At 64.8% G+C, this 57,671-nt stretch carries 50 protein-coding genes and 2 pseudogenes (2 of these 52 cut by a window edge); 23 read left to right on the forward strand and 29 right to left on the reverse strand.

Annotated features, from left to right (window positions below):
- Nucleotides 1–135 carry the 3' portion of an RES family NAD+ phosphorylase gene (locus AADZ55_RS19085; protein ID WP_085326441.1) on the forward strand. 327 nt of this gene lie to the left of the window's left edge, so the window shows 135 of its 462 coding nt (coding positions 328–462); its start codon lies beyond the left edge, outside the window; the stop codon is at nt 133–135.
- A gap of 52 nt (nt 136–187) precedes the next feature.
- Here AADZ55_RS19085 and AADZ55_RS19090 read toward each other — a convergent pair whose 3' ends face one another.
- Entirely contained in the window at nt 188–988 is an 801-nt protein-coding gene (locus AADZ55_RS19090; protein ID WP_085326442.1) for an enoyl-CoA hydratase/isomerase family protein, read from the reverse strand.
- A gap of 51 nt (nt 989–1,039) precedes the next feature.
- On the reverse strand, nt 1,040–2,821 hold the full coding sequence (locus AADZ55_RS19095) for a BCCT family transporter (RefSeq protein ID WP_085326443.1): 1,782 nt from the start codon (nt 2,819–2,821) through the stop codon (nt 1,040–1,042).
- Between the two features lie 907 nt (nt 2,822–3,728).
- On the opposite strand from AADZ55_RS19095, the gene AADZ55_RS19100 reads away from it, so the two are divergent.
- The 5 genes from AADZ55_RS19100 to AADZ55_RS19120 all read left to right on the forward strand — a co-directional run bounded on the left by AADZ55_RS19100 (nt 3,729) and on the right by AADZ55_RS19120 (nt 8,713).
- A complete protein-coding gene (locus AADZ55_RS19100) occupies nt 3,729–4,028 on the forward strand; it encodes a PE family protein (protein WP_085326444.1) in 300 nt (99 codons plus the stop codon).
- 14 nt (nt 4,029–4,042) lie between these two features.
- Entirely contained in the window at nt 4,043–5,323 is a 1,281-nt protein-coding gene (locus tag AADZ55_RS19105; RefSeq protein ID WP_085326445.1) for a PPE family protein, read from the forward strand.
- 126 nt (nt 5,324–5,449) lie between these two features.
- Nucleotides 5,450–6,673 (forward strand): acetyl-CoA acetyltransferase, encoded by a 1,224-nt coding sequence (locus tag AADZ55_RS19110; RefSeq protein WP_085326446.1) that lies wholly within the window; start codon nt 5,450–5,452, stop codon nt 6,671–6,673.
- 19 nt (nt 6,674–6,692) lie between these two features.
- Entirely contained in the window at nt 6,693–8,216 is a 1,524-nt protein-coding gene (locus AADZ55_RS19115) for a carotenoid oxygenase family protein (protein WP_085326447.1), read from the forward strand.
- Between the two features lie 14 nt (nt 8,217–8,230).
- Nucleotides 8,231–8,713 carry a VOC family protein gene (locus AADZ55_RS19120; RefSeq protein WP_423202328.1) on the forward strand — a complete coding sequence of 161 codons (483 nt, stop codon included), beginning with the start codon at nt 8,231–8,233 and terminating at the stop codon, nt 8,711–8,713.
- Nucleotides 8,714–8,910: 197 nt separating this feature from the next.
- Here AADZ55_RS19120 and AADZ55_RS19125 read toward each other — a convergent pair whose 3' ends face one another.
- The 3 genes and pseudogenes from AADZ55_RS19125 to AADZ55_RS19135 all read right to left on the reverse strand — a co-directional run bounded on the left by AADZ55_RS19125 (nt 8,911) and on the right by AADZ55_RS19135 (nt 11,127).
- Nucleotides 8,911–10,143 carry an SAM-dependent methyltransferase gene (locus tag AADZ55_RS19125; protein ID WP_085326488.1) on the reverse strand — a complete coding sequence of 411 codons (1,233 nt, stop codon included), beginning with the start codon at nt 10,141–10,143 and terminating at the stop codon, nt 8,911–8,913.
- A gap of 285 nt (nt 10,144–10,428) precedes the next feature.
- Nucleotides 10,429–10,619, reverse strand: a pseudogene (locus AADZ55_RS19130) (IS3 family transposase); the annotation flags it as partial.
- 55 nt (nt 10,620–10,674) lie between these two features.
- Nucleotides 10,675–11,127 (reverse strand): hypothetical protein, encoded by a 453-nt coding sequence (locus AADZ55_RS19135; RefSeq protein WP_085326448.1) that lies wholly within the window; start codon nt 11,125–11,127, stop codon nt 10,675–10,677.
- Between the two features lie 316 nt (nt 11,128–11,443).
- On the opposite strand from AADZ55_RS19135, the gene AADZ55_RS19140 reads away from it, so the two are divergent.
- On the forward strand, nt 11,444–11,887 hold the full coding sequence (locus AADZ55_RS19140) for a cupin domain-containing protein (protein WP_085326449.1): 444 nt from the start codon (nt 11,444–11,446) through the stop codon (nt 11,885–11,887).
- A 31-nt stretch (nt 11,888–11,918) separates the two neighbouring features.
- Here AADZ55_RS19140 and AADZ55_RS19145 read toward each other — a convergent pair whose 3' ends face one another.
- From AADZ55_RS19145 to AADZ55_RS19170, 6 genes are all read right to left on the reverse strand, one after another.
- Nucleotides 11,919–12,692, reverse strand: coding sequence for a VOC family protein (locus AADZ55_RS19145; protein ID WP_085326450.1), 774 nt, complete (start codon nt 12,690–12,692; stop codon nt 11,919–11,921).
- A 106-nt stretch (nt 12,693–12,798) separates the two neighbouring features.
- A complete protein-coding gene (locus AADZ55_RS19150) occupies nt 12,799–13,257 on the reverse strand; it encodes a type II toxin-antitoxin system Rv0910 family toxin (protein WP_085326489.1) in 459 nt (152 codons plus the stop codon).
- Between the two features lie 361 nt (nt 13,258–13,618).
- Nucleotides 13,619–16,006, reverse strand: a complete 2,388-nt coding sequence (locus AADZ55_RS19155) for a cation-translocating P-type ATPase (protein ID WP_085326451.1) — start codon at nt 16,004–16,006, stop codon at nt 13,619–13,621.
- Complete coding sequence (locus AADZ55_RS19160; protein ID WP_165759430.1) at nt 16,003–17,595, reverse strand: serine hydrolase; 1,593 nt, start codon at nt 17,593–17,595, stop codon at nt 16,003–16,005. Before AADZ55_RS19160 ends, AADZ55_RS19155 begins: the two co-directional genes overlap by 4 nt.
- 443 nt (nt 17,596–18,038) lie before the next feature.
- Nucleotides 18,039–19,157 carry an MBL fold metallo-hydrolase gene (locus tag AADZ55_RS19165; protein WP_085326452.1) on the reverse strand — a complete coding sequence of 373 codons (1,119 nt, stop codon included), beginning with the start codon at nt 19,155–19,157 and terminating at the stop codon, nt 18,039–18,041.
- A gap of 5 nt (nt 19,158–19,162) precedes the next feature.
- Nucleotides 19,163–19,894, reverse strand: coding sequence for an enoyl-CoA hydratase (locus AADZ55_RS19170; RefSeq protein WP_085326453.1), 732 nt, complete (start codon nt 19,892–19,894; stop codon nt 19,163–19,165).
- Nucleotides 19,895–19,921: 27 nt separating this feature from the next.
- Between AADZ55_RS19170 and AADZ55_RS19175 the strand changes: the two genes are divergently transcribed.
- On the forward strand, nt 19,922–21,454 hold the full coding sequence (locus tag AADZ55_RS19175; RefSeq protein ID WP_085326454.1) for a carboxyl transferase domain-containing protein: 1,533 nt from the start codon (nt 19,922–19,924) through the stop codon (nt 21,452–21,454).
- A gap of 62 nt (nt 21,455–21,516) precedes the next feature.
- Here AADZ55_RS19175 and AADZ55_RS19180 read toward each other — a convergent pair whose 3' ends face one another.
- A complete protein-coding gene (locus AADZ55_RS19180) occupies nt 21,517–22,131 on the reverse strand; it encodes a TetR/AcrR family transcriptional regulator (protein WP_085326491.1) in 615 nt (204 codons plus the stop codon).
- Nucleotides 22,132–22,229: 98 nt separating this feature from the next.
- Between AADZ55_RS19180 and AADZ55_RS19185 the strand changes: the two are divergent.
- The 3 genes and pseudogenes from AADZ55_RS19185 to prrB all read left to right on the forward strand — a co-directional run bounded on the left by AADZ55_RS19185 (nt 22,230) and on the right by prrB (nt 26,072).
- Nucleotides 22,230–23,899: pseudogene (locus AADZ55_RS19185) on the forward strand (FAD-binding dehydrogenase).
- A 101-nt stretch (nt 23,900–24,000) separates the two neighbouring features.
- The gene (prrA, locus tag AADZ55_RS19190) at nt 24,001–24,711 is read left to right on the forward strand and encodes a two-component system response regulator PrrA (protein ID WP_085326492.1); all 711 of its coding nucleotides are present in this window, start codon (nt 24,001–24,003) and stop codon (nt 24,709–24,711) included.
- A gap of 20 nt (nt 24,712–24,731) precedes the next feature.
- Nucleotides 24,732–26,072: a two-component system sensor histidine kinase PrrB gene (gene prrB / locus AADZ55_RS19195; protein WP_085326455.1), complete on the forward strand. Its 1,341-nt coding sequence runs from the start codon at nt 24,732–24,734 to the stop codon at nt 26,070–26,072.
- A gap of 49 nt (nt 26,073–26,121) precedes the next feature.
- On the opposite strand, the gene AADZ55_RS19200 is transcribed toward prrB, so the two are convergent.
- The 3 genes from AADZ55_RS19200 to AADZ55_RS19210 are packed head-to-tail and all read right to left on the reverse strand — an operon-like array spanning nt 26,122 to nt 27,848.
- Nucleotides 26,122–26,664: a hypothetical protein gene (locus tag AADZ55_RS19200; protein ID WP_085326456.1), complete on the reverse strand. Its 543-nt coding sequence runs from the start codon at nt 26,662–26,664 to the stop codon at nt 26,122–26,124.
- Complete coding sequence (locus tag AADZ55_RS19205; RefSeq protein WP_085326457.1) at nt 26,664–26,816, reverse strand: hypothetical protein; 153 nt, start codon at nt 26,814–26,816, stop codon at nt 26,664–26,666. Before AADZ55_RS19205 ends, AADZ55_RS19200 begins: the two co-directional genes overlap by 1 nt.
- A gap of 12 nt (nt 26,817–26,828) precedes the next feature.
- Nucleotides 26,829–27,848 carry an OmpA family protein gene (locus tag AADZ55_RS19210; protein ID WP_085326458.1) on the reverse strand — a complete coding sequence of 340 codons (1,020 nt, stop codon included), beginning with the start codon at nt 27,846–27,848 and terminating at the stop codon, nt 26,829–26,831.
- 105 nt (nt 27,849–27,953) lie between these two features.
- On the opposite strand from AADZ55_RS19210, the gene AADZ55_RS19215 reads away from it, so the two are divergent.
- Nucleotides 27,954–28,217 carry a DUF2630 family protein gene (locus tag AADZ55_RS19215; RefSeq protein WP_085326459.1) on the forward strand — a complete coding sequence of 88 codons (264 nt, stop codon included), beginning with the start codon at nt 27,954–27,956 and terminating at the stop codon, nt 28,215–28,217.
- A gap of 29 nt (nt 28,218–28,246) precedes the next feature.
- Entirely contained in the window at nt 28,247–29,866 is a 1,620-nt protein-coding gene (locus AADZ55_RS19220) for a phytoene desaturase family protein (protein ID WP_085326460.1), read from the forward strand.
- A 27-nt stretch (nt 29,867–29,893) separates the two neighbouring features.
- Here AADZ55_RS19220 and AADZ55_RS19225 read toward each other — a convergent pair whose 3' ends face one another.
- The 3 genes from AADZ55_RS19225 to AADZ55_RS19235 form a co-directional block, all read right to left on the reverse strand.
- The gene (locus tag AADZ55_RS19225; RefSeq protein WP_085326461.1) at nt 29,894–31,189 is read right to left on the reverse strand and encodes a citrate synthase; all 1,296 of its coding nucleotides are present in this window, start codon (nt 31,187–31,189) and stop codon (nt 29,894–29,896) included.
- 213 nt (nt 31,190–31,402) lie between these two features.
- Nucleotides 31,403–32,839: a WS/DGAT/MGAT family O-acyltransferase gene (locus AADZ55_RS19230; RefSeq protein WP_085326462.1), complete on the reverse strand. Its 1,437-nt coding sequence runs from the start codon at nt 32,837–32,839 to the stop codon at nt 31,403–31,405.
- A 274-nt stretch (nt 32,840–33,113) separates the two neighbouring features.
- Nucleotides 33,114–34,232: an ATP-binding protein gene (locus tag AADZ55_RS19235; RefSeq protein WP_423202329.1), complete on the reverse strand. Its 1,119-nt coding sequence runs from the start codon at nt 34,230–34,232 to the stop codon at nt 33,114–33,116.
- Nucleotides 34,233–34,622: 390 nt separating this feature from the next.
- On the opposite strand from AADZ55_RS19235, the gene AADZ55_RS19240 reads away from it, so the two are divergent.
- A complete protein-coding gene (locus tag AADZ55_RS19240) occupies nt 34,623–35,531 on the forward strand; it encodes a class I SAM-dependent methyltransferase (RefSeq protein WP_085326464.1) in 909 nt (302 codons plus the stop codon).
- 53 nt (nt 35,532–35,584) lie between these two features.
- Here AADZ55_RS19240 and AADZ55_RS19245 read toward each other — a convergent pair whose 3' ends face one another.
- Both AADZ55_RS19245 and AADZ55_RS19250 read right to left on the reverse strand, forming a co-directional pair.
- A complete protein-coding gene (locus tag AADZ55_RS19245) occupies nt 35,585–37,072 on the reverse strand; it encodes a flavin-containing monooxygenase (RefSeq protein ID WP_085326465.1) in 1,488 nt (495 codons plus the stop codon).
- 180 nt (nt 37,073–37,252) lie between these two features.
- Nucleotides 37,253–37,681 (reverse strand): hypothetical protein, encoded by a 429-nt coding sequence (locus tag AADZ55_RS19250; protein ID WP_085326466.1) that lies wholly within the window; start codon nt 37,679–37,681, stop codon nt 37,253–37,255.
- Between the two features lie 194 nt (nt 37,682–37,875).
- On the opposite strand from AADZ55_RS19250, the gene AADZ55_RS19255 reads away from it, so the two are divergent.
- Nucleotides 37,876–41,112, forward strand: coding sequence for a LuxR family transcriptional regulator (locus tag AADZ55_RS19255; RefSeq protein WP_242670206.1), 3,237 nt, complete (start codon nt 37,876–37,878; stop codon nt 41,110–41,112).
- 117 nt (nt 41,113–41,229) lie between these two features.
- Nucleotides 41,230–42,351: a citrate synthase 2 gene (locus AADZ55_RS19260; protein WP_085326468.1), complete on the forward strand. Its 1,122-nt coding sequence runs from the start codon at nt 41,230–41,232 to the stop codon at nt 42,349–42,351.
- Between the two features lie 15 nt (nt 42,352–42,366).
- Here the strand turns inward: AADZ55_RS19260 and AADZ55_RS19265 are convergent, their stop codons facing one another.
- Complete coding sequence (locus AADZ55_RS19265) at nt 42,367–43,842, reverse strand: Ig-like domain-containing protein (RefSeq protein ID WP_085326469.1); 1,476 nt, start codon at nt 43,840–43,842, stop codon at nt 42,367–42,369.
- A gap of 1,472 nt (nt 43,843–45,314) precedes the next feature.
- Here AADZ55_RS19265 and AADZ55_RS19270 point away from each other — a divergent pair.
- Nucleotides 45,315–45,770: a VOC family protein gene (locus AADZ55_RS19270; protein ID WP_085326470.1), complete on the forward strand. Its 456-nt coding sequence runs from the start codon at nt 45,315–45,317 to the stop codon at nt 45,768–45,770.
- Here the strand turns inward: AADZ55_RS19270 and AADZ55_RS19275 are convergent.
- Entirely contained in the window at nt 45,767–47,482 is a 1,716-nt protein-coding gene (locus tag AADZ55_RS19275; protein ID WP_085326471.1) for an FAD-dependent oxidoreductase, read from the reverse strand. The two genes, AADZ55_RS19270 and AADZ55_RS19275, sit on opposite strands and share 4 nt — an antisense overlap.
- A gap of 17 nt (nt 47,483–47,499) precedes the next feature.
- Entirely contained in the window at nt 47,500–48,522 is a 1,023-nt protein-coding gene (locus AADZ55_RS19280) for an AurF N-oxygenase family protein (RefSeq protein ID WP_085326472.1), read from the reverse strand.
- A gap of 235 nt (nt 48,523–48,757) precedes the next feature.
- On the opposite strand from AADZ55_RS19280, the gene serC reads away from it, so the two are divergent.
- Together serC and sepH are read left to right on the forward strand one after the other, a co-directional pair.
- Nucleotides 48,758–49,888 (forward strand): phosphoserine transaminase, encoded by a 1,131-nt coding sequence (serC, locus tag AADZ55_RS19285; RefSeq protein WP_085326493.1) that lies wholly within the window; start codon nt 48,758–48,760, stop codon nt 49,886–49,888.
- Nucleotides 49,889–50,034: 146 nt separating this feature from the next.
- Nucleotides 50,035–50,790 (forward strand): septation protein SepH, encoded by a 756-nt coding sequence (gene sepH, locus AADZ55_RS19290; RefSeq protein WP_085326473.1) that lies wholly within the window; start codon nt 50,035–50,037, stop codon nt 50,788–50,790.
- Here the strand turns inward: sepH and AADZ55_RS19295 are convergent.
- Genes AADZ55_RS19295 through AADZ55_RS19305 form a run of 3 tightly spaced genes read right to left on the reverse strand, consistent with a single transcriptional unit; the run spans nt 50,787 to nt 52,391 of the window.
- Entirely contained in the window at nt 50,787–51,071 is a 285-nt protein-coding gene (locus AADZ55_RS19295) for a DUF2537 domain-containing protein (RefSeq protein ID WP_085326474.1), read from the reverse strand. The genes sepH and AADZ55_RS19295 overlap by 4 nt on opposite strands.
- 10 nt (nt 51,072–51,081) lie before the next feature.
- Entirely contained in the window at nt 51,082–51,963 is an 882-nt protein-coding gene (locus AADZ55_RS19300) for a TrmH family RNA methyltransferase (protein WP_085326475.1), read from the reverse strand.
- Nucleotides 51,960–52,391 (reverse strand): MarR family transcriptional regulator, encoded by a 432-nt coding sequence (locus tag AADZ55_RS19305; RefSeq protein WP_085326476.1) that lies wholly within the window; start codon nt 52,389–52,391, stop codon nt 51,960–51,962. The genes AADZ55_RS19300 and AADZ55_RS19305 overlap by 4 nt, the downstream gene beginning before the upstream one ends.
- Before the next feature lie 132 nt (nt 52,392–52,523).
- On the opposite strand from AADZ55_RS19305, the gene AADZ55_RS19310 reads away from it, so the two are divergent.
- Both AADZ55_RS19310 and AADZ55_RS19315 read left to right on the forward strand, forming a co-directional pair.
- Complete coding sequence (locus AADZ55_RS19310; RefSeq protein ID WP_085326477.1) at nt 52,524–52,799, forward strand: DUF2530 domain-containing protein; 276 nt, start codon at nt 52,524–52,526, stop codon at nt 52,797–52,799.
- Nucleotides 52,800–52,829: 30 nt separating this feature from the next.
- Entirely contained in the window at nt 52,830–53,285 is a 456-nt protein-coding gene (locus AADZ55_RS19315; RefSeq protein WP_085326478.1) for an SRPBCC family protein, read from the forward strand.
- Here AADZ55_RS19315 and AADZ55_RS19320 read toward each other — a convergent pair.
- Nucleotides 53,282–54,091, reverse strand: a complete 810-nt coding sequence (locus tag AADZ55_RS19320) for a DUF3027 domain-containing protein (RefSeq protein ID WP_085326479.1) — start codon at nt 54,089–54,091, stop codon at nt 53,282–53,284. The genes AADZ55_RS19315 and AADZ55_RS19320 overlap by 4 nt on opposite strands.
- A gap of 136 nt (nt 54,092–54,227) precedes the next feature.
- On the opposite strand from AADZ55_RS19320, the gene AADZ55_RS19325 reads away from it, so the two are divergent.
- Together AADZ55_RS19325 and AADZ55_RS19330 are read left to right on the forward strand one after the other, a co-directional pair.
- Nucleotides 54,228–55,874, forward strand: a complete 1,647-nt coding sequence (locus AADZ55_RS19325; RefSeq protein ID WP_085326480.1) for an MFS transporter — start codon at nt 54,228–54,230, stop codon at nt 55,872–55,874.
- On the forward strand, nt 55,871–56,359 hold the full coding sequence (locus tag AADZ55_RS19330; protein WP_085326481.1) for a DUF2771 domain-containing protein: 489 nt from the start codon (nt 55,871–55,873) through the stop codon (nt 56,357–56,359). The genes AADZ55_RS19325 and AADZ55_RS19330 overlap by 4 nt, the downstream gene beginning before the upstream one ends.
- A gap of 19 nt (nt 56,360–56,378) precedes the next feature.
- On the opposite strand, the gene AADZ55_RS19335 is transcribed toward AADZ55_RS19330, so the two are convergent.
- Together AADZ55_RS19335 and AADZ55_RS19340 are read right to left on the reverse strand one after the other, a co-directional pair.
- The gene (locus AADZ55_RS19335) at nt 56,379–57,383 is read right to left on the reverse strand and encodes a glutathione S-transferase family protein (protein WP_085326482.1); all 1,005 of its coding nucleotides are present in this window, start codon (nt 57,381–57,383) and stop codon (nt 56,379–56,381) included.
- Between the two features lie 46 nt (nt 57,384–57,429).
- Nucleotides 57,430–57,671, reverse strand: partial view of an acyl-CoA dehydrogenase family protein gene (locus tag AADZ55_RS19340; protein ID WP_085326483.1) — the 3' end only. Its footprint extends 1,723 nt past the window's final position; the window shows 242 of its 1,965 coding nt (coding positions 1,724–1,965); its start codon lies beyond the right edge, outside the window — the gene reads right to left on this strand; it ends in the stop codon at nt 57,430–57,432.

Consider the following 57,671-nt stretch of genomic DNA (forward strand, 5'->3'; position numbering starts at 1 on the left):
AGCGACGCGGCGCGTTCCCCGGCTGAGGTCGTACCGCACGTCCGCTGGTTCGGCGCTCCGCACAAGTCGGCCGAGCAGTGGAAGACCATGGGCAGCTACGACCCTTTTGACGATCCGAGCGCTACGCGCTGCTAGACAACACCGCCGACTGGCAAAGGGTCGGCCCCCACACCGCCGGGTCTGCCACTCATGGGTTACCCGTTTGTCGGTTGAACACCGGCGGGCGCTTCTCCAGGAATGCCATCAGCCCCTCGCGGGCATCGTCCGACCCCATGGTTGCGTGGATGGCCCGGCGCTCCGCGGCGAGCAGATCCTGAAGCGTGCGGCGCTCGCAGTCATAAAGAGCTTCCAACATGGCCCGAACGGCGAGCGCCGGTTGCCTCGCCAGCTCGAGGGCGAGCTGCGTCGCTCGATCTTTCAGCTCGTTGAGCGGCCACACCTCGTCGACAAGACCGATAGCATGCGCCTCCGGCCCGCTCAAGGTCTTCGCTCGCAGGATCATGTCGAGGGCGTGCTGGCGCCCGATGGTCTTGGACAGCCGAGCGGACCCTCCCCAGGCAGGTGTCGCACCTAGGTGCATCTCCGGCAGGCCGATCGACGCGCCGTCCGCGGCGGCGAGCCGGAACGTGCAGCCAAGCGGGAGTTCGAGGCCGGCACCGAGACAATTCCCGAACAGCGTGGCGACGGAGGGCTTGCCCATCGTTTCGATGCGCGCGATGAGGTCGAGGCGTCGGTCGAAGAACGCGTCGATGCTGCCCGCGGCCTGGATGCCCTTAGGCAACTCCTTGAGATTCATGCCGACCGAGAAGTTGTCGAGTCCGTCGGCCGTGATGACGAAGGCCCGGACCTGGTCATCGGCGGCGATGTCGTCGATAACCGCACTGAGCCGCTCAACATAGGCAAGGCTCATTCGGTTCAGGGGCGCGTCCGTGTTGGTAACGACGGCCACACCACCGTCGAACTTCTCATACCGAAGCGATTCATCCACAGCGGTGCGAGTCTACCTGAGTTAGTTGAGTCTCTGTCAGCCAATGGTGCGTCATCTCAACGATGTTGTGTTTCCTACGCTTTCGTTCAGACTAGTACCAAAGCCATCATCGCCCAACGGATCCGGTGGCGCGGTGACCGTCAGGGCGCCCGTGTCGGGGTGCACCTCGTAGGCACCGCCATCGACATCGCGGACGGCGATGAGCCCGGATAGTGTCGCGGAGATGTCGTGGCGTTGCCTGTTTCCGGCCGCAACCACGTCGGGGACCGTGACGTGCAGCAGCCTCGGTGTGGCGGCCAGGTCGAAGTGGAACGCTTTGGTCATCGCATAACATGCCACGACCATGACGATTGAGAACGGCAGGGCCGTGGCGATAGAAGCGGTTCGCAGCGCGGTCAGCGACCCTGCGCCGCCGATCAGTAGCAAAACCGCGGCCGCCACCCCCTCCAGCACCGCCCAGTAGACCCGGGTCAGCTTTGGTGGGTCCAGCTCGCCACCCGCTGACAAGATGTCGATGACCAACGAACCAGAGTCCGACGACGTGACGAAAAAGAACACAATCACCACCACCGCGAGAACGCTGGTAATGACCCCGATGGGCAGACCGTCGAGCAATCGGAAAAGCGATGTGTTGGCGTCCACGGCTCCGCCGACGAGCATGTCGCCGTCGTTGCGTTGTCGCAACAGCGCCGAATCACCGAAGATGGTGAACCACAGCGAGGCGATCACGGTGGGAACCAGCAGCACGGCGCCGATGAACTCCCGGATCGTCCGCCCCCGCGAGATCCGCGCGATAAACATCCCGACAAACGGAGCCCAGCTGATCCACCAGCCCCAGTAGAAGATGGTCCAGTCACCGAGCCAGTCATCGTGAGAGAACGGCGCGGTGCGCAGCATGAATTGCGGAAGCGATTGGACGTAGCCGCCCAAGTTCTGCACCCACGACTGCAGCAAGAAAAGTGTTGGCCCAAGCACTAACACGAACAGGGCCAGTGCGCCGGCCAGCGCCAAGTTGATGTTCGACAGCCATTTCAAACCCCTACTGACTCCACTGACCACCGACGCCGTCGCGGTGGCGGTAATGACGGTGATCATGCCGACCATCCACCAGTTGTCCACCCTGATCCAGCCGAGATATTCCAGACCGGAGGCGATCTGGATGATGCCGAAGCCCAACGAGGTGGCGACACCGAAGAGCGTTCCGACGATTGCGATGACGTCGACGGCGTGCCCCAATACGCCCTCAACGCGGCGCCGCCCCAGGACCGGCTCCAACAGCCAACGCACCGATAGCGGGCGGCCCCGCCGATAGGTCATGTACGCCATACCGAGGCCAACCACCACGTAAATCGCCCAGGCGTGCAACCCCCAGTGGAACACTGTCAGCGCCATCGCCTGGTTGGCCGCGGCATCGGTGAGCGGGGGCACACCACGCAACTGCGGTGGACGCGCGTAGTGGCTGAGCGGCTCGGCCACCCCGTAAAAGACCAAGCCGATACCCATACCGGCGCTGAACAGCATAGCCAACCAGGCCCAAAAGCCGAACTCGGGTAGCTCGTCGTCGCTGCCAAGCCGGATGGTGCCGATCTGGGAAATACCGCAGTACAGCGCAAACACCACAAACGCTGTGGCAACCAGGATGTACCACCACCCGACACCGTCCGTGATCGCGGCGTTCAGCCGGACGAACGCGTTCTCGGCAGTGCGCGAGTACACGACCGAAACGACGATCATGGCGATGATCACCACTGAAGCCGGAACAAAAACCGCGGGCTTAATGCTGCGCCAGGCCTGGACAACAGCGTTCGTGCTACCACGATCTTTCTCGGACATATCAGTCAACGCCATCACACTCCTTTCTCACCGCGTCCTCGTCACGGGCACGGCGTCGCCGTTTCTGTCTAACACGGATCGGCAGCAACCACCTTGCGTACCGAACTCGTCTATGCCGAGCAGCAAACCAACGTCAGCCAAACACAGGCAAACACCGCTGCGTTATGACGGACAACGCTCATCTCAGGTAACAAACAGGTCAAGTAGGCGCAGAGCAGGTTGGCGAAATTGCGCGCCAGCGCGACTGGGCGTGGGTCGGATTCGTTGGATGGGTTTCGATCAGGCGGGCTCCCACCGGGAAGTCGGTGAGCCGGCCACGGCGAGGTAGCGGCGACGAGGACATCGGCCGGCGCCGGGAACGCCCAGCCTATCCCGCTGTCGCTCATTCCAGTTTCGGCCGGAATGCTGAATCGTGGTTGTCGACAAGATTCTTCGAATATCACTGCCCGGCAACCTTATTCGATCACCCATCTCAGCACCGCCTACGCGAGACCGGTTGCCAAGTTGGCCACAGATGTTTGTCAACCGCTGCGGATGGCAATGCCCCTGGAAGGCAGGCGTATCGGCCGGCCTATACGCCTGCCTAGGTTCCGTCGGTTCAGCCCGAGAGCCGACGGAACCGCCCTACTTGGCCGCTGCGGCCCACCTGCGGTTCTAACGGAACGGATGCGTCGGGAAACCTGTGCGGGCGCGGTTTCGACCGCATTGAGCCTTCCGCGGCGGCCAAATTCTGCATGCCATCGAGCTTGACCAGCAACCCGAAGAAGTACGCTGTGGTTACAGTGGGCTTCCTGCCACGGTCCTCAAGACACAAAGAAGTCTAATTCCGTTATAAAGCAGACATTTCCGTGGTTATGTAGAAGACGTCGGCCGATCAGATGAGGCTACCCGCATAAGGTGGTATCCGATGTCTTTTGTGACCATCCAGCCGGAGGTCTTGGCAATGGCGGTTGGGGATTTGCAGAAGATCGGTACCGCGGTGACCGCGCAGAACGCAGCCGCGTGCGCCCCGACGACGGGGGTGTTGCCCCCCGCTGCCGATGAAGTGTCCGCGCTGACGGCGGCCCGGTTCGCCGCGCACGCCGAGAAGTACCAGGTGGTTGGCAGGCAGGCCGCGCTGGTCCATGACATGTTTGTGGCCACCCTGGCGGCCGGCGCCGATTCGTACGCGGCCACCGAGGCCGCCAATGTGGTCGCGACCAGTTAAGGAGGTTGCTGGCAATGGATTTCGGGCTCTTACCTCCGGAGGTCAATTCGGGCCGGATGTACTCCGGTCCGGGACCGGAGTCGATACTTGCTGCCGCGGCCGCCTGGGACGGTGTGGCCGCCGAGTTGAGTTCCGCGGCGGTTTCGTATGGATCGGTGGTATCGACGCTGATCGTTGAGCCGTGGATGGGGCCGGCGGCAGCGGCGATGGCGGCCGCGGCAATCCCGTATGTGGGGTGGCTGGCTGCGACGGCGGCGCAGGCGAAGGAGACGGCCACCCAGGCCAGGACGGCGGCGGAAGCATTCGCGGCGACGTTCGCGATTACGGTGCCGCCGCCCCTCATCGCGGCCAACCGCAGCCGGTTAATGTCGCTGGTCGCGGCGAACCTTCTGGGGCAAAATAGCCCGGCTATCGCGACCACCCAGGCCGAGTATGCCGAAATGTGGGCCCAGGACGCCGCCGCGATGTACAGCTATGAAGGGGCATCGGCGGCCGCGTCGGCGTTGACGCCGTTCGCCCCACCGGTGGAAAGCACCGACCCGGCCGGGCCCGCGGCCGAAGCCGCGGCAGTCGCCCAAGCCGCCGGTGCGGGCGCCGCGACGAATGCACAGGCGATGCTGGCTCAGCTATACCCGGGTGTCCTGGGGGACAGCTTGTCCGCGTTGGCCGCGAATGCTGATCCGCTGACAGCGGGGCTGTTGGGAATCGCTTCTACCCTCAACCAGCAGGTCGGAACCGCTCAGGTGGTAATCCCTACCCCTATAGGGGATTTGGACGCGATCGCGCTCTACATCGCGGGCATTGCGAGCGGCAGTTTCGCCTTGGCGCTGACCAACACATTCCGACCCTGGAACTACGACGACTCGGATCATGGCGGATTGGCACCGACGCAAGGCACACAAGGCACCGCAATCAGTTCGACGACGGACGCGAGTGGGTCAGACTGGGGCCCCTTCGGGGGCGCGGCGGCGGTGTCCGCGGGCGTCGGCCATGGGGCATTGGTCGGGGCGTTGTCGGTGCCGCACAGCTGGACCACGGCCGCCCCGGAGATTCAGCTTGCCGTCAATGCGATGCCCAGCGCCGGCGCCGTCCCCGGAGTGGATCCGACCGCCCTCAACGGAATGCCGGCAGGTCTGCTCAGCGGGATGGCGTTGGCCAGTTTGGCCGCCCGCGGTACGACGGGCGGTGGCGGCACCCGCAGCGGCGCCGCCACCGACGACCAACAGGATGACCGCAAACCCCCGGTGGTGGTGATTCGAGAGCAGCCACCACCGTCGGGAAGCCCTCCGCCGTGAATTGGATGAGCCATTGCACGCGCGGTTTTGGTGCGAAATTCGCGCGAGTCTGCACCGGAAACGGCGGATAGGGGTTTCCGTAGCTGGCCAACGGGTCGTTCACCCTGCTTGTAGTAGCGTACGGTCATGGACGGTGGTGTCTGGATTCTCGGCGGCTATCAGAGCGATTTTGCTCGCAACCTCAGCAAAGAGAACCGCGACTTCGCTGACCTGACCAGAGAGCTCGTTGATAACACGCTCACCGCGGCCAAGGTAGCCGCCGCCGACATCGGGGTCGTCCACGTCGCGAATGCGTTTGGCGAAATGTTTGCCGGTCAGGGCCACCTTGGGGCGATGCCGGCTACGATCTGCGACGGTCTCTGGGACACGCCGGCCTCGCGGCACGAGGCCGCGTGCGCGTCCGGCAGCGTGGCCACGCTGGCGGCAATGGCCGACCTGCGATCGGGCACGTATCAGGTCGCGCTCGTCGTGGGCCTCGAGCTTGAGAAGACCGTCCCCGGCGACACCGCGGCCCAGCATCTGGGTGCCGCGGCCTGGACCGGACACGAGGGGGTCGGGGCCCGCTACCTGTGGCCGTCGATGTTCGCGCAGGTCGCCGACGAATACGACCGGCGATACGGTTTGGACGACACTCATCTACGCGCCATCGCCCGGCTCAATTTCGCCAACGCCCGGCACAACCCCAACGCACAGACCCGTGGCTGGACGATCCCCGACCCCATCACGGACGACGACGCGACCAATCCGATTACCGAAGGCCGGCTGCGTCGGTTCGATTGCAGCCAGATGACGGACGGCGGCGCGGGATTGGTGCTGGTGAGCGATTCCTATCTGCGCGACCACCCCGCCGCGCGCCCGATCGGTCGCATCGACGGCTGGGGACATCGCACCGTCGGGTTGGGCCTGCGCCAGAAGCTGGACCGCGCTGCCCAAGACGACTCGACCCCCTACCTGTTGCCGCACGTGCGGGCCGCGGCGCTGGACGCCCTGCATCGCGCGCGGGTTTCCCTCGACGACCTGAGCGGGATCGAGGTGCACGACTGCTTCACCCCCAGCGAGTACCTGGCCATCGATCACATTGGGCTCACCGGGCCGGGCGAGTCTTGGAAGGCCATCGAAAACGGGGAGATCGAGATCGGTGGGCGATTGCCGATCAACCCCAGCGGCGGATTGATCGGCGGCGGACACCCGGTCGGGGCTTCCGGGGTGCGGATGCTCCTCGATGCGGCCAAACAGGTCAGCGGCACCGCCGGCGACTACCAGGTCGAGGACGCGCAGACGTTCGCCACATTGAACTTCGGCGGCAGCACCGCTACTACCGTGAGCTTCGTTGTCGGCGCTGGAAACTAACGGAAATCGGCATTTGACTATGGACGTGGAAATCGTCGGCAAGTTCCTGTCGACCCTGCCCGAAGACGACGACCACCCCTATCGCATCGGTCCGTGGAGACCACAAACGACCGAGTGGGATGCCGACGACCTGACCGCCGTAGCCGGCGAAGTTCCCGCCGACCTGGACGGCATCTACCTGCGCAACACCGAGAACCCGTTACACCCGGCGTTTAAGACCTATCACCCGTTCGACGGCGACGGCATGCTGCACGTCGTCGGCTTCCGTGACGGAAAAGCCTTCTACCGCAACCGATTTATTCGTACGGATGGCTTCTTGGCGGAGAACCAGGCCGGGGAGCCGCTATGGCCGGGTCTGGCCGAACCGGTGCAGCTGGCCAAGCGCGAGCACGGCTGGGGCGCTCGTGGCCTGATGAAGGACGCGTCGAGCACCGATGTCATCGTCCACCGAGGTATCGCGCTGACCAGCTTCTACCAGTGTGGTGATCTGTACCGGATCGATCCGTACTCGGCCAATACGCTCGGCAAGGAGAGCTGGAACGGAGGGTTCCCGGTCAGCTGGGGCGTGTCGGCACATCCGAAGGTAGACAACAAGACCGGCGAACTGTTGTTCTTCAACTACAGCAAGCAAGACCCGTACATGCGCTACGGCGTCGTCGACCAGAGCAACGACCTGGCACACTATGTCGACATTCCACTGCCCGGACCGCGGCTGCCGCACGACATGGCCTTCACCGAAAACTACGCCATCCTCAACGATTTCCCGTTGTTCTGGGATCCCCGGCTGCTCGAGCACAATGTGCACCTGCCGCGCTACTACCCAGATATGCCGTCCCGGTTCGCGGTGCTGCCGCGGCGGGGCGGAACTGACGAAATCCGCTGGTTCGAGGCTGATCCGACCTTCGTGCTGCACTTCACCAACGCCTACGAAGATGGTGACGAGATCGTGCTCGACGGCTTCTTCGAAGACGAGCCCCAGCCCCTTGAAACCGGCGCCACCGGGGCAACGAAGTGGGAGAAGCTGTTTCGCTTCCTGGCACTGGATCGGCTGCAGTCCCGGCTGCACCGGTGGCGGCTCAACCTGGTCACCGGAGCGGTGAAAGAAGAGCAACTCTGCGAGTCCATCACCGAGTTCGGGACCATCAACGCCGACTACGCGGCCAGTCGCTACCGCTACGCCTACGCCGCTACCGGCAAACCGGGCTGGTTCCTGTTCGACGGGCTGGTCAAACACGATCTGCTCACTGGCAACCAGGAGGGCTATTCGTTCGGTGATGGAGTCTATGGAAGTGAAACCGCGATGGCTCCGCGGGTGGGCAGCAGCGCCGAGGACGACGGCTACCTGATCACCCTGACCACCGATACAAACGCCGACGCCTCCTACTGCCTGGTTTTCGACGCGGCGCGCGTCGGTGACGGCCCGGTGTGCAAACTTCAGCTGCCGGAACGCATTTCCAGCGGCACTCATTCGACGTGGGTGCCGGGGACCGAGTTGCGCCGGTGGAATCACACGGAGTCGCCGGCAGCCGCCGTCGGGCTGTGATGTTCGGACGAGCAGTGGACCGCGAAAAGCCCCTCCGAACAACGCACTGGCGCAAGGAATTGGCGTCAATCGGCTCCATCCGTTTCGCCCGCCGCTCGTCGAACTTCGAAGAGACAGTTCGGTTCTACCGCGAGCTGGTAGGGCTGCCACTCTACGAGACCTTTGCCGAAAGCTACGGCAGCAACGGCGCGATATTCGGCCTGCCCAGCTCGAAGCTCACGCTGGAAATCGTCGAAGCGGTCGATGGCGTCGCAGTGGACCGTCACGAACAGCTGTGCCTGTACTTCCCGGACAGACAGGCGCAGCAAGCCGCGATTGCGCGCTTGCAGGAGGCGGCGCTGGAGCCGGTGCAACAGCACCCCTACTGGGAAGCCGCCGGAGCCGTCACCTATCGCGACCCGGATGGCCGCGAGGTCGTGTTCGCGCCGTTCGTGTTCGGGGTCAACGAACCCGGCGACAGCTCCGCCTCGGGAAGGCACGAGTTCCCGACGGACTAAGGCCTTCCCCCACACCATTGAAGCGTCCTGAGGGTGCTGGAGACTTTCTGCTCGCGCCTAGAGTCAACCAACGCGACCGCCACCGAAAATCCGCTAGACCGGCGACACCCTCCCAGTGCACCCAGGAGGCGGATTCGCGGTCGTTCGATCAGCTCGGCTTTGTCCAGTGCAAACCCAGCAAGGCGCTTAGTTCGCCGCTACTGCGATAGCAGCGGGAGATCGCGGGCGCGCTCGCCCTCATACATGTAGTCGCGGGTGATCGGAACACTGTCGACACGCTTGGCAAGCTGCAGCTGGAAGACCATCTCGTGCATGTGACGGAAGCTCATTTCGGAGCCGGCAAGGTAGAAGTCCCACATGCGGCAGAAGCGGTCGTCCAGCCCGGTCAGGCGCTTCACCTCCTCGCGGTTCTGCATGAAGCGCCTACGCCAATGCTGCAGTGTCTCGGCGTAGTGCAGGCGCAGAATCTCGATGTCGGTGACCCACAGGCCGGCGCGCTCGATCGATGCAAGCACCTCGGATAGGGCGGGTATATAGGCGCCGGGAAAGATGTACTTGCGCATCCAGGGGTTGGTGCCGCACGGCGGCTGCATGCGCCCAATCGCGTGCAACAGCATGACGCCGTCGTCGGTTAACAGGTCCCGCACCTTGCCGAAATATTCGTCGTAATGCCCGACGCCGACATGCTCGAACATGCCGACCGAGACGATGCGATCGTAACGTTCGGTCTCGAGCCGGTAATCCTGCAGCTTGAACCGTACGCGTGCGCCCTCGCCTGCGGTAGCCGCGCGCTGAGTCGCGATGGCGTGCTGGTCACGTGACAAGGTGACACCGGTGACGTCAGCGCCGGTCTCGCGCGCAATGTAGAGGCCGAGGCCGCCCCAGCCGGAGCCGATGTCAAGCACCTTATGCTGCGCATCAATGCGCAGCTTGGCCAAGATATGGCGCTTCTTGGCCGCCTGCGCCACCTCTAGCGAGGCATCGGGATGCAGGAAGTAGGCGCAGGAATATTGCCGGTCACGGTCGAGAAAGAGCTCATATAGCGCATCGTTGATGTCGTAGTGATGCGCCACGTTGCGCTGCACCCGGCCGATGGGATTGCGCTGCTGCAACCGGCGCACCGACCGTTGCAGACGCAACGACCACGCTAACCACCAGGAGCGCTCTATTGCTGACATGTTGCGGCCCAGCAAGTCAAGGAAGTCGTAGAGCCGCTCACCATCGACCGTAAGGGTGCCGTTCATATAGGCTTCGCCGACCGCCAGCCGTGGGTGGAGCACCAATCGCCATGCGGTGGAACGGTCGTGGATGCGAATCGTCACCTCGGGACCGGGGGCGGCACCCTGGATGCGATGCGGCCGGCCGCCCACATCGACAATGGTTAAGGTGCCGGTGTGCAGCAGGCTGCGCACCACCTTCGCCAGCAGCATCCCGACCTCCGCGACTTTGTGTATGTGCAGCGTCCTAAGGGCGCTGGAGAATTTCTGCTCGTGCCGCTTTGATAGCTTGATGGTAGCGCTGGGCTCGCCCGGTGAGGGTCGGGTACTGGCCGACCAGTTCTCGCAGAGATATCGGATTCTCGTGCGGGCGAACTTGGCTGCCACGATGGCGCACAAGCTGGGCCATGGCTGTCGGCCGAATGGGCACAATGGGGATGGTTGGGCCTCCCGCGATTGGTGGACGCCGGCTGGTGTCGGCGTGCGATGCTCGAGGTTTCCAATACCCGATTCCATCGATGCGTTGTCCAGGGAGTCGCCGACGCTGCCGATTGAGCCGCGATCCCGGCCCTTCGCAGCGCCTCCGTGAACGCCACGGAAGTGCATTGACTGCCTGCGCCGGAGCGCTGCACCAAACCCGTTGCGGTGACGCCGAACTCGACTGCGCGGCGGGTCAATAGTGATTGGTCGGGCACCGAGCCAGGACGGTTTACCATCGGTGAAAGTCGCTTTCCTGGCTTGGGTTCACCTCGGTCTGCCACTTGCGCGCCCGGACCGACCCGCGAACGCGGCCGCGAACGCCGCCCACAGCGAGCATCCCACCGCGCACACCGCACCGGCCGCACCGATGTAAAGGCCGTATTCGGCCGACACGGGTGGGTTGACGTTGAGCTTGTAGTACCACACCGTGAGCGCGACGATGAGCAGCGAAACGATCAGCGCGGAAATCGATGAGAGCCTCACCGACAGGCCGCTCCCCACCATCGCCCCAGCCACCAGCAGCGTCGAGGACAGCAAGACGATCAGCTGACCCGCACCGAACCCGTGCGGAAGTTCCAAGCTGCCGTGCGTGCCCCCGATAGCGTTGACCCAGCCTCCGCCGCCAACCGTCGTCGTCAACCACGGCATCCAGGCGCTGGCCGCGATGACCACAGCGAAAAGTGCCACGAGCCAGCCGGGGCGTACGGGGCGAGTCACAGTTGCGACATTAGAGCGTGCCGGACCGATTGCCGCCCGGCACACGCGGTACGGCCCGGACGGAACCGGTGGGTATCGCACGCCGACGCGAGCAGGCGTCCATCAATCGCGGGAGGCGCAACCATCCCCTTTGTGTCCATTCGGCCGACGGCCATGGCCCAGCTTGTGCGGCATCGTGGCAGGCAAGTTCGCCCGCAAGCACGAGAATCCGGTATCACATCTGCGAGCACGAAGGGTTTCCAACGTGGCTGATTTGAGTGGGTCTACTGGGGTTACGCTGGCAGCCCCACGCGGCGATCGACCGACGGTAGCCGCTGTGACAGAACTTCCCGAGTGGGCGCGCCTGCTGGACTTGGATCCCCACCCCGAAGGTGGCTGGTTCCGGGAAACGTGGCGCAGCGATTTGATCATCAGCCGATCGACCCTGCCCACGGACTACACCGGTCCGCGCAACGCCGGAACGGCGATCCTTTTCCTACTGATGCCTGGCCAGCACTCGGCCTGGCACACCGTGCGTGGCCCCGAATTGTGGCTTCATCACCGCGGCAGCCCCGTCGTCCTCGAAGCGGGACCCGAAAGAAACTGCACCACAACATATTTACTGGGCAGCGACACTAGTGGCGGTGAGCACCCGCAGCTGCTGGTGCCGGCACGCCATTGGCAGCGGGCCCGACCGCGCGACAACGCGCCCAGCTTGGTCAGCTGCGTGGTGGTGCCAGGTTTCGACTACGACGACTTCGTGCTTGCCACGCGCACGTAGGCACCCGGCTACGCCGTGCTTGCGATCGCCGTTAGACCTGCAGCGAGGACAAGTTGAAGACGACACCCGTCGGGTCGGTAGCCGCGGCAAGTCGACCGTACGGGGTGTCCTCGGCGGCCCGCACCACACTTCCGCCGTTGCCGGAGATCACCAGCAACGTCTTGTCGACGTCCTCGGCGCCGAAGAAGATGGTCCAGTTCGCCGGGATACCGTCGGGTAGGCAGGAGGTCCCGTCCATCACGCCGAGCAACTGCTGGTCGCCGAACCACGCTGTGGTGTAGCGGAATTCGTCAGTGTCAGAAACCTGCTCGGTCCGCCACCCGAGGACCTGGCGATAGAAGTCTATGGCTGCGCGGTAGTCACGCGTCGTCAGTTGATGCCACACGGGTGAGCCGGCCTCACCGGTCACCTCGAAGCCACGGTGTTCCACCGGCTGCCACAAGCCAAAGGACGCATTCGACGGATCGGCCGCCAGGCTCATGAAGCCCTTGGCGGGTACTTCCATCGGGTCCAGGCACGACGATCCGCCCGCGGCAGTCACCTTGGCCATGGTCGCATTGATATCGGCGGTGTGAAAGTACGTGGTCCATCCGTCGGAAGACTGAAACTCAGGCCGGTTGGCCATCAGGCCGGCGACCGGGTGACCGTCTTTGGCGGCATTGATGTATCCGCCGTAGTCGGGTCCCGCGGATTCGAACTTCCAGCCGAATACGGTGCCGTAGAACTCTTGAGCTCGGTCGACGTCGGACGACGCCAGATCGACCCAGCAGGGTGCGCCCAGCGGCGCGCCAGCACGGACAGCCACGATGACCTCCTTGTTATGTCGGCCCCGGATCGGGGTTCACACGTATCGACCGCCGGCCGACCAGAAAGTCATCGGTGCCCCCTGACATTCAGCCGCCACACCGGGATCAGGCCCGGCTCAGACCCTGTTCAGGTCGGGCGAACACCATGACGAAGTTCTGCAGCGATTCCCGGATGTCACTTCTCAACGCGGCGGCGACGACCATGCCGATCGGCCCAAACAGCGCCGGCCCACCGAGGTGCACATCGAAGGTGACGACCGCGCCGTCGTCTTTCGGCGTGACCTTGGCGATCAACTTGACCCGGACGCCGCCGGCACCGTCACCGTTGAGCGTCATACCTTCGGGCGGCTTGTACCGCACGATCGTCCATTTGATCCGGTTGGGCATCCCCTTTACCTCGACGATCGATTCGATGACCGTCCCCTTGTCCAGGGTTTCGGGCAACTTGCTGCGCCACACCCGGTGGATCGTCAGCCATTCCTTGTATCGGCCCAGGTCGGAGGCATACATCCAGGCCTCTTCCGGCGGCAGCGGTACGTCGATGGATCCCGAGAGTTTCGCCATCTGCTCAGTTCCGCCGGTCACCCGGTTCGACGACGTTGTTGGCCTGCACTTGCTGGGACAGCAGATCCTGCGCGTTGTCCAGGATTGCCATGCGCATCGTTCCTTCCGTGGAGAGCACCGCCATCCCCCGCACCCTATTGCCGGTGAAACCTTACTTGTCAGCGCGGTTGCCTATGCAAGGGACTGCCGGCCGGTTTGGCCCACGGAGAACCAGCCGTTATGGCACGGTGCCGTCGAGGAAGACCCCCGAGAGATTGCTGCCGATGTTCGGCATACCCGAGACAAAGCCCGCAATCGCGATGCCGAGGGTTGGTGTTGTTGATGCCCGACATGGTGTTGCCCAATACGGCGCGATTGGGCGTTATCGCCACACTCTCGGTTTCACGCCCAGCACCCTGCATCGGATCCACCACACTGCCTCGATGGTCGCGGCACCCAGCACGCCAATCGTCAGTGCGATCGACGTCGTCGCCAGATTCGAGGCATCGAGGAGGAACTTCTCCCGCGCCAGCGGGAGGCTGAAGATCAACACATAGGCCAGCCCGGAGGCGAACACCAGCGCCAATCGCCACCACTGGTAGGGCCGCGCAACCACCGCGAGCACCCACAGCGCGGTGATCAACAACGTGATCAGCGCCGCGGTCGACGCCTGGTCCTGTTCCTGCCACGAGGCGTGCCGGCCCTGGTAGGCGGCCAGGTAGGAGATGAACGTGGCAATGCCGACGACCAGTCCGGACGGCAGCGCAGACGTCACGACTCGCCGGACAAAGCCCGGATTTGCGCGCTCGTTGTTGGGCGCCAACGACAAGATGAACGCCGGGATCCCGATGGTGAACCACGCCGCGATGGTGACATGGATCGGCTGGAACGGATACAGCAGGGGATCTCGCCCCATCGGTTTGGCAATCAAGCACTCAATACCCACCAGCAGCGCCAACAGGACCGAGTACACCGTTTTGGTCAGAAACAGATTGGCGACCCGTTCGATGTTGCCGATAACCCGACGACCCTCGCCGACCACGTATGGCAGCGTGGCAAACTTATTGTCCAACAACACGATCTGCGCCACCGCGCGCGACGCGGGGCTGCCCGAGCCCATCGCCACACCGATATCAGCGTCCTTGAGGGCCAACACATCGTTGACGCCGTCGCCGGTCATCGCCACGGTATGTCCGTGCGATTGCAGGGCATGCACCATCGCGCGCTTCTGATCGGGCCGCACGCGGCCGAAGCTGGTGCAGGAGTCGAGTGCGTCGGCCAGTTCGTCGCGGCCCGTGGGGAGCGCACGCGCATCCATCGCCTCGCCATGTAGTCCAAGCTTGCCGGCGACCGCACCAACCGACACCGCGTTGTCGCCGGAGATCACTTTGATCGAAACATCCTGGACAGCAAAATAATCCAATGTTTCGCGGGCGTCGGGTCGCACCTTCTGCTCAAGTACGAGCAGCGCCACCGGGTTGACCTGACCCGGCGCGTCGGCATGGTCGACGGTCACGCTGCCGGCACCCAACAGCAGCACTCGCAGTCCCCGCGCCCCGATCCGCTCAGCCTGTCTGGCGGCCGCCGATGCCGGATCGAGCAGCACGTCGGGCGCGCCGATCACCCAGTTGCCGTGGTCGCGAAAGGAGACGCCGCTCCACTTGGTTGCCGACTTGAAGGGCGCAGTCGCGCCGACGACCCAGCCTGGCGGCGAGTGAAAGGCCTCGGCGATCGCCTGCATGCTCGCGTTGGGCCGGGAGTCGGCGGCGGCCAACGCGGCCAACACATCCGCGACACTTTCCGGTCGTTCGGTGGTGTCGAGGTCTTCGACGTCGCAGACCCGCATACCACTCTCGGTTAACGTGCCGGTCTTGTCCGCGCAGACCACGTCGACCCGAGCCAACCCTTCGATGGCGGGCAATTCCTGTACCAGGCACTGCCGTTGGCCAAGCCTGACCACACCGACCGCAAACGCGATCGACGTCATCAGCACCAGGCCTTCGGGGACCATCGGCACCAGCGCGCCAACCATGCGAAGCACAGATTCCCGCCACCCCACGTGTGTGGTGAACAACTGGGTGTAGATGGTCAGCAGGCCGGCCGGCACCAGCAGGTAGGTGATGAACTGCAGAATTTTGTTGATGCCGTTGCGCAGTTCGGATTTCACCAGGGTGAACTTGCTGGCTTCGGCGGCCAGTTTGGCGGCATACGCTTCGCTGCCAACCTTGGTGGCGCGGTAGGCGCCGGTACCGGAGACGACGAAACTACCCGACATCACCGCATCACCCGCGTCCTTGGCGATCGGGTCTGCCTCGCCGGTCAGCAGCGATTCGTCGATCTCGAGGTTTTCCTCCTCGATGACCTCGCCGTCGACGACAACCTGATCCCCGGGCCCAAGTTCGATGAGGTCGTCGAGCACGACCTCGTGCGGCGGCAGTGTGCGTGTTCCGGATTGCCTGCGTACCAACGGCTTCGTCTGTCCGATGATCGCGAGTTTGTCCAGGGTCTGCTTGGCGCGGATCTCCTGGACCATGCCGACGACGCTGTTGGCGATGATGAGCAGGCCAAACATCCCGTTAATCACCGAGCCTGTCGCCAGGACGATGAGCAGCAGCACACCCAGAATCGCGTTGATCCGAGTGAACGCGTTGGCCCGGACGATCTGCGCGACAGTGCGGGTGGCTCGTTCGGGAACGTCGTTGCTCTTGCCTTCGGTGACCCGTTGCGCCACTTCGGCATCGGTCAGGCCGCCAGCCGGCGATGGCGTCATCGGGTAAACGTTCCGAGGTTGTCGGAGTCGTAGTACTCCAGGTTCAGCATGGCGCCGGGGAACCCAGAGAAGACAGCCTTGGAAATCGATCCGGGTAGAGCGTTTTCGTTTGACAGCGCGAACGTGAAGGTATCGCCGTCCCAATGCTTCAGATCGAACGTCTGGTTCTTCGGCCCGAGCGACAGCTGCAGTTGGCCGTCGTGATCGGTCACGGTGGCCGGCCCCCAGTAGTCGTTGGCGTACACGCCGACGTAGTCGCCCAGCGGCCTACCCGGCACCGGGTTTGCCGGGGGTTGTTTGCCGACCAGCGAGCCTACCGGGTTGTTCAGCGGCGCGATCGCCTTCTTGAACAGGGCCGCCCAATCCGCGGTGACCCGGCCGTACTGGACCAGATCCATGAATTCGGCGGTCAGCGTTTCCGGCACGCCGATGGGTGCGGCGTTGGTCAGCACGACGATACCGACGTCTTCGGACGGTAGGACCGCGAAGCTTGTCGCAGCCCCCGACCCGAATGCGCCGGAATGGCTGTACTGGGTACGCCCAGAAGAGGTCACGGACACGTTGAACCCATGACCGTAGAAGCTGGCACGAGCTTTCGCCGACGCCGCAGGCACCGAGATCACCTGCGGAGTGTAGGTGGGCAGTAGGGCCTCCGGGGAGGTGATCCGCTGGCCGTTGTATACCCCGTTCGCCAGCACCATGGTCAGCCAGTGCGTCATATCGTTGACCGACGAACTCACCCCACCCGCGGGCGTCTGGGCATCGGGGTCCCGTTGCAAGCGTGCCTCCCATTGGTCACCAACCTTGATGTGGTTGACCGCGTGGTTGGGCCTGGCCAGGAAGTCCGCGAACCGTGAGCTCGTGGATCCCATCGCCAGCGGGCGATAGAGCACTTCGTCGGACAGGTCCTCCCAGGACTTGCCCGCCGCGGCCGCGACTGCGGTGGCCGCGGATGTCACCCCGAAGTTGGTGTAGGCGTAGCTGATTCGAAACGGTGCGAGTGGCAGGTACTTCAGCCGCTGCAACACCGCCCGGGCGTCGTAACCGAGATCCTCCAACTGATCTCCGGCATGGTCGGGCAACCCGGAACGGTGCGAGTACAGGTCAGCGATGGTCACATGGCCGGTGACATAGGGGTCGCTGAGCGCGAACCACGGCAACTTCGATACGACAGGCGTATCCCAGGCGACCACATTGGCGCTGACCTCATGCGCCACAACCGTCGCACCAACCGATTTGGACACCGATGCCAGCTGGAAGACAGTGTCGGCGTCCACCTTGTTGCCTGGCCCGTCGCCTTTTCCTACGTCCCTAACCCCGAACCCCTTGGCATACACCGTCTTTCCGCCGTGGACAATCGCCACCGCCAGTCCCGGGATGCCGGTGTTCTTCATCAGCTCGCCGACCAGGCCATCGACCTTCGCAACCGCGTCGTCAATACGGCCGGCGGGGATCGATAGGCCCGACACCTCATTGGGAGGGGCGTCGGACAACGGGGACGACGGGTTGGATGCCCGCTTTGCGGGGCCGCACCCCATCAGCACCAGCAATGTCATCACGACTGCGGCGGTCGCCGCGCGTTTCGTCATGGCCGCCCACTTTAGCCCGGCGACGATGCGCGCCGCCCAGCGGCGGGAGGAGGAGCCGGGCAATTCGGCCAGAGCCCGGCGACGATGCGCGCCGCCCAGCGGCGGGAGGAGGAGCCGGGCAATTCGGCCAGAGCCCGGCGACGATGCGCGCCGCCCAGCGGCGGGAGGAGGAGCCGGGCAATTCGGCCAGAGCCCGGCGACGATGCGCGCCGCCCAGCGGCGGGAGGAGGAGCCGGGCAATTCGGCCAGAGCCCGGCGACGATGCGCGCCGCCCAGCGGCGGGAGGAGGAGCCGGGCAATTCGGCCAGAGCCCGGCGACGATGCGCGCCGCCCAGCGGCGGGAGGAGGAGCCGGGCAATTCGGCCAGAGCCCGGCGACGATGCGCGCCGCCCAGCGGCGGGAGGAGGAGCCGGGCAATTCGGCCCAGCCCGGCGACTAGCTACTCAGAGTCGCCACCACGGGTTGAGTCTCACCGGAGCGGCGGGATCAATCCGCTGTCCGGGCAGGGGCACGGCCACCTTCACGTGCTCTGGCTCGGCCGCCGACAGCAGCCGCTCTACCGGCTCGGCCCAGGGGTGCGGGGCGAGCCGGAACGTGCCCCAATGGATCGGCACCAACAGCCCCGAACCCGAGTCGGTAACATCCAGATGCGCCCGGACCGCCTCCTCGGGATTCATGTGAATGTCCGGCCACGCCGTGTTGTAAGCACCGACGGGCAGCAGGGTCAGGTCGAACGGCCCATAGTCTGCCCCAATCTGGGTGAAGCTCTTGGCATATCCGGTGTCGCCACCGAAGTAGGCGCGATGGCTCGGCCCGACGAATGCCCACGATGCCCACAACGTGTTGTCGCGGCTCAGAAACCGTCCCGAGAAGTGCCGTGCCGGCACGCACACCACGGTGAGTTCGTCGACCTGAGCGCTCTGGTTCCAATCGAGCTCGACGATGCGATGTTCCGGAACGCCCCACGCGCGAAGGTGGGCGCCCACGCCGAGCGGCACGAAGAATGGGGCCCGCTGCATGCGGACCAGCGCGACGACGGTGTCGATGTCGAGATGGTCGTAGTGGTCATGGCTGATCACCACCGCATCGACGGCGGGCAGGCCGTCCAGCTGCACCGGCGGCGGATGCAGTCGCTGTGGGCCGACGACGTCCGACGGCGAGCACCGGTCGCTCCACACCGGATCGGTAAGCACCCGGTAGCCGTCGATCTCCAGCAGTGCCGTCGAGTGCCCGAACCAGCTGACAGCGAGCCGGCTGGCGTCACCCCGGTAGATGTTCGGCGAAGCCAACGGGATCGGCGCCGCCGGACGGCTCCCACTGCGATTACCCACCATTTCCCACGCGATGAGCCGCAGCTCCTCGCGATTCATGGTGAACATCGAGGCGGGATCGAGGTTGACGAAGACGCCGTCGCGATAGTTCGGCGACTTCTCCGACACCGCCCTGATCGACGCCGGGTCGGCGCCCAAGGCAGTCGGCGCACCGTGCAACGCGCGCAACAGCCACCCACCGATGGCCAACGTGGCGGTGCCGGCCCCCAGTCTTAGCGCTCGGCGCACCATGACGATTAAGCCCCCTGGAACTTCGGCGGCCGCTTTTCCACCCGGGCAACCTGTGCCTCGATGACATCCTGGCTGCCCCACGCCTTGTCGAAGAGCTCCTTGTGTACCGGCCACGCTTCTTCGATCGCGCCGTCGTCGTTGAGCACCCGCTTAGCGTGCTGTATCGCCAGTGGCGCTAGGCCGGCGATCTCGGCGGCCCAGGCCTGGGCGTCGGCCAGCGTGCCAATCCGGTTCGCCATTCCGGTGTGCAGCGCCAGCTCGGCGGTCAGCTTCTCCGCGGCGAGCAGCATCGCGCGGGCACGCCCGTGGCCAACCAGCGATGAGAGCCGGCGAATGCTCCAGTTATCCAGGGCCAGACCGTATTTCGATGTCGGAAACTGGAAGAAGGCATCGGGTGCGACGACCCGCAGGTCACATTGCATGGCCAGCTGCAGGCCAGCCCCGATCGCGGGGCCGTTGATCGCACCGATCACCGGCATCGAAGCCGCGTCCATCGCCTTGTGCAGCTCGATGAGCCGGTCGGGATAGTCGGCGGCGAATGCGTCGCCACTCAGGTCCGCGCCGGCGCAGAACACCGTGCCCTGCCCGGTCAGCACAACCGCACGGGTCGATCCGTCGCCAGCCTTCTGTATGGCCTCCCGAAGTTCGTCGACAAGCAGTGAATTTAGGGCGTTGCGGCGCTCGGGGCGTTGCAACTCAATGGTCATCACGGCATCGGCCCGGGTGATACCAATCATGGGGGTCAGCCTATATAGCCTCGTCGCGTGAGTCGTATCACGACCGACCAACTGCGAGATGCGGTACTCGACGAGGGCTCCTTCCTCAGCTGGGACAGCCAGCCCGTTGCGATACCGGTAACCGAAGCTTATGCGCGGGAGCTGGCCACGGCCCGAAAGGCCAGCGACCGAGACGAATCGGTGCTGACCGGTGAGGGACGCGTATTCGGACGACGAGTCGCGGTGGTGGTCTGCGAATTCGACTTCCTCGGCGGCTCAATCGGCGTGGCAGCGGCGGAACGGATCACGGCGGCCGTGCAGCGCGCGACCGCCGAGCGGCTACCACTGCTGGCATCGCCGAGCTCCGGCGGCACCCGCATGCAAGAAGGCACCGTCGCGTTTCTGCAGATGGTGAAGATCGCCGCGGCTGTCCGATTGCACAAGCAAGCGCATCTGCCCTACCTCGTCTACTTGCGCAACCCGACCACCGGCGGGGTCTTCGCGTCGTGGGGCTCGCTGGGCCATGTCACCGTCGCCCAGCCGGGCGCCTTGATCGGCTTCCTCGGACCCCGGGTCTACGAATTGCTCTACGACGAACCCTTCCCGCCCGGCATCCAGACCGCCGAGAATCTGCAACGGCACGGGGTGATCGATGGCGTTGTTGCGCTTGACGGCCTAAGAGTGATGCTGGACCGAGCCCTGACGGTGATCGCCGACGATCCAGAGCCGTTGCCGCCACCCCAACCCTCCGGGCCGGTACCCGAGGTCCCGGCCTGGGACTCGGTGCTGGCCTCGCGGCGGCCGGATCGGCCCGGCGTCGGACATCTGCTGCGGCATGGCACCACCGACTTGGTGCTGCTGTCCGGCACCGGGCACGGCGAAGCGGCGACCACGCTTTTGGCGCTGGCCCGCTTCGCCGGCCAGCCCGTGGTGGTCCTCGGTCAGCAAAGGGCCGCAGGGGGCGGGGGAAGCACCGTCGGGCCCGCTGCGCTACGCGAGGCCCGGCGCGGCATGGCGCTCGCCGCCGAGCTGCGCCTGCCGCTGGTGCTGGTCATTGACGCCGCCGGCCCCGCATTATCGGCGGAAGCCGAACAGGGTGGGCTAGCCGGCCAGATTGCCCATTGCCTGGCTGAACTCGTCACACTGGATACCCCGACGGTGTCGGTGTTACTGGGCCAGGGCAGCGGCGGGCCCGCGCTGGCGATGGTGCCCGCCGACCGGGTGCTGGCCGCACTGCATGGCTGGCTGGCTCCGCTCCCCCCGGAAGGCGCCAGCGCGATCGTCTTCCGCGACACCGCGCACGCCGCTGAACTCGCTGCGGCGCAAGGCATTCGGTCCGCGGACCTGCTGACGTCCGGAATCGTCGACGTTATCGTGCCGGAATATCCCGACGCCGCCGACGAGCCGGTCGAGTTCTCCCAACGACTATCGAGTGCCGTCGCCGCCGAGGTGCATGCGTTGCGCGAGTTACCGTCCACCGACCGCCTCGCGGCTCGATTAGGCCGCTATCGCCGCATCGGTGTGCCGCGCGACACTTCACCGACGCACCCGACACGCCCGCAGAACGCGACCGAGGTTTAAGTCTCGGCGAGACCGCACGGCCGCTGACCCTGATCCCAACGCCGCGGACCCGCGTTGCGTCCTTAGCTGGCCAGCACAACGTTGAGAAGTTGGCTTAGCCAGGCGCGGGCGGCGGCATGATCGTTGTCGAGCAGGAGTTGGATGCTCACCCCGTCATACGCTGCTACGACGGCGCGGGCGGCGTCGGCGACGGTGCCGAACACCTTGGGCAACTCAACGTCGCTGCCCGCGAGACGCTCCTCGATGGCAGCTCGCAGTTGTGCGCGATGGATGGCCAGGCGTTGCGCAAGGTCGCGGTGACGGGCGGCATGCATCAGGAAATCGGTTTTGATGAGCAGCCAGTCACGGTCAAGCAGCAGGGTGGTCGCGATCCGGTCGACGGTCCCGGGCACGTCGTTGGGATCGTCGGCGCGCGCCATGGCGGTGCTGACCTGTTCGGTAATCAGGGTGGCGTGGTGATCGTAGAGGGTGAAGAACAGTTCCTCGAGACTGTCGAACTGCGAGTAGAACGCCCCGCGGGTATAGCCCGCCGCCGCGCACACCTCCTCGATGCGCACGTGCCCGAAGCCCTTGTCAGCGAACACCCGAAACGCCGCATCGAGCAGCCGGGCACGGGTTTCGGCGCGGCGTTTGGTCACCCGCGCCGGCTGGCCCGCGGCACTGGTTGGTGTTGTCATCTCCGTCACACTCCGATACGCAGAAGAATCTGATGCATTAGCGTATCAGATACGTGGACGCAGGAAGTGGCCACACCCAACTCGAGGGAGGCTGTCGCATGGACGCTGACGTCATCGTGGTCGGTGCCGGTTTGGCCGGTCTGGTCGCCACCCACGAACTGACCCGTCGCGGCAAGAGGGTGGCGCTGATCGATCAGGAAAACGAGGCCAACCTGGGTGGTCAGGCCTTCTGGTCGTTCGGCGGGATCTTCCTGGTAGACAGTCCCGAGCAGCGCCGCATGGGGATCAAAGACTCCTTCGAGTTGGCCTGGAACGACTGGTCTGGCAGTGCGGCATTCGACCGACTCGAGGACGAAGACGTCTGGGCGGCGAAATGGGCGCGCGCCTATGTCGAGTTCGCCGCCGGGGAGAAGCGCGCTTACCTGACCGAACAGGGCATTCGGTTCCTACCCACAGTGGGCTGGGGCGAGCGCGGAGATCTACGCGCCGACGGGCACGGCAACTCCGTGCCCCGCTTTCACGTTTCTTGGGGCACCGGGACCGGGGTTGTGGAGCCGTTCGTGAACTCGGCCCGCCAAAGCGCGGAACGCGACCTGGTGACGTTCCATCATCGCTACCGCGTGGACGAACTGGTCACTACCAACGGCGCGGTTACCGGGGTCAAAGGCGTCGTGCTGGCACCCGACGATGCGGTGCGCGGCGCACCGTCCAACCGCGACGAAGTCGGCCACTTCGAGCTGTCGGCGCAGGCGGTGATCATCACCACCGGCGGGATCGGCGGGAATCACGACATGGTGCGGCGCTACTGGCCGCAGCGAATGGGCACCCCACCGGCCTCGATGATCACCGGCGTGCCCGAATACGTCGACGGCCGGATGCTCGACATCGCCGCCAGCAGCGGGGTCCGGCTGGTCAACCGAGACCGAATGTGGCACTACACCGAAGGCGTCATCAACTGGGATCCGATCTGGCCCAATCACGCCATCCGGATCATTCCCGGCCCGTCGTCGATGTGGTTCGACGCCCTGGCCGCCGGCTGCCCGCGCCCTGTCTGCCCGGTTACGACACCCTAACCACCCTGCGCCATCTGCGCACCACCCCCGACATCGCGCCGCATAGCCACTCCTGGTTCATCCTGACCCAGAAGATCATCGAGAAGGAGTTCGCCCTGTCCGGCTCCGAGCAGAACCCCGACATCACCTCCAAGAGCCTGCTGGCCCTTGTGCAGGAACGGTTCCTGAACAGGAACGCCCCGGGTCCGGTCGAGGCCTTCAAGGCACGCGGCGTCGACTTCGTAGTCGCAGACAACCTCGAAGAACTCGTCCGGCAGATGAACGGCCTGACCGATGAACCGCTGCTGGACCCGGCGAGGATTCGGGCGCAGATCCAATCCCGGGACCTGCAGGTGGACAACTCCTTCTGCAAGGACGTCCAAGTCCAGGGCATCCGCAACGCGCGGGCCTCGCTGAGCGATCGGCTCGGCCGGGTCGCCGCCCCACACCGTATCCTCGATCCCGCCGCCGGACCCCTGATCGGCGTACGACTGCACATCCTGACCCGAAAGACGTTGGGCGGCATCCAAACCGACCTCGACTCCCGCGCCATCGGCGCCGGCGGCCAACCCATCCAAGGCCTGTATGCCGCCGGAGAGGTCGCCGGGTTCGGCGGCGGCGGAGTGCACGGCTACAACGCCCTGGAAGGCACCTTCCTGGGCGGCTGCATCTTCTCCGGACGTGCCGCCGGCCGCGCCGCTGCCGACGCCGTGTGAGCACAGCGGATCAGTTCACCCGGGCGCACCTCCACCCGCGAGCAGACGGCGCACGACCCGGCGGGTTACCTTCCGACTCTCATGGCCGGCAGTCAGGCAAAATAAGCGGCATGGACACTGGTGGGACCTCACCTCGGGTCTTGGTCGTCGACGACGACTCTGATGTGCTCGCCTCGCTGGAACGCGGCTTGCGGCTATCCGGATTCGAGGTAGCGACCGCGGTCGATGGTGCCGAGGCCTTACGCAGCGCCACCGAGAACAGGCCGGACGCGATCGTGCTCGACATCAACATGCCCGTGCTGGACGGCGTCAGCGTCGTCACGGCACTACGAGCGATGGACAACGATGTCCCGGTCTGCGTGCTTAGCGCGCGCAGCTCGGTCGATGACCGCGTGGCAGGCCTGGAGGCCGGTGCCGACGACTACCTGGTGAAACCGTTCGTGCTGGCCGAGCTGGTGGCACGGGTGAAGGCGCTGCTGCGCCGCCGCGGCTCCACCGCGACGTCGTCCTCGGAGACCATCACGGTGGGCCCGCTGGAAGTGGACATCCCCGGTCGGCGAGCCCGGGTCAACGGCGTCGACGTCGACCTGACCAAGCGCGAATTCGACCTGCTCGCGGTGCTCGCCGAGCACAAGACAGCGGTGCTCTCCCGCGCTCAACTCCTGGAGTTGGTGTGGGGCTACGACTTCGCCGCCGACACTAACGTCGTCGACGTATTCATCGGATACCTGCGGCGCAAGCTGGAAGCCAACGGTTGCCCCCGGCTGCTGCACACCGTCCGGGGAGTCGGATTCGTGCTGCGCATGCAGTGACAAGAATGATTGACGCCGCCATGAACATCCTGTCGCGGATCTTCGCTCGGACGCCCTCGCTGCGAACCCGGGTGGTGGTCGCGACGGCGATCGGTGCCGCGATCCCGGTGCTCATCGTCGGCACCGTCGTCTGGGTCGGGATCACCAATGACCGCAAGGAACGGCTGGACCGCCGGCTCGACGAGGCCGCGGGTTTCGCGATCCCGTTCGTGCCGCGCGGCCTGGACGAAATCCCGCGCTCACCGAACGACCAGGACGCAATCATCACGGTCCGCCGCGGCAACGTGGTCAAGTCGAATTCCGATATCACGCTGCCCAAGCTGCAAGACGACTACGCCGACACCTACGTCCGCGGGGTGCGCTATCGGGTGCGAACGGTGGAGATCCCAGGGCCAGAGCCGACGTCGGTCGCGGTGGGCGCGACCTACGACGCCACCATCGCCGAGACCAACAACCTGCACCGCCGGGTGCTGCTGATCTGTGCCTTCGCCATCGGCGCGGCCGCGGTGTTCGCGTGGCTGCTAGCCGCGTTCGCGGTGCGACCATTCAAACAACTTGCCGAACAGACCCGGTCCATCGACGCGGGCGACGAGGCACCCCGGGTGGAAGTGCACGGCGCCAGCGAAGCCATCGAGATCGCCGAGGCGATGCGAGGCATGCTGCAGCGCATCTGGAACGAGCAGAACCGAACCAAGGAAGCACTCGCTTCGGCGCGGGACTTCGCAGCGGTGTCATCCCACGAGTTGCGCACTCCGCTGACTGCGATGCGCACCAACCTCGAGGTGCTATCCACCCTGGATATGTCGGACGACCAACGCAAAGAAGTGCTCAACGACGTGATCCGCACTCAGTCGCGGATTGAAGCCACCCTGAGCGCACTGGAGCGGTTGGCCCAGGGCGAACTGTCGACATCGGACGATCACGTGCCGGTCGATATCACCGACCTGCTCGACCGCGCCGCACATGACGCGACCCGGATCTACCCCGATCTCGATGTCTCGCTGGTGCCATCGCCGACCTGCATCATCGTGGGTTTGCCGGCCGGGTTGCGGCTGGCCGTCGACAACGCCATCGCCAACGCGGTCAAACATGGCGGCGCCACCTTGGTTCAACTCTCCGCGGTCAGCTCGCGGGCCGGCGTGGAGATCGCCATCGACGACAACGGCAGCGGAGTGCCCGAAGATGAACGCACTGTGGTGTTCGAGCGGTTCTCCCGCGGGTCCACGGCCTCCCATTCGGGGTCGGGTCTCGGGTTGGCGTTGGTCGCCCAACAAGCCCACCTGCACGGCGGGACCGCATCGCTGGAAAACAGCCCACTGGGCGGCGCGCGTCTAGTGTTGCGCCTCCCCGGCCCCAGTTAACCGAGCGCCGGACGCGGTGCCTGCGGACACCAGGCCCGCAATTTCGGCCTCACCTGCGCCTTGTGCTCTTGCGCCACGGCGTGAAAAACGCCCGCGCAGCGCACTCCTCGTCCTGGAACCACACCTGCGCGACCGTAGGGTCATACGACGGATCGTCGGGAGTGTAGTAGAGCCTGGTGTCCGAGCGGCCCTTAACCAGCCACCCCTCCGGTCCGCTACCATCGGCGCCAGCACGCGCCGAGCCCGGGCCGTACGGCGCGTACGGAACCACCGGAATATGCGCCCCAAGCGCTTCTTTCGCGGCCGGGATCTGCTCCGTCGCGGACTCCTTCACGACCGCGATCTGGTCCGTTGAAGATTCCCTTGTCACCGGAATCCTTGCGGTCGCCGGCTCCTTGGACAACGGCTCGGTCTTCGGGCGCGACTTGACGGCGCGCTTCGTCGCGGTAGGCGGCCTCGACTTTGCGCCAGACCTTTGGGGCGATTTCTTCACCGGCACTTGATGTTTGACGGGCCGAACCATCAGCGCCGACGTCAATACCATCCCGAGCGCGAATGCCAGGCCCACCAGCCAGTAGTGCACGTGTTCCATCACTGTGCAGCTACCTCGGGTGCGCTAGGCGTCTGCGCAGCATCCTCATCCTCGCTGGCACGCTTGATCGCCAGGCTGACGATCACCCAGGCAACGGCCGAACCCGCCACGAACGCAAGCAGGTAGCACGACCACTGGATCATGAAATCCATGCTGGGTTCTCCTTAGCTGACCACGATCTCGACGCGGCGATTCTTGGCGCGCCCCTCGGCCGTGTCATTACTGGCGATGGGGTTGACCGAACCGAGACCCTTGGTAACGATGTGGTCGCGGGCGACGCCGCGTGTAATGAGGTAGTCGGCGACTATCTTGGCGCGCTGAGCGCTTAACGGAATATTGATACCTTCGCTGCCAATGTTGTCGGTGTAGCCGTTGATCGTCACGCGAGCATCCGGACACGCCTTTAGCTTGTCCGCTACCCGGTTCAGGATTTCATAGTCATCCGGGATCAGGCTACCCCCGTCGTTCCCAAACGCGATCGGTCCACCCGTTAGGGCATTGATGGCGGATTGCAGGTCAGCACATGGGCCACCAACTGGCGCTCCTGGCGGCGCGGGCGCCGGGATAGGGCCGGGAGCTCCGGGCGGCGGCACTTGCACCGTAACCTCAATATTGTCAACAACTTTCACGCTCGGCCAGGTGCTCATCGCAGCGCGCTCGACCGCTTGCTTGTGCTCTGGCGAAGGGGCCGTTCCGGTCAAGGTGACGGTGTCCCTCTCGACCTTGAGGCCGAAATCAGGGATCGGCACACCAGCGGTGAAAACCGGTTCTGCGCTTGAGAAATCGAGTGATTGTACAACGGGATCGACGTGAATCTGGTCGATGACGTTCACGCCCGGAGTCAGTAAGCCTTTGAGCGCCTTCATCAACGCCGCCTTGGCTCCCTCATCGGGGAAGTCGCCGATCAGGGTAATGGTGTTGCCGCTCCGACTAATTGAAAGCAGAGACAACGACAACTCAGGAGCGGCCGAGGTAGCGGTCTGTGTCAGCGTGGGCAGCACACCAGTGGGTCCGGTAACGGCCTGGGGTCGCTCGAAAGCACCGTATCCGATTGCCGCTATCAGCAACGGAATAACCACCACACCAATCAGCCACGGACGGCCCGGCGAGCCCCGGTAAAACTTGCGAGTTCGCCGCGCGTCGGTGGTCGCGGGCGGTTGGCCCAAACCCACCTTAGAAACCACTACGCCACCCCCTCGGGTCGTCGAACGCGATTCGTCCGCTGCAGGCGATATGCAGCCTACCGAGTCGGTGCCGATGGCCCGCCTCAAATCGGGCACACTGGAGCCATGAGCAACGGGCGGAAACCGACGGACAGCGAGACCCTGGCACACATCCGCGACCTGGTTGCCGAGGAGAAATCGTTGCGAGAGCAGCTACAGCACCGCAACATCACCGAGTCTGAGGAGCAGCAGCGATTGCGCCGCATCGAGATCGAACTCGACCAATGCTGGGACCTGCTCCGACAGCGCCGGGCGTTGCGCGGAACCGGCGGTGACCCGCGCGAAGCGGCGGTGCGTCCCGCCGACCAAGTCGAGGGGTACACCGGCTAGATCAGATCCGGATAGCTGCCGATACCACAATGAGCGATCGCAACGGGGATTCCGACCCCGAATTCGACCCCGAATTCGACGTTGTCATCGTTGGCGGCGGTCACAACGGCCTGGTCGCGGCCGGCTACCTGGCCCGGGCCGGCCTTCGGGTGCGGCTGCTCGAGCGGCTGGGGCGGATCGGTGGGGCCGCGGTGTCGGCGCAGGCCTTCGACGGTGTCGAGGTCGCGCTGTCGCGCTATTCGTACCTGGTCAGCTTGCTGCCGTCACGCATCGTTGCCGACCTTGGCGCTCCGCTGCGGTTGGCGCGGCGGCCATTTTCCTCGTATACCCCGCAGCCGGCTACGGCCGGGCGCTCTGGCTTGCTCATCGGGCCCACCGGCGAACCTAGCTCAGCGGGGCTCGCCGCGATCGGCGCTGCGCCGGATGCGCAGGGTTTCGCCGCGTTCTACCGGCGCTGCCGGCTGGTGACCGAACGGCTGTGGCCAACCCTGATCGAACCGCTGCGCACCCGCGAGCAGGCTCGCCGACTTGTTGTGGAATGCGGCGGCCAAGAGGCGGCGGCCGCCTGGCAGGCCATGGTCGATGAGCCGATCGGGCACGCCATCGCCGGCGCGGTGGCGAACGACCTGGTGCGCGGGGTGATCGCGACCGATGCGCTGATCGGCACCTTCGCTGGCATGCACGACCCGTCGCTGATGCAAAACATCTGCTTCTTGTATCACGTACTGGGTGGGGGCACCGGAGTTTGGCACGTCCCAGTCGGCGGCATGGGTTCGGTGACCTCGGCCCTGGCCACCGCGGCTACCGGTCATGGCGCCGAAATCGTCACCGGTGCAGACGTTTTCGCTGTTGATCCGGACGGTGCGGTGCGCTACCGCAGCGACGGTGCCGAGAACCTGATCCGGGGCCGGTTTGTCCTGGCCGGCGTCACACCGGCGGTCCTGGCCGGCCTGCTCGGCGAACCAGCCCCGGCACTGGCCCCGGGCGCACAGGTCAAGGTGAACATGGTGGTGCGCCGACTCCCCCGGTTGCGCGACGGCAGCCTCACACCGCAACAAGCATTTGCCGGGACGTTCCACGTCAATGAGACGTGGGCCCAACTGGATGCCGCGTACTCGCGGGCAACTACCGGGCAGTTGCCGGATCCCCTGCCGTGCGAGGCCTACTGCCATTCGCTGACCGACCCGAGCATCTTGTCACCCAAGCTGCGCGCTGCGGGTGCCCAGACAATGACGGTGTTCGGCCTGCACACACCGCACTCGGTGTTTGGGTCCGCCGACTCCGAAGCCGACTGCGACGCGTTGCGCCACCGGATGAGCGAGGCGGTACTGGCGTCGCTGAATTCCGTTCTGGCCGAGCCGATTCAAGATGTGCTTATGACCGACGCGCAGAGCCGGCCGTGCATCGAGACGACGACCACCCTGGACCTGGAGCGCACGCTTGCGATGACCGGCGGCAACATCTTCCACGGCGCGTTGTCCTGGCCGTTCGCTGACGACGACGATCGGCTGGACACACCGGCACGGCGGTGGGGAGTAGCCACCGCCCACGAGCGGATCATGCTGTGCGGCTCAGGTGCCCGCCGCGGCGGGGCGGTGTCGGGCATCGGCGGTCACAATGCCGCGATGGCGGTGCTGGCTTCGCTGTAGCCGACCCGCCGCGCGACCATCGCGCAATCAGCGTGCGTCGATGGTGACGTAGTCCCGCTCCGTGTAGCCGGTGTAGATCTGGCGGGGGCGGCCGATCTTGCTGTCGCCCTCGTCGTGCATCTCACGCCAGTGCGCAATCCAGCCGGGAAGCCGGCCCAACGCAAACAACACGGTAAACATCCGGGTCGGGAACCCGAGCGCACGGTAGATCAGGCCGGTGTAGAAGTCGACGTTCGGGTAGAGCTTGCGCTCGATGAAGTAGTCGTCGGTCAGCGCTGCCTCTTCGAGTTCCTTGGCGATGCCCAGCAGGGAGTCGTCGCCGCCGAGCTTGGATAGGATCTTGTCGGCCTGTTCCTTGACGATCCGCGCGCGCGGATCGTAGTTCTTGTAAACCCGGTGGCCGAAGCCCATCAATTTGACGCCGGCCTCGCGGTTCTTGACCTTTCGCACAAACTCGGCGACGTCGTCGCCGCTGTCGCGAATGCCCTCGAGCATCTCCAGGACCGCCTGATTGGCGCCGCCATGCAGCGGACCCCATAGCGCGTTGATGCCGCCCGAGATCGAGGTGAACAGGTTGGCGCGCGACGAGCCAACCAGCCGGACGGTCGACGTCGAACAGTTCTGCTCGTGGTCGGCGTGCAGGATGAACAACATGTCCAGCGCCCGCACAACCTCGGGGTCAGCCTGGTAGGGCTCGGCCGGAAAGCCGAACGTCATCCGCAGGAAGTTTTCCACCAGCGTCAGCGAGTTGTCCGGGTAGAGGAACGGCTGGCCGACCGACTTCTTGTAGGCGTAGGCGGCGATGGTGGGCAGCTTGGCCAGCAAGCGGATCGTCGAGAGCTCGACCTGATCATTGTCCATCGGGTCCAGCGCGTCTTGGTAGTAGGCCGATAACGCGTTGACGACGCTGGACAACACCGGCATCGGGTGGGCGTTGCGCGGAAAGCCGTCGAAGAATCGCTTGAGGTCCTCATGCAGCATGGTGTGGCGCTGGATCCGACCGGTGAACTGGGCCAACTGTTCGGTATCGGGCAGCTCGCCGTAGATCAGCAGGTAGCAGACCTCGATGAAGGTCGACTTCTCCGCCAGTTGCTCGATCGGATAGCCCCGATAGCGCAGAATGCCGGCGTCCCCGTCGATGTAGGTGATGGAGCTTTTGGCGGCGGCGGTATTTGCGAACCCGACGTCGAACGTGGTGTGCCCGGTCTTTGACAACAGCGGACCGAGCGCAATGCCGTCGGCGCCTTCGGTGGCGCGGACGATCTGCAGGTCGACCTCGCCTCCCGGATACCGGAGTGTTGCGGTGTCGTCGGTGTCGGCCACGAGAACCCCTTTGCGCTCTAGCTGATATGGCTGCCCCACTAGGTGCGTATATGCGTATAGCTGAAGGTAGTCGTTATCGAGATGGCGCGCCTGCCCGGGGTGGGGTGTGCGCACCCCGGCGGCAATCCGTAAGGTACGCGGCTGCGCATCCGGCTGTGTGACGACGAACGACGCCCGACAACGAATGAACGCCGGCGCGACGAGCGAGGCGTGTCAACGGCGCCCTACGGTCCTTCGATGGCTCGTCCCTAGGTCGGCTTCGCTGATGCCAACGAGCAGCTCGAGTTCGCGAGCCAGCCGATCGGTGAGGCTGCTCAGTCCAGGAACGGCACGGCGGCAACCCGTCAATCCAACGGTGATCTGGTCATTGGTGCTGCTGCAGGTGATGTTCAGCGCCGCGCCGTCGACAGGTGCCGCCTGTAGGTAGAGCGCGTCAAGGCGGGCGCCGTTCCAGTACCGCGTGCCCTGCGGACCCGGCACGTTGGAGATCATCATGTTTGGCGGGCGCAGCGGCGCGGGCGCGCGGCCCAGCGTCATCGCGAGGGCAAGCGGGGCGGCACCGAATGCGCTCATGGCCAACACCTGGTCCCGGCTTCGGCCAGCGATGGCGGCTTTGCCCTCACGCATACTTGCCTGCACCGCCGACAGACGTTCGGCGGGACTTGCCAGGTGTGTCGCCAGCGAGCACATCAAGGTTCCGACGTTGTTGCCCGGAACCTCGCCGAACACGACGCCGGCTCGGGTATCGCGCAGCGAGACCGGCACCATCGCTATCAGGGGCGCACGTGGCAACGCCCCCCGGCTGATCAGATAGCCACGCAACGCCCCGCCGCACATGGCCAGCACAACGTCATTGATGGTGGCATCCGCGTGTTCTGCAACCTGTCGCAGCCGATCGATCGGGAAGGTGCAGCCAGCGAAGGACCGGGCCCCAGCGATCGGCGCGTTCAGCGGAGTGTGTGGTGCGGCCAAAGTCAGCGGTCCACCGCGACGGCGCGCTGCCCGCCACGCCGCATCGGCCACCACCCGCGCCATGCCGGGGAGCCCTCTAGCCTCGCCCAGCACCCCTCGGGCCAACGGCAGCGGCCCCAAGCACCCGCCAGGTTCTGCGTGTTCGGACAGCTGCGCCCGCTCTGGCACCTCCCACAGGGCAGGCATCCGACGCTGATTCGGATCCGCGCTGACAGTCTCTTGCAGGAGCCGCATCGCGGAGACCCCGTCCGCAATCGCGTGGTGGATCTTGACGTAGACCGCGTACCGCCCGCCGGGTAGACCCTCGATCAGGTCCACCTGCCACAACGGGCGCGAGCGGTCCAGCATGCCGGCGTGCAGCTCAGAAACCAACTCCCACAGCTGGCCGAGGCCGGCCCCCCGCGGCAATCCGCTCAGCCGCACATGGTAGTCCAATTCCACCTCGGCCTCGGTGCGCCAATACCACTGCCCGAGCGAGGTGAGCGACCGCTGCGGACGCCGCCGCCACAACGGCGCCACCTCCTGGCGCGCCAGCGCTGCGGCGAATACCTTGCGCACGTAGCGCCCGGGGCCACTCTCGGGCGGACTCAGCACGGCCACCATTCCGTTGTGCAATGGCCGCGTCGGCGTCTCGGCCCAAAGGAACAACGCGTCGGCGGCTGCCATAGGAAGATCCATTGCGCAGAACCTTTCAGACGCAGTTAGCATCGGTTGCTTTCAAACCTGTTAATGACGTCAGCGTTCCTCCGTTGGCGCGCTGCGCTGCATTTTTTCCGCTGGGTAGCTACCAGCGGCGCGTTCAATTCGAGAACGACAAACCGCCGCGCTACGTTGCGCCGACGTCTTGCACCTTCTGATCGATGCAGACAGCGGCGATCCCACTGTGCGGCCGTCATCGACCTAGCCTTTCAAAAGGCCCAAAATCACTCTCCCACAGATGTTTACAGCGCGTTCATGCACTGCTCCGCGACTCTGCGGACCCAGTGCGTACCACCTGGTTGGCCTGGTTGACGTGGTTGCGGTAACGCACCAGCACGACGTCGGCCTCTCCCGACTCGCTGAGCTTCTCCAACGCGTACTGACGAACCGAAAACAGCAGCCGGTATCCCGGTCGGCCGCTGTTGCTTTCGGCCACAACAAAGGATTTGTCCACCAGCTGGGCGAACCGGCGGAGTGTCTGATAGCCCGCGATGTCGTCGTCACCAGCGTCCACCGCCTGGACCGCGTCCAGGTCGAACTCGCCCGCGAACACCGCCAACCGGTGCAACAGCGCCCGCTCCGGCCCGCTCAACAGCGCATGGGACCATTGGACCGTGGCGCATAGCGTCTGCTCGGGGCGCACCGCGTTGCGCGCAGCGCCGGCTAGTAACCGGAATCGGTCGTTGAGACCATCGAGGATCTCCGCCAGCGACAACGTGTCAGTTCGGGCGGCGGCAAGTTCGATCGCCAGCGGAACTCCGTCCAGGCGTCGGCAAACTTCCCCAACAGCGGCTGCGGTTTCGGTGTCAACGTCGAAATCCGACCGCACGCGGCGGGCCCGGTCAGCAAATAGTTCGATGGCATCGCCGCTCAGCGATAGCGAAGGCACCCGCCAGGTCACCTCACCGGCCACCCCGATGGCTTCGCTACTAGTCGTCAGAATCGCCAACCTCGGACAGGCACGCAACAGGGAGTCAATTATCGCTGCGCACGCGTCCAGCAAATGCTCACAATGGTCCAACACCAGCAGGACTCGAGTGTCACCGATGAACCGGATAAGCGTGTCGATCGCGGACAGTCCCGGCTGGGCAGGCAGGCCCAACGCGTTCATCAAAGAGATCGACACGGAGTCTCGGTCATTGATCGCGGCTAGGTCAAAATGCCAACGCCCATAGGCGAATTCGGGTGCGATTTGGGCGCCGATCTGCAGCGCGAGACGGGTCTTTCCCATCCCGTCCGCGCCGGTAAGTGTCACCAGCCTTTTGTCGGCGAAGAGCCGCCGCACATCGTTCATCTCGGCCGTGCGGCCGACAAAGCTCGTCAAGTGGCGGCGAGCCAAATATTGCATGGGGACGACATTCGGCGTCACCATTGGCCGGATTTCTGTCCAAACTCGCTCATTTCACTATGCCCTTCGCCCTGCTCGACCGGCCGCATACCGGCATTCCTGGGAGCGTCGCCCCGCTTGGTGGTTGTTGAGGGCCACAATCCGTTCGGTTGGCACCGCCAGTCACGTCACGACCCCTCGATTCGCGACGTTCGATGGGTAACTGATTGTGGCCCATGAATGGCACCGTAGGGGCGCCGCCGACCGCGAAACATCGGCCATTGCGCGTACAAGCACCAATCCGACGCGTAGATGTGAGATCACGGTTTGCCGCTGGTGTATCGACCGCCGGGGGACGGCGGACAGCTTCGCCGATCGGGTATGTCGTTGTGCGCCAGCGGCACGGGTCGATCGCACCCGGCTAGAGTCTGACGAATGCGGGTCGAAGATGACGGCTGGGATGTCACCACCAGTGTTGGTTCCACCGGGTTGTTAGTTGCCGCGGCAAGAGCATTGGAGACGCGGAAGCCCGATCGGCTGGCCGTCGATCCTTATGCCGAGGTGTTCTGTCGGGCTGCGGGTGGCGAATGGGCCGACGTGTTGCAGGGCAGGCTCCCCGATCACTATTTGATGACCCGGGACTTCGGCGAGCACTTCGTCAACTTCCAAGGTGCACGCACCAGGTATTTTGACGAATACTTCTCCCGGGCGGCTGGCGCCGGCGTGCTGCAGGTGGTGATCCTGGCAGCGGGATTGGATGCTCGTGCGTTCCGGCTGCGATGGCCGCACGGGACAACAATCTTCGAGTTGGATCGACCGCAGGTTCTCGACTTTAAGAGGGCGGTGCTCGCCGACCATCGCATCCAACCGCGCGCCGAACGTCGCGAGGTTGCTGTCGACCTACGAAGTGATTGGCGAACGGCCTTGTGTGACAAAGGCTTCGACGCCAACCAGCCGTCGGCCTGGATTGCCGAGGGCTTACTAGTCTATCTTTCGGCCGACGTCCAGCAACAGTTGTTCGTCGGCATCGACGCTTTGGCTAGCCCGGGCAGCCACGTTGCTGTCGAGGAAGCAACGCCATTGGACCCTGAAGAATTCGCAGCCAAGCTGAACGAAGAACGCGCCGCGAACGCCCAAGGTGACCCGCGCATGTTCTTTCAAATGGTCTACAACCAACGATGGGCTCGGGCCGTGGAATGGTTCGGCGAGCGCGGCTGGAGCGCGACCGCGACGCCGTTGGCCAACTATCTGCGCCGGGTCGGCCGACCGGTGCCCGCAACGGAGTCAGACGCTGCGCCGATGATTGCCGCAATGACCTTCGTCGGCGCGGTCAGAGCGGGATAGGTGACCAGACAGCCGATCCCGCATGCACGTCATCGTTGTATGCCCGTTGGATTTCAAACGCTATTGGGCTGACGTACTGGGCGTACCACCGTGTGTCGGCGTAGGTCGTATTCTTCGGGGTGCAGGTTGGCGAGCATGGCGCGATGTTTAGCCGGTGCAAAGGGCCAGACCTCAGGAATGCCGTCTTTGTTCAGGTACCAACTGTCACATCCGGTGGTCCAGACGGTGTTCGGCATCGCGGCTCGAATTTCGGTGTTGAATGCTTCGGTTGCCGATGACGTGGGCTCTACTGTGTCGAATTCACCTTGGCACCACCGCTTTATCCACTGCACGATGTGCTCGGCCTGAGACTCGGCGACAGCCGTCAACGGGAAGTTTCCCACGGGGCTATGCGGCCCCAACATCATAAAGAAGTTCGGAAATCCAGGTATTGCTACGGTTTGATGAGCATGCGGACCGTCTTGCCACACATCATCGATGATGATGCCGTCGCGGCCGGTGAGCTGCATCGGCCGGAAGAACGCATGAGAGTCAAACCCCGTGGCGAGCACGATGATGTCCACCTCGTGCAACACGCCGTCATCGGTCACGATGCCGCGATGCTCGACGTGGTCGATACCGGCCGTGACCAATTCGACGTCGTCGCGCTGGATCGCGTGATAGAACTCGCCGGACATCACCAGCCGCTTGCACATCGGCTCGTAATCAGGAGTCAGGGCCCGACGCAGGTGCGGGTCACGCACCCGACGTAAGGCGGCGCGACACATAACCCCTACCAGCCTTCGGTGCAAGCCCGGCTTGGTCAGCGCAGTCGTAAACATCTCGAAGGAAAGGCTGTATGTCTTGTGGGCCAGCCAACCTAGCCACGGAAAAACGCGGTGGGAGACTCGCCCCACTTTCGAGTAGCGAGGGTTGGGCCACGGCAGCACCCATTGCGCGGTGCGCTGGAACATAGTGACTTTGCCCGCAACCCCAGCTAGGCCGCAGACCAGTTGTACGCCCGTCGACCCGGTGCCGATCACAGCGACGCGCCGACCTTGCAGCGATACCGCATGATCCCACCGTGCCGAGTGAAAGACCGTTCCCCCGAAGTCGTCCAAACCGGCAATCTCCGGCATCCGGGGATGATGCAAAACACCGGTAGCCGAGATCAAGAAGTCAACTGTCGACTCCACTCCGGTATCGGTGCGCAGCACCCACCGACCGTCGTCAAATCGGGCGCTGATGACCTTGGCGCCAAACCGAATCCGGTGCCTCAGCCCGTAGCGGTCGGCGATCCTGCGAAAGTAGGCCTGGATTTCGCCGCCCGGCGAGAACATCTGGGTCCAGTTCGGGTTCTTAGCGAAGCTGTACTGATAAAGCCGGGACGGCACGTCACATGTCAGCCCAGGGTAGGTGTTATCGCGCCACGTGCCACCAACATCGTCAGCCTTCTCATAGATACGAACGTCGGTGATCCCACTGCTCAGCAGCGCGATTGCAACGCACAGCCCGGACATACCCGCCCCGACCACGGCAACCGCCGGATCCCGCCCTGTCATCGGCCTGACCCCTCAGAACAGCCCAAAATCACCCTCCCGCATACGGTTAAGCAACGCATGATACACAGACCACCAACCAAGGCACGATACGCAACATCCACCGATCGATTAATCAGCCCTGGTTGACCCATCGGTGTGGCTGCGAAGGCCAAACAAGCACGTGACCGGGTGCAACGCTGGTCACAGTCGACGCATCTCGCGAGCGAGGCAGGAGTGCTCCAGGAATTGGTAGCGCTTCGGGTAGTGCTGACGCTGCACTGGGCTGTCCTGCAACACCGGCCCTTCTAGCATCCCGCGAATCCCCATGCGCACAGCACCCACCGCCTTGGACCACCAGCGGCTGGTCCGCGACCGTGTCGGCGCCGGTCGCGTCGTGCCGAGGACAATCTCGTTGCGGGGTGATGAAGGTCGCTGTGGGAGGACTGTTTCGAGGATGAACCCAGTGCGTACCTCGAACTGTGGTGTGGTTATGGGCGAGGCGCCGTAACGGCGGTGTTGCGAAGACGTGGTGGCAACGGTGACACGCGCATCTTGCTCTTCAACGCAGTTCATAACAGCCTTCCTCCAAAGATCGCCCTCGACGATGCGATCCTGCGCGGCAAAGATCATCCGCCAACATGCGTACGGGGCGTCGCCGGGGGTCGTATATCTGCGCTAGGGTTCGTGCCCCCATGTACGATTCGCTACGCTGCTTTGCAGCTCCGCCAGATATCGGCCAATGTGAGTTCGATCCACCCCATCCATGCAGATCCGTCCTCGTAAGCAACCAGGGACTTGACGTGAGCAGATTGTTGCCTACGGGCATGGTGACATTGCTCCTGGCCGACGTCGAGGAATCGACCCGCCTGTGGCAGGCGCAGCCAGAGGAGATGGCCGCCGCCGTCGCGCGCCTGGATCACACTGTGTCGGAAGCCATCACGATTCACGGTGGGGTGCAACCGATCGAACAGGGCGAAGGTGATAGCTTCGTCGTGGCTTTCGCTCGCGCTAGCGATGCCGCTGCATGCGCGCTGGATCTGCAGCGGGCCTCGCTGGCGCCGATCCGGCTCCGCATGGGCCTGCACACCGGCGAGGTGCAGTTGCGCGACCAACTCAACTATGTCGGCCCGACTATCAACCGGACCGCGCGTCTCCGGGACCTAGCACACGGAGGTCAAATCGTGCTGTCTGCCACGACAGGTGATTTGATCAGCGACTGGCTCCCGACCGATGCATGGCTTGTCGATCTCGGGCGCCACCCGCTGCGCGACCTACCTCGTCCCGAATGGGTCATGCAGTTGTGCCATCCCGACCTTCGCGAGAGGTTCCCCCCACTGCGCACAGCCAAAGCCGTCGCCGCGTCAGTTCTTCCGGCGCAGTTCACCACATTTGTCGGCCGCCATGCGCAGATGAATGAGGTGCGAGCACTCCTGGCGGAAAACCGGCTGGTGACGCTGTGCGGTACGGGCGGTGTCGGCAAGACCCGTCTGGCGATTCAGATTGCGGGATCATCGGAGTTTCGCGACGGCTTGTGTTATGTCGACCTGGCCCCAATCACTGAATCCGGCATCGTACCGTCCACGGCAGCCCGCTCTGTGGGTCTGCCCGATCAGCCCGGCCGTTCGACGATGGACACTCTTCGCCGTTTCATCGGGAACCGCCGCATGCTGATGGTGTTGGACAACTGTGAGCATCTTCTCGATGCATCCGCGGCACTCGTCGTCGAGCTGTTGGGGGTCTGTCCGGCGCTGACGATCTTGGCGACGAGCCGGGAGCCGATCGGGGTGGCCGGCGAAATCACCTGGCGCGTACCGTCGATGTCGGTAGCCGACGAAGCAATCGAATTGTTCGCGGACCGAGCCAGCCGAGTACAGCCCGGGTTCACCCTGGCCAATCACAACGCCGCGGCCGTGCGCGAGATCTGCCGGCGGCTGGACGGCATACCACTGGCGATCGAGTTCGCCGCGGCACGGGTGCGCTCGATGTCGCCGGTCGAGATCGCCGACGGCCTGGATGACCGTTTCCGGCTCCTGGCCGGCAGTGTGCGGGGCGCGGTGCAGCGCCAGCAGACACTTCGCGCATCGATCGACTGGTCGCATGCGCTGTTGACCGAAACAGAGCAAATCTTGTTTCGCCGACTGGCGCCATTTGTCGGCGGGTTCGACCTCGCCGCGGCGCGCGCGGTCGCCGCCGCCGGTACCGACCTTGAGCCGTTTCAGGTGCTTGATCAGCTGACCTTGCTGGTAGACAAGTCGCTGGTGGTGGTCGAAGAACGCCAGGGTCGCACGCGGTACCGGCTGCTGGAAACGGTGCGCCGGTATGCGCTGGAAAAACTCGGCGACTCCGGCGAGGCCGATGTGCGCGCCCGACACCGTGACCACTACACGGCGCTGGCCGCCCGACTCAACACCCCTGCGGAAAACGATCACCAGCGGCTTGTCGCTCGGGCTGAAACAGAGATCGACAACCTGCGCGCCGCGTTTGCCTGGAGCCGTGAAAGCGGCCAAATCACAGAGGCATTGCAGCTCGCCTCCTCGCTGCAACCGATCTGGTTCGGGCGAGCGCACCTGCGCGAGGGGTTGGCCTGGTTCGATTCGATCCTGGAGGACCCAAGTATCAACCAGCTCGCCGTGTCAACGGCAGTTCGGGCGCGGGCGCTCGCTGATAAGGCGATGCTCGGTACCTGGCTTGCCACGAGTCCGGTGGGCGCCACCGACATCATCGCTCCGGCCCAACAAGCGCTAGCGATGGCACGCGACGTAGGCGACCCCGCGGTGTTGGTTCGGGCGCTCACCGCCTACGGCTGCAGCAGTGGCTACAACGCAGAAGCGGCCGCGCCCTACTTCGCCGAGGCGACCGACCTGGCGCGCGCCATTGACGACAAGTGGACGCTGTGCCAAATCCTCTACTGGCGAGGGGTCGGGATCTGCATATCGGGCGACCCGAACGCGCTGCGAGCGGCGGCAGAAGAATGCCGTGACCTAGCCGACACCATCGGCGACCGGTTCGTCTCGCGTCACTGCACCTTGTGGTTCAGTTTGGCGCAGATGTGGACCGGCAACCTGACCGAGGCGATCGAACTATCCAACGAAGTCACTGCCGAGGCCGAGGCGTCCAACGATGTGGTGACAAGAGTTCTCGGCTTGTACACCCAGGCCCAGGTGCTGGCGTACCGCGGCGCCAGCGCTGCCCACGCGACGGCCGCTGCTTGCATTGAAGCCGCGACGGAGTTGGGCGGCGTGTACCAAGGCATTGGCTATGCGGCGCTGACGTTCGCCGCGTTGGCTACCGGTGATATCGCGGCAGCGGTCGAGGCCAGCGAAGCCGCGCGGCCGATTCTTAGTGCCCAATCCGACCAGGTGACAATGCACCAGGCGCTGATGGCGCAGTTGGCCCTGGCAGGGGGCGATGCGATCACCGCACAACACTTCGCTAACGACGCCGTCCTTGCGACCAATGGGTGGCACCGAATGGTGGCGTTGACCACACGCGCGCGAGTGGCCATTGCGCGCGGCGATCCAGATCTGGCACGCGATGACGCCCATGCTGCGCTGGCCTGCGGCGCCCCCCTGCACGCCTACCAGGGCATGCCTGACGCCATGGAACTCCTCGCCGGCTTGGCCGGCGAGGTCGGCAGTCACCAGGAAGCGGCACGCCTGTTCGGGGCGGCGGCCGCCCTCCGGCAGGAGACAACTCAGGTCCGCTTCAAGACATGGGACCCCGGCTACGAGGCCTCGGTGGCGGCGCTTCGTGACGCGATGGGCGGCGAGGATTTCGACCGCGCCTGGGCCGAGGGTGCCGCCTTGTCTACCGACGAGGCGATCGCCTATGCACAGCGCGGTCGCGGCGAACGCAAACGACCGGCCCGTGGATGGGGCGCGCTGACCCCGACCGAACACAACGTCGTGCGGTTGGCCAGCGAGGGACTAAGCAATAAGGACATCGCAAAACGGCTTTTCGTCTCACCGCGTACCGTGCAAACTCACCTCACCCATGTCTATGCCAAACTCGGACTCACCTCCCGAATCCAACTCGTGGACGAAGCGGTACGCCGCAGCTAACCCCGCCCGACTCTCATCCCGGCGGGGCCAATCGTCTGATCCTGGGTGTCGCGCCGCATCACCGTGGTTTCTACTGACCAGTAGCATCGGTCCGGGGCGGGGTGTGAGAATTCTCGTATGACAGTGGTACCGGAGAATTTTGTCGCTGGCCTCGAAGGTGTGGTGGCATTCACCACCGAGATAGCCGAGCCGGATAAGGACGGCGGCGCACTGCGCTACCGCGGCGTCGATATCGAGGACCTGGTGAGTCAACGGGTCACCTTCGGCGACGTGTGGGCGCTGCTGGTGGACGGCACCTTCGGTCACGGGCTGCCGCCGGCTGAACCGTTCCCGCTGCCGATCCACTCGGGCGACGTGCGGGTCGATGTCCAGGCGGGCCTGGCGATGCTGGCACCCATCTGGGGATACGGGCCACTGCTCGACATCGACGACGCCACCGCCCGCGAACAGCTGGCCCGGGCATCGGTGATGGCGCTGTCCTATGTAGCGCAGTCCGCACGCGGCATCTATCAGCCAGCGGTCCCACAGCGAGTAATCGATGAATGCTCGACGATCACGGCACGTTTCATGACCCGATGGCAAGGGGAACCAGACCCCAGACACATCGAGGCCATTGACGCCTACTGGGTGTCGGCCGCCGAGCACGGCATGAACGCCTCGACGTTCACCGCGCGCGTGATCGCCTCGACCGGAGCGGATGTGGCGGCAGCGCTATCGGGCGCGATTGGCGCGATGAGCGGACCGCTGCATGGTGGCGCGCCGGCCCGGGTCCTGCCGATGCTCGAAGAGGTCGAACGCAGCGGCGATGCCCGCGGCCTGGTCAAAACCATACTGGACCGCGGCGAGAAGCTGATGGGGTTCGGGCACCGGGTCTACCGCGCGCAGGATCCACGAGCACGAGTACTGCGGGCGGCCGCCGAGCGGCTGGGCGCGCCGCGCTACGAGGTCGCCGTCGCGGTGGAGCAGGCTGCGCTGTCGGAACTGAGGGAACGCCGTCCGGACCGAGCGATCGAAACGAATGTCGAATTCTGGGCCGCGGTCATCCTGGACTTTGCCCGGGTACCGGCCAACATGATGCCGGCGATGTTCACCTGTGGGCGCACCGCCGGGTGGTGTGCTCACATTCTCGAGCAGAAGCGACTCGGCAAGTTGGTCCGCCCGTCGGCCATCTACGTGGGACCGGGCCCACGCAGCCCGGAGTCTGTCGAAGGCTGGGAGCGCATACTCACCAAAGCCTGAGGGGGCAAACCCCGGTCACCCAACCGCCACATTGTCAGCGACGTAGTGGAAGAGGACCGCTGGAGGACTGTGATCTGACAGCGGCTGTCCCTTGGAGTTGAGGAACTTCGCCGCTTCGTTGCTGTAGCTGGTGGCCTGCAGCATCACTCCTTGGCCGCTCCGATAGAAGATCTTGTCAAGCAGCTCACACTCGTTTCGGTCGTCACACGTGGGTGCGTAGGGTGGCGCGGTCGGGCCGTGCTCCACCTGCACCCAGGCGTCGGTCAGCCCATTGGCCGCGGCAAATTGCAGAAGGGCGCTTTGGTCGTCGGAGTATCGGGCGTTGAAGTCGCCCGTGACTATGACCGCGCGACCCGCGGAGTTCTGCTGGATGTAATTAGCGAGCTGCGCGAAGTTGGCGTTGGTATCCGCCCCACCACCGGTATTGGCGTGCAGGTTGTACAAGTCGACCGTTTCCCCACCCGCAAGTTGCATTTGGCTATAGGTAAAGCCCTTAGGGGTAAGGCAGTTGTCGCTGTGGCACTTGTACCACGTCTGCCGGTCGAGCCTTTTCACCTTGAACTCCGCGAGGGTATTGAGCCCGTCGGAGAAGGGCACACCGATGGGCCACAGCAAGGTCGGCGGGTCGGGCGGTGTTTGGCTGGGCATCTTGGATTTCTTGGTGAGGAAATCGTGGTAGGCGAAGTCCTCCTGGACGTTGGCGACGTAGTAAGAATTGAGGCGTTTCCCAATTTCCTTGGTGTACAAGAAGCGCGGCAAAATTGCGCTGGATAGCGGGAAGGGCAGCCCCGCGATGTTGTAGGTGACCATGCTGAAGTCACCGCTAATCTTGTCGGTCGGGGTGGCTCCGACGAAAGCCGTCACGGTGGCGACGTCATCGTGCCCGTGGAACGGACCCAAATATCCCGCCAGACCATGCACATGAAGGTCGGTGTCATCGCTGACGGAGACGGTGAAGGTGTCGCTGCCAACGAAACCCGGATCAGCCGTATAGGTAAAACTGTCCGTCTTTTGGTCGACGATCACCACACCGTGCTGGGGTCCGCCGGGTGCGCCACGCGCCCGCACCGTGAAGGTCATCCTGTTTCCGTCCGGGTCGTACGCGTCAAACGGGATCGGGCCGGTGGTACCGCCCTGAGGGACACTGAACTGTTGCGGGGTCGCGACGGGCGTACGGTTGGAGACAATTGGCACAATCCCGTTGTGCACTCCGGCTAGAAAGTCGATCAGGTAATTAAGGATGTCGTCAGGAATGTTGCCCGGATCGAGCTGCGGCAGGCTACCCGGTGACAAGCCCGCGCCCGGTGTCGCAGCCAACAGGGTGCCGGACCCACCCGACGGCGACGGCACATCCACCCGCGAATCACCATTTGACGAGCCCGCATCCGTTGGCTCGGCATTGCTGATCGCGTGGGTTACCGCCACCGCCGCACCCACCCCCACGACAACCACTAACGCGCCGACCCTGCCGATGCTTTTGGCGTGATCCATCGATTCTCCTTGTGCGCCCACTGGTTAAAGTTCGGGTAGTTTCAGGAGCACCCAATGTTCGGAGTGCGCAACCAATCGGTCCGTAATGTGGAGCGAAGTCTCCCGCGTCGTCGAAGCGAATGTCAATGACGATCTTTGGGGTCCGCCGGACTCCGTTCTGTCGTCGTCGCGTCCCACATACTCGCGCTTTCGAACGCCGCTCCGACGCTCAGAACGAGCACGGACAGCTGCGGTGCATCCAGGGCGGGCTGGCGTAGCTATGCGGTCTCGATCGACTTGAACGCCATCGCAATTCGCGCAGCTCATGAGCACTTGACGATCCTAAGGTTCCCCTCCGGTGGTGGACTACTGAGTTAGCCGGATGCGGTTCCGTCCCGGTCAGCACCATTGTTTGCCACCACCTCTGCGGCCGTTTGCCCTGAGTACCAGGTTGTAGATGCCGCACCGGGTGATCAGCCAGGATCGGCGTGTTGCTGACGTTGCTCGCGAGCTACACAAAAGCCTGCTGTGCACATGGTGCTTGATGAGCGACGCGAGACGGTCAACCGCCGCGGCTGGGAGATCGATCGGGTCCGATTGGTATATAACAGAATTCGTCTGCATGAAGGGTAGATCTGGCGCGGCTCCGCGCGCATGCGGTCGAGCAGGCCTAGACCCTGGGACGGAATCTGCCCATGTCGGAAACCGGTGGCAAGTGGCGGTACGTTGATCGATGAGCGGCCCCAGATAGCCTGTCCTGACTCTGATTTCGCCCCCTCCGGTCGGGGAGCCGAGTTGGTTGTCGCTGTCGATGGTCTTTGCTGATGGCGAGTCGGAAGCAGGTTTAACAGTGCGACCCGCATTGACGGTCCGGCGTCGCCGGCGGGTGCAGAGGCCGTTGCCCAACAGTCGGTTGGCCCCGCCGCGAAGGCGTCTCGTGGTTGGGCCGCAACGGGGTGCTGCGGGAAGTGGCTTGAGTTGAAGGTCGGGAATCTCGACTTGCGTTGTGATGGAAAAGTATTCGTGTAGAGACCGAAAAGTACTCGTGTCGCTATGAGGAAGCAATCATGTTGTGATGGAAAAGTGTTCGTCGAAGAGGGTGGGGCTGGGATGCGGGTGTAGGACAGCGACCGCGTTCCCCAACACAGATGGGGAACAGACCAGCATTCGCCGTCGTCGGGTGACCAAAAGCTATGACCCGGCCGCGGCCATTGGTCGCTGGACGGCTGAACCAACATCCGGCCGGGTACGGACCTCGGCGACGGCCGCCTCCCCCTTGCTCCATCACACTCAACAGCACGACTGCTAAGCGATCGCCCGCGCCCGACGGGCCCGACGGGGCCGACGGTGCCGACGGGGCCGACGGAGATAATTGTCGGTGCCCCGCGATTGAATGGCGTCACCGCGATGATTTTCCATCGCGGCCCGGGTCAGTATCCGTGTGCCAGTCCGGCGCGGGACTGGTCCGAGGACACCAACAACAAGGAGGCACCATGGCGCTCAACGTCGAACCCGCTCTGTCCCCACACCTCGTCGTCGACGACGCTGCCGCGGCGATCGACTTCTACGTGAAAGCCTTCGACGCCGTCGAACTGGGGCGAGTGCCCGGACCCGACGGCAGACTGATCCACGCCGCGCTGCGTATCAACGGCTTCATGCTGATGCTCAACGACGACTTCCCGGAGATGTGTGGTGGCAAATCCATGACGCCGAAGTCGCTGGGCGGAACGCCGGTCACCATTCATTTAACGGTCACCGACGTCGACGCCAAGTTCCAGCGTGCGCTGGACGCCGGCGCCACCGTGGTGACCGCCTTGGAGGACCAGTTCTGGGGAGACCGCTACGGTGTGGTCGTCGACCCGTTTGGCCACCACTGGTCGCTTGGACAGCCAGTACGCGAGGTCAGCATGGATGAGATCCAAGCGGCCATGTCAGCGCAAGCGGGTTAGCCGACAATCGGCTGAGCCAGATCACGCAGCCGGGCCACCAGACGGCGCCGCAGCGGCGCCTGCGGCGCGGTGGCTGCCGCCGCGAGCATCTCGGCGACGTCGGTGAACTTGTTGCGAGGCCGGCCGTCGGCGCTGCCGCGCGCCATCTCGGCAGCATCGATGGCCCGCCATCCCGCGGAGCCGACGGCTTCGGGCTGGCGGGCATGTACCAGTTCAGCTAGCGCCGTCGGCTTGGCCACCGGGTCGGCCAGCCTGCCGCTGTTGAAGTCGGCGACCAGAGCCTGCACGGTCTGGAAAGAGCAGGACTTGTTCGTGCCGATGAACCCGGTCGGCCCGCGTTTAATCCAGCCCGCGACGTAGGCGCCGGGCACCGGTTCGCCGGTGCGGGGGTCAATCACACGTCCACCGTCGTTCGGGACGACCGCGGCCTCCTCGTCGAACGGCAGGTCGCGAATCAACTTGCCGCGGTAGCCAATCGACGTCAGCACCAGGCCGGCATCGAGCTGGCGCACCGCGTCGGTTCCGGTGACCGAGAACTCCACCCCGGTGGCACGCTGCTGCCCGAGAACGCGCTGAGGCGTAAGCCGGTAGGCCAGCCGGATGCGCGGGCGCCGCGCCCCGGGCGCCCGCGCATCCGCAACACCCAGTGCGCTCAAGATCTCCAGCTTGTTCCTGGTCAATGGATCAGCAGCGGTTGGCAGATCATCGAGAACTCGCTGATGATCGCTCGGGTCGAGCACGACGTCGGACCGGGCGGTGAGCCCGATCAGCTCGGGCAGGGTGAACGCCGAGTGGGCTGGTCCGCGGCGGGCCGCGACTACCACCTCACGGACCGCAGAATTGCGGAACGCGCGCAACGCATGGTCGGCGATGTCGGTGTAGGCCAGCTCGTTCGGGTCGGCGGTGAGTACCCGCGCCACGTCGAGGGCGACATTGCCGTTGCCGATGATCACGACACGCTCGTGGCTGAGATCGACTGTCAGATCGCTGAAGTCGGGATGCCCGTTGATCCATGCGACCAGCTCCGTGGCGGTACCGGTACCCCGAAGACCCATCCCGTCGATATCCAGCCGGCGGTCGTCGGGCGCGCCGACCGCATACAGCACGGCGTGGTGGTGGGCCAGCAGCTCGGCATGGCTAAGGTGCTTCCCGATCTCGACATTGAGATAGAACCGGAAGCGGCGATGACGGGTGACCCGGTCAAATAGTTGCGTGACCCTTTTGGTGTTCTGGTGATCCGGCGCTACCCCGGCGCGCACCAGACCGTAGGGCGTCGGCAGCTTCTCAAAGACGTTGACCTGCACTCCGTGCTGGACCAACAGCTCATCGGCGGCATACATGGCCGCGGGACCGGACCCGACGATGGCCACCGTCAGCGGCTGACGACGCGCATGCACCTCGGCGGCCGGGATCACCGGCGCCAGCTTCGACGTCGGCGGTAGCTTTACGCCCGCGGCCCGCTTCGGGTAGAACGACGAGTTGACCTCGACGAACGGCAGTTGCTCCGCGCCCAACCGGCTATCGGGCGCGATTGCGCCGACCGGGCAGGCACTCACACAGGCACCGCAGTCCACGCAGGCCACCGGATCGATATAGAGCATCTCCGACGTCGCGAAGCCGGGCTCGTCCGGCGTCGGGTGAATGCAATTGACGGGGCATGCGAAGACGCAGGACCCGTCGTTGCAGCACGACTGAGTAATTACGTGCGGCATAGAGAACTCGTACCAGGTTATGCAGCCGGCGCAGCGGCCAAGTGCTGGCGCTGCGGTTCGCTCCGGTAGCGCGACGGCTTGCCGTTGATCTTGCAGATCCGCCACACCAGCCGAGCGATCGGGTTCATCAATCCGGTGTCGTAAGCCAGCATGCGGACGTCGGCGAACATGTCGCGCAACCACTTTCGCGACTCCGGCGAGCTGAAGAACAATTCCTTCTTGACCTCGCGCGGGATGTCGAATTCGTCCCAGAATGCCTTGGGCGGCACCACGATCGCATTACACAACATCCGCATCGTCATCGGGAAGTACAGCGAGATAAAGAACCGCTGCATCCCGGTCAGGTGCGGCAGCCGCTTGCGCAGGTACTCGTGAGCAAACGAAATGTGCCGCGCTTCCTCGGCCACGTGGATCGACATCACCCGTTCCATGATCGGATGCAGCGACTTGCCTTCACGCAACACGTTCTTCTGGGTGTGGTCGATGGGCTCCTCCCCGGCGAGCACGCCAATGAAGAATGCCACCGGCAATGGGCCGGCCAACAGCGGCACCAACGGTGAAATCCATCGCAACCGCCTCGGCATCCCTGGAACGTCCGCGCCGACGCGGTTGACCATCTCCTGGAACATCATGGTGTGGTTGCACTCTTCGACCGATTCGTGCAGGCAATACCGATACTCCGGTGAGCCGTTGGGCATCCAGAAGGTGTAGTTCATCAGGCCACGAATCAAGATGGATTCAAAGTGCAGCCCGACCTTGGCCACGTTGGCCTGGCGCCACATCCCGATCTCGATCTGTCGTTCCTGCGACTGCGCCTGGTACCACGGGTGGCGGCCCAATGGATCGGTCGCCGGGAGAATCCACCGAGGATCGTTGTCCGTGACAGCAAACTCTGGTGATGCCCAGTCGATATCGGTGTAGGGGTTGAAGTTTCGCCGCACCGACCCCTCGGACAGTATGGCGAGCGTTTCCACATACTCGGCGTCGTCCCGCACCTCCATGTTGCGGCGCCAACGCCGAACCATGCGCGTCCTATCCATCGAAGCCTCCAATGAGGTTTGCGCTCGCACGGGTAATGAACACAGTACCGCTGGTACCGGGAATTATCCAGACCTTCCGCTCGCTGTGACCCAACCCCCACAGTGTCCACCGATGTGGGCTCGCTCACACCGAACGGATATTCCGGCGGCTCAGCCTGGGACTATGGGTCGCCGATGCCTTCCCCGGGTCGGGCCGTTCAGCCCAGGTTGGGATCGCCTCACTACCCTGATGGCCATGGCCGACCAGCTCACCCCTGCCCTGGAAATTCCCGCCGCGATCAAACCCCGCGATGGCCGCTTCGGGTCCGGCCCGTCAAAGGTCCGGCTCGAGCAATTGCACGCGCTTACCACCACCGCAGCGGCACTGTTCGGCACCTCGCACCGGCAGGCGCCGGTCAAGAATCTGGTGGGCCGGGTTCGATCGGGGCTGGCCGAGCTATTCGCATTGCCGGACGGCTATCAGGTCATATTGGGCAATGGTGGTGCCACCGCGTTCTGGGACGCGGCGGCCTTCGGGCTGATCGATAAGCGCTCGCTACACCTGACCTATGGCGAGTTCAGCTCGAAGTTCGCATCCGCGGTGTCCAAGAATCCGTTCATCGGCGACCCGATCATCATCAAGGCGGATCCCGGCAGCGCGCCAGAGCCGCAAACGGACCCCTCAGTCGACGTGATCGCCTGGGCCCACAACGAGACCTCGACCGGGGTCGCGGTGCCGGTGCGCCGTCCCGAGGGCTCGGCCGACGCCTTGGTCGTCATCGACGCCACCTCCGGCGCCGGAGGCCTACCGGTGGACATCGCCGAGACGGATGCCTACTACTTCGCACCGCAGAAGAACTTTGCCAGCGACGGCGGACTGTGGCTGGCGATTATGAGCCCGGCCGCACTGCGCCGGATCGAGGCCATCGCGGCGTCCGGCCGCTGGGTTCCCGACTTCCTGTCGCTGCCGATCGCGGTCGAGAACAGCTTGAAGAACCAGACATACAACACACCGGCGATCGCCACGCTGGCGCTGCTCGCCGAACAGATCGACTGGCTGGTGGGCAACGGCGGGCTGGACTGGGCGGTCAAACGCACGGCGGACTCGTCGCAGCGCTTGTACTCGTGGGCGCTAGAGCGGCCCTACACCACCCCGTTCGTCACCGACCCCGGGTTGCGCTCGCAGGTGGTGGGCACCATCGACTTCGTCGACGACGTCGACGCCGCGGCCGTCGCGAAGATCTTGCGGGCAAACGGCGTCGTCGACACCGAGCCGTATCGCAAACTCGGCCGCAACCAGCTCAGGGTGGCGATGTTCCCCGCGGTCGATCCCGATGACGTCAGCGCCCTCACCGCGTGCGTCGACTGGGTGGTCGAACGGCTTTAACGCAGCTACGACCGGGCGCGCCGGTCGGCGTGCGTCATTCCGGCAAGACACCTCCGCGTGTCAACAAGGTTAACGGCGTTTAGCGCACTAAAGTGCGCAGGTAACAGGTCCAGCGTTGTCCTGCTCGGAGCCTGCGAGGAGAAACCATGCGGGAACTCAAAGTGGTTGGGCTCGATGCCAACGGCGAACACATCATCTGTCAGGGAGATACCCAGTCCGAACAGTTCAAGTTGCCGGTCGATGACCGACTGCGGGCGGCGCTGCGGGGCGACTCCGCGCCGCTGCAGCAACCGCAGCTCGATATCGAGATCACCCACATGCTGAGCCCGAAAGAGATCCAGGCGCGAATTCGGGCTGGCGCGTCTGTCGAACAGGTCGCCGCGTCTTCGGGTTCCGACATTGCCCGGATCCGCCGGTTTGCCCACCCCGTGCTGCTGGAACGCTCGCGCGCCGCCGAGCTGGCAACCGCAGCGCACCCGGTCTTCGCCGACGGCCCCGCGGTGCTGACGTTGCTGGAGACGATCACCGCCGCCCTGGTGACGCGCGGCCTGAACCCCGACAGCGTCACCTGGGACGCCTGGCGCAACGAAGACAGTCGCTGGACGGTGCAGCTTGCCTGGAAGGCGGGCCGCTCCGACAATCTGGCGCATTTCCGATTCACCCCTGGCGCCCACGGCGGAACGGCAACCGCGATCGACGATGCGGCCAGCGAACTGATCGACCCCGCCTTCAATCGCCCGTTGCGGCCGTTGGCGCCGGTCGCCCGCCTCGACTTCGATGAGCCCGCGCAGCCGGCGCCCACGGCGCCGTCCGCACAGCCGGTCAGCAGCCGACGGGGCAAACCGGCCATACCGGCCTGGGAAGACGTGCTGCTCGGGGTGCGCTCAGGCGGGCATCGCTAGCCGCTCCCCAGCGTCAAGGCGAGCAGCGCCAGCCACCCGACCGCCACGCCCACTCCTGCACCGAGCACAAACCAGCGCAGCACCCGGGTGCGGCGCCAGCCCCACAGGGTCGGCGCCAACCCGCCAACCGCCACCACGTTGAGGCCGACGGCCAACAGTGGATGCACCCGAATCAGTCCGAGACTCAGCACCGCAATTCCGACGGCCGTTACCGCGGCGACGAAGCCGGCCACCGCCAAACCCGTTGCCCAGGGCACGGATTGGTCGTGCTTGTCACTCACGGGCCCGAGCCTAATCTGATCGCCCCGCTACTCCTCGGCCCGCCACCTCGCCGAGCCTAGCCCGCTCGTAGAACGCCAACGCGGCCGCCGTCGCGACGTTGAGCGAGTCGGTGCCCCGCGACATCGGAATGCACACCCGCACATCGCTGATGCGCAGTGCAGCCGCCGTCAGGCCCGGGCCCTCTGCGCCCACCAGCAGCGCGATCCGTTCGTCAGACACCGCGGCCATCGCCTCCGGCAGTGGCCACGCATCGCGTTGTGGTGTCATCGCCAACAACCGAAAACCGCTCTCCTTCAACATCACCAGTTCCGCGGGCCAGTCGGGTGCCCGCGCATACGGGACCAACAGCGCGTGCCCCATAGAGACCCGAACCGCGCGACGGTAGAGCGGATCGGCGCAGCCGACGCCGAACACTATCGCGTCCACGCTCAGCCCTGCCGCGTTGCGAAAGATCGAGCCCAGGTTCTCGTGGTCGTTAACACCTTCGAGCACTGCGACGGTGCGGGCCCCGGCGACCGCCTGAGCAATGCTCGGCTCCGGCACCCGACGAGCGGCGGCCAGCACCCCACGATTGAGATGGAAGCCGACCACCCGGGCCATGACGTCGGCCGATACTCGATAGAACGGCGCGCCGACACCGGCCAGATCGTCCTTGAGTTCGGCCAGCCGGCGGTCGGTCCCGAGCAAAGCCAGCGGCGTGAACCGTGAGGCCAGCATGCGTTGCACCACCAGCACGCCCTCGGCGATCACCAGCCCCTTGCCGGTCGGCAGGTCTGGACGGCGGTCGATGCTGTTCAAATCACGGAAATTGTCAAGCCGGGGGTCGTCGGGATCGCTGACATCCTGAACATCGGGGCCATCCGAGCGCTGGGCACAGCGGCGTTCGGTCACGGGCCTTCGTCGACCAGGGCCAACATTAGATCGGCGGCGCTGCGCAGGATTTCACGCTTGCTGGCGTCCAGCGTTGCGAGCCGCTCGGCCAGCCACTCCTGCCGGGCCCGCCGTGCCGCCCTGACCAGTTCGGCGCCGGACTCGGACACCGAGACCAGCACCTGCCGGCCGTCAATGGGGTGCGGGGCGCGATCCACGAAACCCATGTCCGCTAGAGAGGCGATCACCCTGGTCATCGAGGGCGGCCGGACCCGTTCACGAATCGCCAATGCACCGGGCGTCATCGCTCCCTCATTGGCCAACGTCGTCAACGCTGAGAGCTGGGACAACGAGACGGGCGACGACGGGTTTCGAAACCGCAGTTGGCGGGCCAGCCGCATGACCGCCAGCGACAAGTCGCTAGCCAGCCGCGCATCGCTGTCAGGCACAGCGCGAGGTTACAACGGAACTCAAGAATCGGGCGTCAGAAACGGCGAACGACGCCTTCCTTCCCGCCTAACCGCCCGCTCCTTCCCGGGCCACTCGCGGCCCGCATCGTCGCCGGGCTATGTTGAATCGCGATGAGCGTCGAACCTGGCCAGGTCCACGAGCCGCCGTCGCTACCACCCGCGCTGCTCGAGGTGTGGCCGGTCATCGTGGTCGGCGCGCTGGCCTGGCTAGCGGCCGCGGTGGCCGCATTCCTCGTACCTGGCCTCGAGAGTTGGCGTCCGGTGACAGTCGCCGGGCTGGGAACGGGGTTGTTCGGAACGGGCATTTTCGTGTGGCAACTTGCCGCTGCCCGCCGTGGCGCACGCGGCGCACAGGCCGGACTCGAAACATATCTCGACCCGAACTAGCCAACGACGGTTGCATCCCTGGGAGGATGAATGGTGGCCCCGCTCCTGCAAGCGCAAATCGATATCAATGCGCCCGCCGCGAAGGTCTGGGCGTTGATATCCGACCTTCGGCGGATGCCGCAATGGAGCCCGCAATGCCGGTGGATGAGGCCCATCGGCCCATTGCGCCAGGGCACCCGCACCATCAATCTCAACCGCCGCAACCATCTGTTCTGGCCCACGACGTGCACGGTTGTCGAGATCGTCCCGGAGCAGAAACTGGCGTTCCGGGTCGACTCCAATCGCAGCATCTGGAGCTACGAACTCGAGCCGAACGCCCATGGCACCCGGGTGACCGAGAGCCGCCACGCGGAAAATGGCGTCAGCTCGTTCTCAAACCTGTCGGTGAACGCGCTCTTCGGCGGTACGACTAACTTCGAACGAGAACTGGTCGAAGGCATGAATGCCTCGCTGGCAAACATCAAGACGGCCGCCGAGAAAACCTAGTCGGACGGCTCGGCGCCAGACTCCTCGGCTGGCTTCGCCATGATGTCGAGCACGCCGTCGTCGTATGGCTCGTACGCTGGTGAGCCACTACCCGCCGGAGCGGGGGTGTCGGAATGGGCGCCGCAGCCATAGTGCTTGTCGACGACATGCCCGTCGGCGGACAATTCGTTGCCGCATACCCCGAACATCGCGCCAAGCGACCCGGCCAGCGGTAGGAAGAAACCGCAGTCGCGGCACACTCGTTTCGTCGACCGCGACATGGGCGAGCCGGGACCGTAGTCGCCGTTGTGCCACCGGTCGGCTGCCTCGGCGCGGCCCCAGTCGCTCATCACCCAGCGCCGACCCAACCCGATTTCTGCGGCGATCTCGTCCACCTGCGCATCGCCACTGGCGGTGTGGCCAGGAACCAGCCGCGGGTCATCCTTACCCGGCGCGAGCAGGTCGCCCGGGCTCAAATCTCCCGGCCGCACCCGCTCCTCCCACGGCACCCAGTCCGGCGCCAGCAATGCGGTTGGCCCAGGGACCAACACCACCTCGCTGACTGTGGCATGGTCGGCACCGTCATAGGTCGCCACGACGACGGCCCATTGCCACCCCTGGTAACCAGGCAGATGGGCCAGGAACCGGTGGGTGGCGGCGTTGGCATCCTCGCAAGTGACGCCCAGGTAGTCACCGACCGCCTCCGGGCCACTGAACTCCACAACGGCGGCCCTGGCCTGGTCGACCGCACCGGTGAGCAGCGCCGCCAACCCTTCGGGCCGCTCGGCCGCAGTCGCCACAGCAGATTCCTCGGTGGGTCCGGTCACGCTGTCCCCTCTCTGTACGCGCCTCTAATACTGCCGGAAGACACGGCTGGCGAGCCACACCCGGTTGCCCACGCGGTGAGTCCGGATAAGACAGAATTGAATCGTGTCTGAACGGCGAGGTGATCATCCGGGCCGGATGGCCTCAACGCCGGGCCGCCGGACCCGAAACGGATCGGTCAATGGGCACCCCGGTATGGCCAACTACCCACCCGACGAGGCCAACTATCGTCGATCGCGTCGCCCGCCGCCGATGCCCAGCGCGAACCGCTACCTCCCGCCTCTGGGCGAGCAATCAGAATCCGAACGTAGCAGCGAACCGCCGCGGAGTATGCGGCCGGGCGAGCGGATCACCGTCACCCGCGCTGCGGCCCTGCGAAGCCGCGAAATGGGTTCTCGGATGTACTTGCTGGTGCACAGGGCCGCTACCGCCGACGGCGCCGACAAGTCCGGGCTGACAGCGCTGACGTGGCCGGTAATGGCGAACTTTGCGGTCGACTCGGCAATGGCCGTAGCACTGGCAAACACACTTTTCTTTGCGGCGGCCACCGGGGAGAGCAAGTCCAAGGTCGCTCTGTATTTGTTGATCACCATCGCGCCGTTCGCCGTGATCGCTCCGCTCATCGGTCCGGCGCTGGACCGACTGCAGCACGGTCGTCGTGTCGCGTTGGCGTTGTCGTTTGGACTGCGGACCGCGCTGGCGGTGGTGTTGATCATGAACTACGACGGCGCCACCGGCAGCTTCCCGTCGTGGGTGCTGTATCCCTGTGCGCTGGCCATGATGGTGTTCTCGAAATCGTTCAGCGTACTGCGCAGTGCGGTGACACCCAGGGTGATGCCGCCGACGATCGACTTGGTGCGGGTCAATTCGCGGCTGACCGTGTTCGGCTTGCTCGGCGGGACCATCGCGGGCGGTGCCGTCGCGGCCGGCGTCGAGTTCGTGTGTACCCACCTGTTCCAGCTGCCTGGCGCGTTGTTCGTGGTCGTCGCAATCACGATCGCCGGAGCGTCGTTGTCGATGCGGATTCCGCGCTGGGTTGAGGTAACCGCAGGTGAAGTCCCGGCGACGTTGAGTTATCACCGGGATAGACGCAGGTTGCGACGAAACTGGCCGGAGGAAGTCAAGAACCTCGGGGGAACACTTCGACAGCCGTTGGGTCGCAACATCATTACCTCGTTGTGGGGTAACTGCACCATCAAGGTGATGGTCGGCTTCCTGTTCTTGTATCCGGCATTCGTCGCCAAGGCGCACGAAGCCAACGGATGGGTGCAGCTGGGCATGCTGGGCCTGATCGGCGCCGCGGCCGCAGTCGGCAATTTCGCCGGAAACTTCACCAGCGCGCGCCTGCAACTGGGCAGGCCCGCTGTACTGGTGGTGCGCTGCACCGTGGTGGTGACGGTATTGGCCGTTGCCGCCGCTGTGGCCGGCAACCTGCTGGTGGCCACGATTGCCACCCTGATCACGTCGGGATCCAGCGCAATTGCCAAAGCCTCGCTGGACGCCTCGTTGCAGCACGACCTACCCGAGGAGTCGCGGGCATCGGGGTTCGGGCGTTCCGAGTCGACTCTTCAGCTGGCCTGGGTCCTGGGCGGTGCGGTGGGCGTGTTGATTTACACCGAACTGTGGGTGGGCTTCACCGCGGTCAGCGCGCTGCTGATCTTGGGTCTGGCTCAGACCGTCGTCAGTTTCCGCGGCGATTCGCTGATCCCGGGTCTGGGCGGCAATCGGCCTGTGATGGCCGAACAGGAGACGACGCGTCGCGGTGCGGCGGTAACGCCGCAGTGAAGCGCGGTGTCGCAGCGCTGATCGCGGTCCTGGTGATTCTGCTCTCGGCGGCGGCCGGGGCCGGAGCGTGGCTGTTGGCGCGCGGGCACGACGTGCAGCAACCCAAAATCAGTGTGTACTCGCACGGACACCTGACCCGCGTCGGGCCCTATTTGTACTGCAACGTGCTCGACCTCAACGACTGTCGGACACCGCAGGCGCAGGGCGAACTACCGGTGAGCGAACGCTACCCGGTGCAGCTCTCAGTGCCCGAGGCCATTTCCCGCGCGCCCTGGCGATTGCTACAGGTCTACGAGAACCCTGCCAACACAACCACAACCCTATTCCGGCCCGACACCCGGCTGGCGGTCACCATCCCCACGGTCGACCCGCAACGCGGGCGGCTGATCGGGATTGTCGTGCAGTTGCTGACGTTGGTGGTCGACGCCTCGGGTGAACTACACGACGTTCCACACGCGGAATGGTCGGTGCGCCTTGTCTTTTGACACGGCATCGACTCCTCAGCTAGGCGCCGTGGCCGGCTGGCACCTGCTCGCCATCGACCGGCGGTCCCGGCGGGTATCCATCACCGAAAGGCCTGCCCCCCAAAGCTTCCCTCCCATGCGGAGACAGCCAGCCGGCCAGCTCGGGGCCCTTAGGCACGATGCCGGTGGGGTTGATGTCGGTGTGCACCATGTAGTAGTGCTGCTTGATCTGGACGAAGTCGACGGTGTCACCAAAACCCGGTGTCTGGAACAGGTCGCGCGCGTAGGCCCACAACACGGGCATCTCGGACAGTTTGCATCGATTGCACTTGAAGTGTCCGTGGTAGACCGGGTCAAACCGGGCCAGCGTGGTAAACAACCGCACGTCGGCCTCGGTGATGGTGTCGCCCACCAAGTATCGCTGGTTCCTCAGCCGATCGTTGACCCAGTCCAGCGCGGTGAATAGCCGGTCGTATGCCGCGTCATAGGCCCCTTGCGAGCCGGCGAAGCCGCAGCGGTATACCCCGTTGTTGATCTCGGTATAGATCCTTCGACTTACCTCGTCGATCTCAGCACGCAACCCTTCCGGGTACAGCTGTGGCGCGCCGTCGCGGTGATGAGCCGCCCACTCGGTGGCGAAATCCAGGGTTATCTGGGCGAAATCGTTGGTGACCACGGCGCCCGCGGGGACATCGACGATCGCCGGGACGGTAATGCCTTTGGGGTAGTCCGGAAACCGCTTGAAGTAGGCCTCTTGCAGCCGTGGGATCCTGAGCACCGGGTCGATACCGCCGGGGTCCAGGTCGAACGTCCAGCTGCGTTGGTCGTGAGTGGGGCCGCAAAATCCAATGGAGAGAACCCGTTCCAAGCCCAACAGCCGCCGGACGATGATCGTGCGGTTTGCCCACGGACAGGCACGCGCAACAACCAACCGATAGCGGCCCGGCTCTACCGGATAGCCGTCCCGTCCGTCGGCGGTAATCCGAGTGGTGATGTAGTTGGTGTCGCGGTTGAATTCGCCTATCCCGGAGACGTATGAGCCCATGGCCGTAATCCTGCACCACCCAGTCGATCGAAGATCGAACGGTGCCTTACAATTTGACCTCGGTTGATGGCGATTCCGTGGCTGCTACCGTCAGAAACCGCCGAGCCAGATTGGCCTCGGTGGACGGTCCCGGCTCCCACGGCGCAATCCACGGTCCGGTGCCTTCTGACTGATCGAGGATCCCGTGCTCCAACCAGGTGTAACGGCCGTCCAGCACATCGTTGGCCAAACGAACGTCGATGCTGTCGGTGTTGGACCACAGCGCATGAAACAGTGCCTCCACCCGCA

Source organism: Mycobacterium decipiens (assembly GCF_963853665.1).
Lineage (GTDB): Bacteria > Actinomycetota > Actinomycetes > Mycobacteriales > Mycobacteriaceae > Mycobacterium > Mycobacterium decipiens.

Bases quoted from the DNA above. Each gene is read 5' to 3' on its own strand.
- AADZ55_RS19095 (WP_085326443.1), bottom strand. From the start codon at position 2,821: ATGTCCGAGAAAGATCGTGGTAGCACGAACGCTGTTGTCCAGGCCTGG.
- AADZ55_RS19100 (WP_085326444.1), top strand. From the start codon at position 3,729: ATGTCTTTTGTGACCATCCAGCCGGAGGTCTTGGCAATGGCGGTTGGG.
- AADZ55_RS19105 (WP_085326445.1), top strand. From the start codon at position 4,043: ATGGATTTCGGGCTCTTACCTCCGGAGGTCAATTCGGGCCGGATGTAC.
- AADZ55_RS19110 (WP_085326446.1), top strand. From the start codon at position 5,450: ATGGACGGTGGTGTCTGGATTCTCGGCGGCTATCAGAGCGATTTTGCT.
- AADZ55_RS19115 (WP_085326447.1), top strand. From the start codon at position 6,693: ATGGACGTGGAAATCGTCGGCAAGTTCCTGTCGACCCTGCCCGAAGAC.
- AADZ55_RS19125 (WP_085326488.1), bottom strand. From the start codon at position 10,143: ATGCTGCTGGCGAAGGTGGTGCGCAGCCTGCTGCACACCGGCACCTTA.
- AADZ55_RS19150 (WP_085326489.1), bottom strand. From the start codon at position 13,257: ATGGCGAAACTCTCGGGATCCATCGACGTACCGCTGCCGCCGGAAGAG.
- AADZ55_RS19155 (WP_085326451.1), bottom strand. From the start codon at position 16,006: ATGACGCCATCGCCGGCTGGCGGCCTGACCGATGCCGAAGTGGCGCAA.
- AADZ55_RS19160 (WP_165759430.1), bottom strand. From the start codon at position 17,595: ATGACGAAACGCGCGGCGACCGCCGCAGTCGTGATGACATTGCTGGTG.
- AADZ55_RS19165 (WP_085326452.1), bottom strand. From the start codon at position 19,157: ATGGTGCGCCGAGCGCTAAGACTGGGGGCCGGCACCGCCACGTTGGCC.
- AADZ55_RS19170 (WP_085326453.1), bottom strand. From the start codon at position 19,894: ATGATTGGTATCACCCGGGCCGATGCCGTGATGACCATTGAGTTGCAA.
- AADZ55_RS19180 (WP_085326491.1), bottom strand. From the start codon at position 22,131: ATGACAACACCAACCAGTGCCGCGGGCCAGCCGGCGCGGGTGACCAAA.
- prrB (WP_085326455.1), top strand. From the start codon at position 24,732: ATGAACATCCTGTCGCGGATCTTCGCTCGGACGCCCTCGCTGCGAACC.
- AADZ55_RS19200 (WP_085326456.1), bottom strand. From the start codon at position 26,664: ATGGAACACGTGCACTACTGGCTGGTGGGCCTGGCATTCGCGCTCGGG.
- AADZ55_RS19205 (WP_085326457.1), bottom strand. From the start codon at position 26,816: ATGGATTTCATGATCCAGTGGTCGTGCTACCTGCTTGCGTTCGTGGCG.
- AADZ55_RS19215 (WP_085326459.1), top strand. From the start codon at position 27,954: ATGAGCAACGGGCGGAAACCGACGGACAGCGAGACCCTGGCACACATC.
- AADZ55_RS19220 (WP_085326460.1), top strand. From the start codon at position 28,247: ATGAGCGATCGCAACGGGGATTCCGACCCCGAATTCGACCCCGAATTC.
- AADZ55_RS19230 (WP_085326462.1), bottom strand. From the start codon at position 32,839: ATGGATCTTCCTATGGCAGCCGCCGACGCGTTGTTCCTTTGGGCCGAG.
- AADZ55_RS19235 (WP_423202329.1), bottom strand. From the start codon at position 34,232: ATGGTGACGCCGAATGTCGTCCCCATGCAATATTTGGCTCGCCGCCAC.
- AADZ55_RS19240 (WP_085326464.1), top strand. From the start codon at position 34,623: ATGCGGGTCGAAGATGACGGCTGGGATGTCACCACCAGTGTTGGTTCC.
- AADZ55_RS19245 (WP_085326465.1), bottom strand. From the start codon at position 37,072: ATGACAGGGCGGGATCCGGCGGTTGCCGTGGTCGGGGCGGGTATGTCC.
- AADZ55_RS19250 (WP_085326466.1), bottom strand. From the start codon at position 37,681: ATGATCTTTGCCGCGCAGGATCGCATCGTCGAGGGCGATCTTTGGAGG.
- AADZ55_RS19255 (WP_242670206.1), top strand. From the start codon at position 37,876: ATGGTGACATTGCTCCTGGCCGACGTCGAGGAATCGACCCGCCTGTGG.
- AADZ55_RS19260 (WP_085326468.1), top strand. From the start codon at position 41,230: ATGACAGTGGTACCGGAGAATTTTGTCGCTGGCCTCGAAGGTGTGGTG.
- AADZ55_RS19265 (WP_085326469.1), bottom strand. From the start codon at position 43,842: ATGGATCACGCCAAAAGCATCGGCAGGGTCGGCGCGTTAGTGGTTGTC.
- AADZ55_RS19270 (WP_085326470.1), top strand. From the start codon at position 45,315: ATGGCGCTCAACGTCGAACCCGCTCTGTCCCCACACCTCGTCGTCGAC.
- AADZ55_RS19275 (WP_085326471.1), bottom strand. From the start codon at position 47,482: ATGCCGCACGTAATTACTCAGTCGTGCTGCAACGACGGGTCCTGCGTC.
- AADZ55_RS19280 (WP_085326472.1), bottom strand. From the start codon at position 48,522: ATGGATAGGACGCGCATGGTTCGGCGTTGGCGCCGCAACATGGAGGTG.
- serC (WP_085326493.1), top strand. From the start codon at position 48,758: ATGGCCGACCAGCTCACCCCTGCCCTGGAAATTCCCGCCGCGATCAAA.
- sepH (WP_085326473.1), top strand. From the start codon at position 50,035: ATGCGGGAACTCAAAGTGGTTGGGCTCGATGCCAACGGCGAACACATC.
- AADZ55_RS19310 (WP_085326477.1), top strand. From the start codon at position 52,524: ATGAGCGTCGAACCTGGCCAGGTCCACGAGCCGCCGTCGCTACCACCC.
- AADZ55_RS19315 (WP_085326478.1), top strand. From the start codon at position 52,830: ATGGTGGCCCCGCTCCTGCAAGCGCAAATCGATATCAATGCGCCCGCC.
- AADZ55_RS19325 (WP_085326480.1), top strand. From the start codon at position 54,228: ATGGCCTCAACGCCGGGCCGCCGGACCCGAAACGGATCGGTCAATGGG.
- AADZ55_RS19335 (WP_085326482.1), bottom strand. From the start codon at position 57,383: ATGGGCTCATACGTCTCCGGGATAGGCGAATTCAACCGCGACACCAAC.